Genomic DNA, 57,311 nt, shown 5'->3' with positions numbered 1-57,311 from the left:
TCGTTGCAGTCCGTCAACTATTCGAGCCGGTACGCCGTGGTCCGCTCCGACGGCCTCGGTTACGTCGACCCGGTGACCTCCTCCAGCACCACCGCCGTCAAGCAGAGCGCGACCTTCACGATCGTGCCCGGGCTCGCGGACGCCAACTGCTACTCCTTCCGCGACTCCGCCGGCCGTTACCTCCGGCACTGGGACTTCCGGGTCCGCTTCGACACGAACAACGGCACAACCGTGTTCGCCAAGGACGCCACGTACTGTGCCCGGCCGGGCACGGCGTCCGGGTCCTTCCGTCTGGAGTCGTACAACTACCCCGGCCGCTACCTCCGCCACTACAACTACGAACTCCGCGTAGACCTGTACCAGGCCACGGACACCTTCCAAGCCGACAGCTCCTTCACGGCGGTGAGCCCCTGGGCGTGACGGGGTGATGAGGGGTGCGGATTCGCGGGCGGGTGGGGCGACAAGCCCCCACCCGCCCGCACCCGACAGTGCGCTGGCGCAGCCCCGGGGATGGGACGGGTAGGGGCGGCGGGGGCGAAATCCCCCGTCGTGCCTCACTCAGCGGTCACTGGTCACCGCACTCGGCGCCGGCGCGTACCCCGCGGGACGGGTCGTGAACGTGCCCCGGCCCTGCGTGCGGCTGCGCAACCTCGTCGCGTAGCCGAAGAGCTCCGCCAGCGGCACGGTGGCCGTGATCACCACCGAACCACCGCGGGCCACCGAGTCCGTCACCCGGCCGCGTCGCGCCGCGAGGTCGCCGAGAACCCCGCCCACGGCATCCGCCGGCACGGTGACCGTGACGTCGGCCACCGGCTCCAGCAGGGCCATCGCACTGCCCCGCATCGCCTCGCGCAGCGCGAGCCGTCCGGCCGTGCGGAACGCCATCTCCGAGGAGTCCTTGGAGTGGGTCGCGCCGTCGGTCAGGGTGACGCTCACCCCGGTCACCGGGTGACCCCCGAGCGGACCCTCGACGAGGGCGTCGCGGCACCCCGCCTCGACCGCGCGGACGTATTCCTGCGGCACCCGACCACCGACGACGGTCGAGCGGAAGGCGAAGCCCGTGGCGCCGCCGTCGCCGTCAGCCTCCTCCAAGGGCTCCACGTCCAGGACGACATGGGCGAACTGCCCCGCCCCGCCGTCCTGTTTGACATGCCGGAAGACCAGCCCGGACACCCCACGGACGACCGTCTCGCGATAGGCCACCCGCGGCCGGCCGACGGCGACCTCAAGGCCGTACGTCTGCCGGATCTTCTCCACCGCCACCTCCAGATGCAGTTCGCCCATGCCGGACAGGACGGTCTGACCGGTCTCGGGGTCGGTCCGCGCGACCAGCGAGGGATCCTCCTCGACCAGCCGTGCCAGCGCCGTCGCCAGCCGGTCGGTGTCGGTGCTCCTGCGGGCCTCGACCGCCACCGACACCACCGGATCGGCGACGGACGGCGGTTCGAGGAGCAGCGGAGCCGCCGGTGCGCACAGCGTCGTCCCGGCGCGGGCCGACTTCAGCCCGATGACCGCGACGATGTCCCCGGCCACCGCCCGGTCCAACTCGGCGTGCCGGTCGGCCTGGACCCGCAGGATCCGTCCGATCCGCTCGGTGCGCCGCGTGCCCGCGTCCAGCACGGTGTCCCCCTTCCGTATCGTTCCCGAGTACAGCCGCAGATAGGTCAGTCGGCCCGTCGCCGTCGCGCTCACCTTGAACGCGAGTGCGGAGAGGGGTTCCCCCGCGTCGGCGGCCCGTTCCTCGTCCGTCCCGTCGTGCGTCCCGCGTACGGCCGGTACGTCGAGCGGCGACGGCAGATAGGCCACGACGGCGTCGAGCAGCGGTTCGATACCGCGGTTGCGGTAGGCCGAGCCGCACAGCACGACGACGCCTTCACCGGCACGGGTCAGGTCGCGCAGCGCCGAGGTCAGCGTGTCCGCGGAGAGCGTGGACTCCGCGCAGAACTCGTCCAGCGCCACGGGATGGAGTTCCGCGACCGCTTCCTCCAACCGGCGTCGGCGTCGCTCCGCCTCGTCCCGCAGCGCGTCCGGCACCGGCCCCTCCTCGGCCGTGTCGGAACCGTCCGCCCAGACCAGCGCCCGCATGCGCAGCAGATCGACGACTCCGGTGAACCCGTCCTCCGCGCCGATCGGCAACTGCACCACCAGCGGCGCCGGATGCAGCCGCTCCCGAATGGACTCGACCGCCGAGTCGAGGTCGGCGCCCGAGCGGTCCAGCTTGTTGACGAAGGCGATGCGCGGCACGCCGTGCCGATCGGCCTGCCGCCACACCGACTCACTCTGCGGCTCGACCCCGGCGACCGCGTCGAACACCGCGATCGCCCCGTCGAGCACCCGGAGCGAGCGCTCCACCTCGTCGGCGAAGTCGACGTGACCCGGTGTGTCGATCAGGTTGATGCGGTGACCGTCCCAGTCACAGCTGACCGCCGCCGCGAAGATCGTGATCCCGCGATCACGCTCCTGCGGGTCGAAGTCGGTGACGGTCGTACCGTCATGGACCTCACCGCGCTTGTGCGTGGTCCCGGTGGCGTACAAGAACCGCTCGGTGACGGTGGTCTTCCCGGCGTCGACGTGGGCGAGGATGCCCAGGTTACGGACGGCGTTCAGAGGGTTGTGGATGGTGTTGCGCATGGCCCGAGGCCTTTCAGCTGAGCTGTTTCAGGGCAGCGCGATTCCCGTGCGTTTGGCGAGGGACGACGAGGGCATGGCGAGGACGGGGCTCTTCCTCCGTCACAGGCGCGTGGGTTTCGACGTCAGGCGTGCGTCACGGGCATCCGGTACCGGCCGCGCAGCGGGCACCGGACGGACGAGGACACGAGGATCACCTCGTACAGGGAACGGGGAACGACAACAGCGGTGCGGTCACACACGGCCGGGCTCCCCTCTCTCGTCGTTCGTCACACCTCATCCGGAGCGCGCCGCGATCTCGTGCGGCGCGCGAGGTGTGGCGAGTCTAGGGACAACGGCAGGGTCGGGTCACCGTATTTTCGGCGGACGCGGGAGACGACCATGATCCCCACCGACCGGGGACCGGTCGGTGGGGATCATGGGGCTCCGGCGGTGGTGACGCTGTGCCGGGTGTGTCATTCGGCCCTGATGTCGTCCACGTACACGATTCCTTTGGTCACCGCGCCGCTTCCACGGCCGAGGTAGAGGTTGAACGCCGTCACCTTGGCCAGACGAGCCGTGTCGAGCACGGCTGTGGCGTGTGTGGTGTCCCAGGGGGCGGGCTGGAACTCGCTGAAGGGTGCCCTGATCTCCTGCCCGCTCGTGTCGGCCAGCGCGAACCGGTACTGGAACTGGACGCCGTCGGCGACGATCTCGAGCGCCCCGCCGTTCTCCGAGCCGTCGCCCCGCAGCCACAGCGCCAGGGACGTGAAGGCGGACCAGTCCGCGAGGACCGACTTGCCTATGCCGGTGAACTCGGCGGCGGTGAAGTCGTACGCGTAGGCCAGTCCGTAGGAGCCCGAGGACTTGTGGTCGGGCGACAGCGTGAGGGTGTGGGTGTTGAGATGGGTGTACGCCTCGCTGACGGCGACATCGTCTCCGGCGTACCGCTCGAAGTCGTCGACCCAACCGGCGGGCAAGGGTGCGACTTCGCCGAGGAGGACCACCGCGGAGTCGGTGAGCGTCTTGCCGTCCACCCGCGCGCGCACGGTGAGAGTCGCCGAGCCCTTCTTCCGCAGGGCCGTGTCGATCGACCAGGCGCCCGAGTAGTAGCCGTCGGCGCCGAGGCGCAGGGGCCTGGCGCGTCCACCGTTCACGGAGTAGGTGACCCGGCTCGCCCCCGCGGGCGTGACACGCACCCGGACGGTGCTCTTGGCTGCCGTCACGCGCTGTCGGTCCGTGGGCGTCACCAGATGCATGGAGGGGCCGTTCCTGACAGCGGTGGTGCGAGCGGCGAACACCCCCCGGAGATCGGCGGCGAACAGGGTGTAGGGATCCTGGTGGAACCTGACGAAGTCCGGTAGCAGGACGTGACCCGGGTACGGCACATAAGCGCGCTTGGTGCCTCCGAAGTTGGCCCAGGTGGGCATGTACGCCACCTGGCGGGCCAGCGGGTCCGCCTTGACGGCCTGCAACAGCCGGGTGAACCACTGCGGGTCGCGGACCTCGGTACCGCTCTCCCCGAACTCGGTGAAGGCCGGCACCTTGCCTCGCTCGTTCGCCAGCCGGACCACCATCGCCAGGTCCCTCACCAGACCATCCAGCCAGGGGGTCGGTCCGGCGGCTTCGTCGTAGGAGTCGTAGCCGAGGATGTCGACGAAACGGTCGCCCGGGTAGGTCTTGAGGTAGCCGGTCGGGTCGCCTCCGAGACTTGAGTTGGGCGAGTAGGCGTAGAGCAGGTTGTGGACGCCCCTGGTGTCGCGCAGGTACTCGACGGTGTAGCGGAACAGTTCGATGAACTCGCCCGAGGTGGTGTGGCCCGCGCCCCACCAGAACCAGCCTCCGTTGTTCTCGTGGAAGGGGCGGAAGATGACCGGGATCGCGGTGCCGTCGGGCCGCCGCGCACCCTTGACGGCCTTCGCGACGCGGTCGAGGAAGGCGTTGAAGTACGAGTGCTTCGCGCCGCCGGGAAGGATCTGGCTGACCACTCGGCCCGTGGTGTCGTAGAAGTCCTTGCCGGTGACGAAGTTCGGCATGTGGGCGCTGAGGGTGTTGATCCCGCCGCGTGCGTCCCCCTGCCGGATGCACCGGCTGAGCGCGGCGATGTTCTCGGCCTCGGTTCCGTCCTCGGTGCCGGGGCGTTCGTCGCCGTCGAGGATGAGAGTGTCCCAGCCGAAGACCGCGGGGTAGTCGCCCACCGCCGCTCTGGTGTCGGACGCCTTGCCGTCAGGAGTGGTGAAGGTGAAGCCGTAGGTGAGGTCGTGCTGGTGACCGAAAAGGATGCCTTTGCCCTGCTGCCGCTTCAGGTACGCGAACAGCGCGCGAGTGGCGGGTGTCGCCCTGTCGTCGACGATCCGGACCGGCATCGGCGTGCCTGCGGGCGCCGAGGAGGCCGCGGCGGCCACCGACGTCCGGGCGCCGGCTGCCGCGGCGACCGCGGCACCGAGGAGGACGAACGTGCGACGCTTCAGGGGAGAGCCAGCCATGTGTGTCTCCTTGGGGCATGTTCTGCCGCCACCGCGGCAAGACCAACGCATGACACCTGTGTGCTTCAAGTGACGCTATTTGACTAGAGGTTGAGAAGAATGGAAAGACCTTGGCCCTGTCCAGAAGGGTCGGGGCAGTCGGCCACGAGGGCGCGGAGCCAGGACGCAGGCACAGGCACACAGGCACACAGGCACACAGGCACGATGAGCGAATCCAGGGATCACCAAGAGGCACGTTGATGTCACAGAGAGCATGCGCGCTGTCGACGCCTGCCGAGAAAGGCTCACCCCGCGAAGCCCGGGCATCACCAGCGGTCACGAAAACGCGAAAGGACCCCGACCGTGAGATCGAGGCCTTTGTGCGCGTATCGCCGTAGTGAGTGTCCGAGGGGGGACTTGAACCGAAACCCCAACCGGTCGTCCTGCGCGCCGACCTGGAGATTCAGGCGGACCCGCGTGCTGGCCGAGGGCGGTTCGGGGCCGCTGCATCGGATGGTGCGCCATGACGGCGGCCACTACGAGGGCACACCTCGAAGCTCATCCGAACGGAATGTTGGAGCAGGGCTGCACCTTGCGCGCGGTAACGGTGACCATGGCCACCGTCGTCGGCCTGACCTTCCTCTTCGGCTTCGGCAACGTGTGGACCCTGGCCCTGCGCCTCGGCGTACAGGCCTGGGTGGCGCCCTTGGTGGCCCCGGCGGTGGACCTGTCGGTACTCGGTCTGCTCTTGGGCATCCGCTACCTCGCCCTGCGCGGTGCAACCTCGGAGCAATTGCGCCCCGCCCGGCGACTGCTGATCTTCTCCAGCGTGATGACCCTGGCCCTGAACATCACCGACCCACTGCTTGCGGGCCAGATCGGCAAGGCCCCATTTGACGCGGTGGGGCCGCTACTTCTTATCGGTTGGGCGGAGGTCGGTCCCGGTCTTCTGCAAACCATCAGCGGTATCCAGAGCCGGGACGACGAAAATCCGGCACGGACTGTGGCTGGACCGCGCGTCGGTGATCCGACGGAGGACCCAGACACGGATATGCCGCCTGCGCACGACGACCTCCTGGAGCGTGCCCGGCGGGAGGACGCTCATCACTGGGAACTGCACAAGCGGCCGATCTCCGCCGAGACGCTGCGCAAGCGGCTCTGCATCGGTGCCGCCAGATCCAGGATGCTGGTGGCCGTGATCCGCGGTGACAGCAGTGAACGACCGGCCATCGAGGCAGGCCGGACCTGCCGCCGGGCGGAACCGAGGAGATGAAGCACCCCAGGTGAGCAGTGCACATCGGAAAGTGAAAGCCGCAGGGTCGGCTTGGCCTCACTCGTGGTCGCGACGGCCGCCTCTGCAGAAGGTTGCAGGGCTGACCAGCGGTTTCCTGTTTGGCGCACCGGCTGGCGGGTCTGTCCCGAGTGTAGGCCCGCGCCGGGTGGGCGCATCGACTCGGCGACCTGGATGAAGTGGTCGAGAAGGACACCGCGGACGGCCGCCGAGGAGACCGATACGGCAATACCGCACCCCCACTGCGGAGGAGTGGGATGCCTTCCTTGGCCACTTCGAGCGTCGCAAGCTCTCCATCAGTATCTGCGCCCGCGCCTTCGGCACGTCCCGCATTCACGAACACGCATCCGCTGCTCCACGCTGCGCCCTGATCTCGACCAGTCGGGACACCGAGGAGGTGCCGACACGCTCGCCGACCGTTTGAGCCGGCCGGATGTGCAGCGCGCCGATGAATCAAGAGGGCGCGCTGCCGAGGCCGTGGTGGGCGAAGGCTTCGTGGCCCATGAGGCCGGCGATGATGTGGAGTCGATGTCGGTGTCGTGGCTGTCCCAGAGCATTGCCCACACCTACATCAAGCCCCGCACCCCGCGCCTGAACGGCAAGGCCGAACGCTCCCACCACATCGACGCCGAGGAGTTCTACCGGCTCCTCGACGGCGTCAGCATCGACTACGCCGAAGTCTTCAACGACAAGCTGCGCGAGTGGGAGGACAACCACAACTACCATCGCCCCCGCGGCGGCCGGACACCCTACGCACGCCTCAACCAGAAGACCACGGCTCAGGCGTAATCGGTGATCCTCAGTGGCACACCGACAGTGCCGCAGCCGCAACGGCTGAGCCGCAGAGCACAAGCAGCATCGGCAAGATCCAAGCGCGCGTCATGATGACGCAGGCTATCGATGAGTCGAAACGCACCTCGGATCAGGCCGCTCACCTCGGTGCTCGTCGGATGCTGGAGCGACCTTCGTCTGACCATGCGCTCCGAACAAGGATGCATCTGAATGACGAAGGCCGTGAAAGCGAGTCCGCCGCCCGACGCTGATCTGGGGAAAGGGTTCGCGGTGGCAGGCGCCGATGGACCTGACACTGGCAGCGAGCATCGGCGCGGACACGACGTACGACGCGTTGGGGAGGGAAGGCGACGAACGGTAGCGAAGGGGGCAGAGGACGGGGCCGATCTTGCCCAACCAGGCACCCGCCCAGTACCCGTACGACGCGGTCGTTATATGGGCCGCGGTGTCCGGCCGATGGGGCGGGCCGGGCACGAGTGGCTCCTTGCGGACGGCACGGCCTGCCCTGTCCTGCCGCAGTCGCCTTGCCCGGGCCGGGGATCGTGGGTGAGAGGTGCATCACGATCTCGCGGGGCGGGTGGCGTGGTGGCGGTGGTGTGTTGGGAGGGTGACTCCATGACCATTACATTGATCACTGGCGCAAACCGAGGACTGGGCAGGGAAACCGCGAGGCGGTTGATCGGCACGGGGCACACGGTCTATGTCGGAGCCCGCGACGAGCGCCTCGGTGAGAAGGCCGCGGCCGAACTCGGTGGCCGTCCGCTGCCACTCGACGTCACGGACGACGATTCGGTGAGCGCGGCGGCAGAACGTGTCCGTGCCGAGGCCGGGCGCCTCGACGTCCTCGTCAACAACGCCGGGGTCATCGGTCTCGGCAACGATGCCCACGACGCCACGGCCGAGCAGGTACGCATGACGTACGAGACCAACGTCTTCGGTGCGATACGGGTCACTCACAGCTTCTTACCACTGCTGGAGGCGAGCGAGGCGCCCGTCATCGTCAACGTGAGCAGCAGCCTGGGCTCGCTGGGCATCGCCGGTGATCCCGAACAGTTCACTTCGATTCTGCCGGTCTACTATTCCGCTCTCGCGTACAACTCCTCGAAGGCCGCGCTGAACATGGTCACAGCCCAGTACGCGCGCACCCACCCGAGGATGAGGATCAACGCCGTCGATCCCGGCCACACCGCGACGGACCTCAATGGGCACACGGGCCCGCAGACAGTGGCCGAAGGGGCCGACATCATCGTCCGTATGGCCCTGATGGACACGAACGGCCCCACCGGTGGGTTCTTCGGCAACAGCGGCCCCGTCCCATGGTGAAACGCGGGCCGAGGGCTGCCCCTGCCACATATGTGCGGCAGGGGCAGCCCTCGGCCTCACGGTGTGGCAGGCCCGCTCGACGCGGCCACGGGTGCGGGGGTGCCCAGCAGCACGGCGGCGACCCGCTCGAAGTACGGCGAGATCTCGTCGACGCATGCTTCGGAGAGTGCGGGGGTGTGGGCCAGGGAGCGCGCGACCGTGATCCCCAACAACCACGCGGTGAGGAGCTCCGCGCGCAGTTCGCGGTCCGGCAGGTCGACGAGTTGCTCAAGAGCGTGCACATAGTCGTTGGACAGCTGTGCGTTGAGCCGTTCGCGGCACTCCGGCCGGCCTGAGGAAAGGAGGAGGGCGGCGAGGGGGTGGCCGCCCGCGGAGCCGGGTGCGGCCTGCTGCATGGCCGCGTGCAGCAGGCGGGTCGGGACGTCCGCCGCGACGCCGTCGTGTGGGGCTTCTCGCCGGTCCTCCACGGTCTGGGCCGCCTGCTCGAACAGCCGCTCCTTGGAGCCGAAGTACCGGAAGATCAGCGCGGGGTCGACCCCCGCGTCGCGGGCGATGTCCCTGACGCTGGTCGCGTCATAGCCACCGAGGGTGAACCGAGCCCGGGCTGCGGCCAGCAGCGCGGCCTCAGTGGCCGCTCGGTCACGCTTGCGCTTGGGAGCCTGGGGCATCGGCGTCTCCTCGGAGTCAGCGGTCGTTGACATCCTAGTCGGAGGGTGCGTAGCTTGATCCAAGTCATCAATCGATGACTTGACTCCGAACTGCTGCGCCACCGCGCAAGGAGACTTCCGATGAAGACGTTCGTGATTTCCGGCGGCAACGACGGGATCGGCAGAGGGCTGGCTCTCGCACGTCTCGAGCGGGGCGACAGAGTCGTGGTGCTCGGCCGCAGCGTGGACAAAGGCCAGCGCTTCCTGGAGGAGGCAGGGGAGCGCGGAGCCCAGGAGTGCGCCCATTTCATCGCCGCGGACTTAAGTCTGGTCAGCGAGAACAGGCGGGTCGTCGACGAACTCAAGGAGGCCTTCCCCGCCCTCGACGCCCTGGTGCTGTGCGCGCGGTTCTTCCGTTCCGACCGGTACGAGACGGCCGAAGGGTACGAGGGCACCTTCGCCCTGGAGTACCTCAGCCGCTACCTGCTGAGCCACGGACTGACCGAGACGCTGGAGAAGTCCGGGGCGCCGGTCATCGTCAATGTGTCGGGGCCGGGGATCCACAAGCCCGCCATCCGCTGGGACGACCTTCACTTCCGGAGCGGATACAGCGGCATCGAAGCGCAGCGGCACGCGGGGACGGCGAACGATCTGCTCGGCGTCGCCTACGCGGCCCGCCACGGCAGCGGTCGTACCCGATACGTGCTGGTTAATCCGGGTACGGTGGCAACCAGTTTCGCAGGTCAGTATGATCCGGTGACAAAGTCTCAGGTCGCGGCGATCAGGCGCATGGGCAAGCCGGTGGAACAGGCCGTCGCACCGATCGCGGAGGTCGTTGACGCTCCGCCTGCCGAACCCCTGAGCGCCTTCGTCGAGGGGCGGCGGATCGCAGTGGACGATCCGGAACTGTTCGACGAGGACGCCGCCACGCGTCTCGACAAGGTCACTGAACAGCTGTTGGCTCGCTGACCCGGTCTCAGCAGCACACACCTGGGCGGGGCGCCGAACAGTCGGCGCCCCGCCCAGGTGCATCTCAGTGCCCCGGTGCGTCCTCGGCAGCGGCCGACGACCCGAAGGCGCTGAGGAAGGTGCCGACCGCGACCCCGGCCAGAGCTTGGAGATCCTGGTCGAGGAGGCTGCGGGTCCCGAATCGGGACCGTGCTTCGACGGGTCCGGTGAGCAGCGCGAGGAACTGCTCTGCGGCCTCGACGGGATCGGGGGTGCGTAGGCGACCGCCGAGCGTCAGGCGCGCGAACCGGTCGGCCAGCGCTTCGGTGACTCGGCTCGTGCCGCTGACCTGCATGACGTCCAGCAGGTCGGGGAACCGGGAGGCTTCCGCGTAGACCAGTCGGCGCAGAGCCCAGGACCGATCGCTGCAGTAGCACCGGAGCAGGTGGTGGCCGATGTCCTCGAGTGCGCCGCGCAGATCGTCGTCCGGTGCGGCAAGTCGCTCGACGATCTGCAGGTTCTCGGTCAGTGCCGTCTCGGCGGCCAGCTTGATCGCGTGATGGAAGAGATTCGCCTTGTCGTTGAGGTGGTTGTAGACGGTCGGCTTGGCCACGCGCGCCTCGGCCGCGATTTCCTTGACGCAGGCGTTGGCGTACCCCTCACGCGCGAACACAGTGAACGCGGCATCCAGGATCGCCTGCCGCTTGTCGATGCGGCCGCGCGGTGCCTGGCGTTGCGACGTTGCTGTCGTGGTTGCTTCGGTCACGCCGGTAGCTTACCGGACATCCCTCTTGATTGAACCAGTAAGTTCAATCTTATGGTTGCGAGTGACTAAGTTGGGTCACTAGATTGAACCAGCAGATCCAATTGTGCTGAGCAAACCGGAGGATTTGTGTCGCAATTACGAGCTGACCGCCTGGAACCCGCGCTCGTGCGGCTGATCGCCGTGGTCCTGCTGGGCGGGATGCTGGGCATCCTCAACAGCACCATGGTGTCCGTCGCACTCGATCCCCTGAGTGAGGAGTTCGATGCATCCCTCAGCGCCATCGGATGGGCCTCCACCGGCTTTCTGCTGGCAGTCACCGCTCTGATTCCGTTCACCTCGTGGGCGGTTGACCGATTCGGCAGCAAGCGGATGTGGCTCGGCGGCCTCACGCTCTTCCTGGCCGGCTCACTGGCCTGCGCACTCGCTTGGAACGTGGGCAGCCTGATCGCGTTCCGGGTCGTGCAGGGACTGGGGGCGGGCATTCTCGACCCGCTGGTCCTGGTACTGCTGGCGCGTGCCGCAGGACCCACGCGTGCGGGCCGGGTCATGGGACTGATGGGGGTCGTCCTCTCGCTCGGCCCGGTGCTCGGCCCGATCGCGGGCGGGGCCATCTTGGAAGGCCTCTCCTGGCGCTGGATGTTCTGGCTCAGCGTTCCCATCGGTCTCATCGCGTTGCTGCTCGCGGTGAAGATCGTCCCCGCCGATCCGCCGCGTGGATCGGAACTCCCTTACAACCGCCTCGACGTCATCGGTCTGGCGTTGCTCGGACCGGGCTTCTCCGCGCTGGTGCTCGCCCTGACCCAGAGCGCGGAACGTGGCGCGTTCGCCGACTGGCTGGTCCTCGCCCCGCTTGTTCTCGGCGCGGTCATGCTGGCCGTGTACGCCGCTCACGCCCTGCGCGTACGGAGCACGCCGCCGCTGATCGACCTGCGCCTGTTCAAGAGCGGCAGCTTCACCGCGAGCGTGTCGGTGATGGCCCTGAACGGCCTGGCCACGTTCACCGGCCTGTTCGCCCTCCCCCTGTACTACCAGCAGGCGCACGGTCACGGCACGCTCGCGGCAGGCCTGCTGGTGACGCCCATCGGCCTCGGCGCCGCCCTCGCGATGCCGCTGGCCGGCAGCCTCAGCGACAGGATCGGCAGCCGGAGCCTGGTACAGGGGGGTGCCGTCGCCGCCGTTCTGGGAGGTCTGTGGCTCACCCAGGTCTCCGCCACCACCTCCGAGGTGTGGTCGTCGGCCGCCGCACTGATCATGGGGGCGGGCATGGGCTTCGTCGGCGCACCGACCATGGGCTCGTTGTACCGGACCCTGCCCCCGGCTCTGGTACCGCAGGGCAGCTCCGTGCTCTACATGCTCAACCAGCTCGGCGCGGCCATCGGCATCGCCCTCGTCACGGTCATCATGAAGACACTGGGCGACGGGAACGTTCTGGACGGCATCCACGGCGTCTACTGGTTCACCATCGGCACGCTTGTCGTTCTGCTGGTCGCCTCGGTGTTCCTGCCAGGACGCGCGGAGGGCGAAGAAGCCGCAGCCGCCGCAGACTCGGGCGAGCAGTCGTCGGCCGCGGCGTCCGAGCGGGCGGCAGCCGACGCCCACGGGGCACACTGACTGCCGACGTCGGCCCCGGAGGACGCCGCCGGTTCCGCCAGGTACGGGTGGCGTCCTCTACGGGAGAACGGGTTCGACGTGGTCCGGGCCCGGGACGTGATGCCCCGTCCGCGCCCAGGCCATGAAGAGCCGAGATCGTGTCAGATCAAGGATGTCCGAGTCGGAAGCCGACCCCTCGGACCGTGACGATCCAACTGCTCGAACCGAGCTTGCCCCGGAGACTGCTGACATGGGTGTCGATGGTGCGTCCTCCGCTCGACCATGCGTCCTCCCATACCTGAGTCATCAACTGGCGACGTGAGAAAACGGCCCCCGGCTGTGAGGCGAGCAGATGAAGGAGGTCGAACTCCTTCCGGGTCAGCTCCACCCGGTGTCCGTCCAGGCGGGTCTCACGGGCACCTGCGTCTATACACAGAGGGCCGTGCGTGATGACCTGCTCGGCCGGTTTCCGGGGACGGACCCGGCGCATCACGGCTTCTATCCGGGCCATCAACTCCCGGAAGCCATACGGTTTGACCATGTAGTCGTCCGAGCCCGCCTGAAGACCGAGCACACGGTCGAGTTCGGTGCCGCGCGCGGTGACCGCGATGATCGGCGTATCGGCGGAAGCCCTGATGCCACGGCACACCTCCAGTCCGTCGAGGTCGGGCAGGTCGAGATCCAGGAGGACCAGGTCGGCACCGTGATGTGCCTGTAAGGCCTTGATGCCGGTTGCCACGCTCTCGACCCGATGGCCATGCCGGCGCAGTCCTCGCGTCAGCGTGTCCGCGGCCTTTCTTTCATTCTCGACGACGAGGACCCGCAGCGCCTGCCCGCTTCCGCCCCCTGCTTGTTCGATCCCGGCCGACGGCGAGAATCTCTCGGGAGAAGAATCTTCCGAAAACTCCGGGGGGTACTGTTCCATGCCGGGTTTGAGTAGATCTAAGGACGACGGCTGGTCCATCTGCTCCTCCAGAACAGTCGCAATACCAACTGTTGAACGCGCATCGAGACGGTATCAAGCAAACCTTCCCGATTGTCAACGCGGCCGAGAGTCGTCGGCACGTCCACCAGAGAGGCTCAGTAAATCGGCCTTGACCTGCAGCGATCGCAAGATCCTCCGGCTGTCGAGCCATGTGGCGAGCCTCCGCCTCGTGCATGAATAGATGCAGAGAATTAACCCGACAGGCATGCAAACCGGGCGGTCGGTGTGACGATCCCCACTCTTTTCCGTCAGGGGATCACCTCGGCGCCGTAAACATTAATTTCAAATTACATGTAGTGCACCTGTCGCCCGGTGTGAAGATGGAAATCGGTCGATTTGACGTAGGCCTGACACTGCCCTGGAGTCTGTCTCACACTTTTGTAATGCGCCTACGGAAATCTGAAGAAACTCTGCAGTGGCCGGTATTGCACGGAACTTTCCGACCGAAGAGGCTGAAGGCCGGGTCGCAGAGCGAGTGTGGGAGAAGTCGTCGTGCGCAAGGTGTTGATCGCCAATCGTGGCGAAATCGCTGTCCGTGTCGCTCGGGCGTGCCGAGACGCCGGTATCGCGAGCGTGGCGGTGTACGCCGAGCCGGACCGGGACGCACTGCATGTGCGGGCCGCGGACGAGGCGTTCGCCCTGGGCGGTGACACTCCGGCCACCAGCTACCTGGACATCACCAAGGTGCTCCAGGCGGCCAAGGACTCCGGGGCGGACGCGATCCACCCCGGCTACGGCTTCCTTTCGGAGAACGCGGACTTCGCGCAGGCGGTGCTGGACGCCGACCTGATCTGGATCGGCCCGCCTCCGCAGGCGATCCGCGACCTGGGCGACAAGGTCGCCGCCCGGCACATCGCGCAGCGCGCGGGTGCTCCGCTGGTGGCGGGCACCCCGGACCCGGTGAACGGCGCCGAGGAGGTCGTGGCCTTCGCCGAGGAGCACGGCCTGCCGATCGCGATCAAGGCGGCCTTCGGCGGCGGCGGTCGCGGTCTGAAGGTGGCCCGCACCCTTGAAGAGGTCCCCGAGTTGTACGACTCCGCGGTGCGCGAGGCGGTGGCGGCCTTCGGGCGCGGCGAGTGCTTCGTGGAGCGCTACCTGGACAAGCCGCGGCATGTGGAGACCCAGTGCCTGGCCGACCAGCACGGCAATGTCGTGGTCGTCTCGACCCGTGACTGCTCCCTCCAGCGCCGCCACCAGAAGCTGGTCGAGGAGGCTCCGGCGCCGTTCCTCACCAAGGAGCAGAACAAGCAGCTGTACGCGGCCTCGAAGGCGATCCTCAAGGAGGCCGGGTACGTCGGTGCCGGCACCGTGGAGTTCCTGGTGGGCGTGGACGGCACGATCTCCTTCCTGGAGGTCAACACCCGCCTGCAAGTGGAGCACCCGGTCACCGAGGAGGTCACCGGCATCGACCTGGTCCGCGAGATGTTCCGCATCGCCGACGGCGAGGAACTGGGCTACGACGACCCGGCGATCCGCGGCCATTCCTTCGAGTTCCGCATCAACGGCGAGGACCCGGGCCGCAACTTCCTGCCCGCCCCCGGCACGGTCACGACCTTCGCGCCGCCATCCGGTCCGGGCGTGCGCCTGGACGCGGGTGTGGAGTCCGGCGCGGTGATCGGCCCGGCCTGGGACTCACTGCTCGCCAAGCTGATCGTCACCGGCGCGAGCCGTGAGCAGGCCCTGCAGCGGGCCGCCCGTGCGCTGGCCGAGTTCCAGGTCGAGGGCATGGCCACGGCCATCCCGTTCCACCGCGCGGTCGTCGCAGACCCGGCGTTCACCAGCAACCCGTTTAGGGTGCACACCCGCTGGATCGAGACCGAGTTCGTCAACGAGATCAAGCCCTTCGCCGCTCCGATGGCCACAGAGGCGGACGAAGAGCCGGACCGCGAGACGGTCGTCGTCGAGGTCGGTGGCAAGCGCCTGGAGGTCTCCCTGCCGTCCTCGCTGGGCATGTCCCTGGCCCGTACGGGACTTGCGGCGGGCGCCAAGCCCAAGCGCCGCGCGGCGAAGAAGTCCGGCCCGGTCGCCTCCGGCGACACCCTGACCTCCCCGATGCAGGGCACCATCGTCAAGGTCGCCGTCGAGGAGGGCCAGGAGGTCAAGGAGGGCGACCTGGTCGTCGTCCTGGAGGCCATGAAGATGGAACAGCCCCTGAACGCCCACCGCTCCGGCACCATCAAGGGCCTGGCTGCGGAGATCGGCGCCTCGGTCACGTCCGGCGCGGTGATCTGCGAGATCAAGGACTGACTCCTCGGCGGCACAGGGGTCGGCGTAGTCGTGGCTTGAGTGGGTTTTCCCGATGTGCGCCGGCGGTGGCCCGGATGCAGGACAGGCGCGAGCTTCCAAGATCATGTGGGTGTCGAGTCCAGTGCCCCTTACGGAAGTCCGTGCCTGCTGTCGTATCCCCTCCGATCCCGCCCGTCCTTGACCAGCCTGATGCCGCGGAACATGAACTGCCTGGGGCTGCTGCCCCGATTCGCGCAACCCCTGCGGTGTGCGCCACGGCCTGGTGTATGTGCTGGCGCTGGCCGCCTGCGCCGTGCTGACCGGCGCGACCTCGCTCCTGGCCATCAGCGAGTGGGTTGCCGATGCGCTCGACCGGGCGGTCGGCGCCTGGCTGGCCGATCGCCGCACTCGGCCCGGCCCGAAGACCCGGCGGTGGACGGCAAGGGCCTGCGCGGCGGCGCCGGAGCCGACGGCCGCAGGATCCACTCGCTGCCGTACTCGACCACACCAGCCGCCTGGTCCTCGATGGCCATCGGCGCCCTGCGCCTCGCCGGCACCCATGACGTCGCCGTCGCCCGGGCCAACTCCCACGACCCGAAACGCCCGCTAGCCCTACTCGGCCTCACATGATCACGAACCGGACATCTCGCGACTCCGCCGAAGAGACGCTGCTCGGCGGCACCTTGGACCGACTGTTCTCTGTCATTCTTCTGCAGAATTCTGACGGGCCCTGACAATGTTCTGACATTGGGGCTGTTGAAACCGCCACCCGGTGGCCCGGATACTTATTTTCAAAACCGATTGCCATCTATTCCGTGATGGGGCCGTGAGGAGAAGAAACGTATGCACAGCACGCTGATCGTGGCTCGGTTGGATCCTGGATCGAGCGTCGATGTCGCCAGGATCTTCGCCGATTTCGACAAGACGGAGATGCCCCATCGCATGGGCACCCGCCGACGCCAGCTCTTCGAATACCGAGGCCTCTATTTCCATTTGCAGGACTTCGACTCGGACAACGGCAGCCAACTGATCGAGGAGGCGAAGACCGACCCGCGATTCATCCGCATCAGCGAAGACCTGAAGCCGTACATCGAGGCCTACGACCCGGCGACGTGGCGCTCCCCGGCCGACGCGATGGCCCGGCGCTTCTACACCTGGGAGGCATCCGAGTGACCGCCCGACGCGTCGTCATCACCGGCATCGAGGTGCTGGCCCCGGGCGGCGTCGGGGTGAAGGACTTCTGGAGCCTGCTGAGCGACGGCCGTACCGCGACCCGCGGCATCACCTTCTTCGACCCCACCCCCTTCCGTTCCCGGGTCGCCGCGGAGATCGACTTCGATCCCGAATTCCACGGCCTGACTCCGCAGGAGATCCGGCGTATGGACCGCGCCGCGCAGTTCGCGGTGATCGCGGCCCGTGGCGCCGTCGCCGACAGCGGCATCAGCCTGGACACGTACGATCCCTACCGCGTGGGAGTCACCATCGGCAGCGCTGTGGGCGCCACCATGGGGCTGGACGAGGAGTACAACGTCGTCAGCGACAGCGGCCGGCTCCATCTGGTCGACCACGAGTACGCGGTACCGCACCTGTACGGCTACCTGGTCCCCAGCTCCTTCGCGGCCGAGGTCGCGTGGACGGTCGGCGCGCAGGGACCCTCAACCGTGGTCTCCACGGGGTGCACCTCCGGGATCGACTCCGTCGGGTACGCCGTCGAGTTGATCCGCGAGGGTTCCGCCGACGTCATGGTCGCCGGTTCCTCGGACGCTCCGATCTCGCCGATCACCATGGCGTGCTTCGACGCGATCAAGGCGACGACACCCCGGCACGACGAACCCGAACACTCCTCCCGGCCTTTCGACAGGACACGCAACGGTTTCGTGCTTGGCGAGGGCTCCGCTGTCTTCGTCTTGGAGGAGCTGCACAGCGCCAGGAAGCGGGGTGCGCACATCTACGCCGAGATCGTCGGCTACGCGACGCGCTCCAACGCGTACCACATGACCGGTCTGCGGCCGGACGGCGCGGAGATGGCCGAGGCCATCCGGGTGGCCCTCAACGAGGCGCGGATGAACCCCACTGAGATCGACTACGTCAACGCCCATGGCTCGGGCACCAAACAGAACGACCGCCACGAGACCGCGGCGTTCAAGCGAAGCCTGGGCGACCACGCGTACCGGACGCCGGTCAGCTCCATCAAGTCGATGGTCGGCCACTCGCTCGGTGCCATCGGCTCCATCGAGATCGCGGCGTCCGCGCTCGCCATGGAGTACAACGTCGTACCGCCCACGGCGAACCTGCACACCCCAGACCCGGAGTGCGACCTGGACTACGTCCCGTTGGCCGCCCGTGAGCAGCTCGTCGACGCGGTCCTGACCGTGGGCAGCGGCTTCGGCGGATTCCAGAGCGCCATGGTGCTGGCGCGGCCCGAGAGGAGTGGCGTATGACCGCGTCGGTGGTCGTGACCGGCCTGGGAGTCGCCGCTCCCAACGGACTGGGCACAGAGGACTTCTGGGCCGCGACCCTCACGGGCAAGAACGGAATCGGCCGCATCACCCGTTTCGACCCGTCGTCCTACCCGGCGAAACTGGCCGGCGAGGTGCCCGGCTTCGTCGCCGAGGACCTGCTGCCCAGCCGGCTGCTTCCCCAGACCGACCGGATGACCAGGATCGCGCTGGTCGCCACCGACTGGGCGCTGGCCGACGCGGGCGTGAACCCGGAAGAACTCGCCGAGTTCGACATGGGCGTGGTCACGGCCAGTTCGTCGGGCGGATTCGAGTTCGGCCAGGGCGAACTGGAGAAGCTGTGGAGCCGGGGCGGCCAGTACGTCAGTGCCTACCAGTCCTTCGCCTGGTTCTACGCCGTCAACAGTGGACAGATCTCGATCCGCAACGGGATGAAGGGCCCGAGCGGTGTCGTCGTCAGCGACCAGGCCGGCGGTCTGGACGCGGTGGCTCAGGCCCGACGTCAGATCCGCAAGGGCACCGACCTCATCGTCTCCGGCTCCATCGACGCCTCGATCTGCCCCTGGGGCTGGGTCGCCCAGCTGGCGAGCGACCGGTTGAGCACCAGCGAGGAGCCCTCGAGCGCGTTCCTGCCCTTCGACGCCGATGCCTCCGGGCACGTACCGGGTGAGGGCGGCGCCATCCTGATCCTGGAGTCCGGCGACTCGGCTCGGGCGCGCGGCGCTCGTGTCTACGGTGAGGTGTCCGGGTACGGCGCAACATTCGACCCCGGTCCCGGGAGCGGACGTGAGCCCGGGCTGCGCAAGGCCGTCGAACTGGCGCTGGCCGACGCGAACGTCGAGCCCGGCGATGTCGACGCGGTGTTCGCGGACGCGGCGGCCATACCCGAGCTGGACCGTGTGGAGGCCGAGGCCATCACCGCCGTCTTCGGACCCCACGGAGTTCCGGTCACGGCCCCGAAGACGATGACCGGACGCCTGTACTCGGGCGCCGGCCCTCTCGACCTCGCGGCCGCGCTGCTGTCGATCAAGGACGGCCGGATCCCCCCGACGGTCAACGTGGAACTCGCCGCCGGGTACCCCCTCGACCTGGTCGGCCCGCGGCCCCGCAGTGCCGCGGTGCGTACCGCGCTCGTCCTCGCCCGCGGGCACGGCGGCTTCAACTCCGCCGTCGTCGTCCGCGCCGCCGGCTGACCACATCCGACCGGGCGTCCCGCGCAGACGTTCCTCCGGTGCGCGGGGCGCTGTCCGTCCCGAAAAACGCGTCGCGCAGACGCAGAAAGAGAGACCCTTCCATGACCACCCGGGAATTCACCGCCGACAACCTGCGGCGCATCCTGCTCGAGGGCGCTGGCGCGGACGAGGGCGTGGACCTCGACGGCGACATCCTCGACGTGCGGTTCGAGGCACTGGGCTACGAGTCGCTGGCGCTGCTGGAGACCGGCAGCCGCATCGAGCGCGAGTACGGCATCACCCTCGACGAGGACGCTCTCGCCGTCGCGAACACGCCGCGTGCGCTCATCGCCACCGTCAACTCGCAGCTGCGTATGGCCACCGCCTGACCGGACCCGCCGCGGGAGCGGGCCAGGACCTCGGCCGCCTCGCACGCACCCCACTCGCACCGACGCAGCCCCACCGCACAGTGCCACCACCGACCAGTGGAGAAGGAACCATGTCGCAGCAGGACAAACGTGTCGCTCTGATCACGGGCGCGACCAGCGGAATCGGTCTCGCGGTCGCCCGGCTCCTGGCCGACCGGGGCCACCGGGTGTTCATCGGCGCGCGCAACGCCGAGAACGTCGCCAACACCGTGAAGCAGCTGCGGGAGGAGGGGTACGAGGTCGCCGGCACCACCGTGGACGTCCGGTCCAACGACGACGTCAAGACGTTCGTGCACGCGGCCGTCGAAGCGTTCGGCACCATCGACGTCCTGGTCAACAACGCGGGCAGGTCCGGCGGTGGCGTCACCTCCGAGATCGCCGACGAGCTGTGGCACGACGTCATCGACACCAACCTCAACAGCGTCTTCCGACTGACTCGCGAAGTGCTCACCACCGGTGGCATGCGGGAGAAAGAGCGCGGACGCGTCATCAACATCGCCTCCACCGCGGGCAAGCAGGGCGTGGTGCTCGGTGCCCCGTACTCCGCCTCCAAGCACGGCGTGGTCGGCTTCACCAAGGCGCTCGGCAACGAACTCGCCCCCACCGGCATTACCGTCAACGCCGTCTGCCCCGGTTACGTCGAGACCGCCATGGCCCAGCGGGTCAGGCAGGGCTACGCGGCCGCCTACGACACTACCGAGGAGGCAATCCTCGACAAGTTCCAGGCCAAGATCCCCCTCGGCCGTTACTCCACCCCCGAGGAGGTCGCAAGCCTGGTCGGCTACCTCGCCTCCGACTCCGCCGCCTCCATCACCGCGCAGGCCATGAACGTCTGCGGCGGCCTGGGCAACTTCTGAACCCCCGACAGGAGGACCGACGATGACCGTGCGTGAAGTAGAGCACGAGATCACGATCGCGGCGCCGGCCGCCGCCGTCTACCGGCTGATCGCCGAGGTGGAGAACTGGCCTCGTATCTTCCCGCCCACCATCTACGTCGACCACGTCGAGCGCCACGCGAACGAGGAACGCATCCGTATCTGGGCCACCGCCAACGAGACGGCCAAGAACTGGATCTCGCACCGCACACTGAACCCCGAAGGCCTGCGGATCACCTTCCGCCAGGAGGTGCCAGCACCGCCGGTCGCCGCCATGGGCGGCACCTGGGTCATCGAGCCGCTGTCCGGCACACGGGCCCGGGTCCGGCTGCTGCACGACTACCGGGCGATCGACGACGACCCGGACGGCCTGGCCTGGATCGACGAGGCCGTCGACCGCAACTCGCGCTCGGAACTGGCCGCGCTCAAGACCAATGTGGAGGCCGCGCACGCCGCCGAGGGAGTCACCTTCTCCTTCGAGGACAGCGTGCAGATCGACGGCGCGGTGAAGGACGTGTACGACTTCGTCAACGAAGCCGGGCTCTGGGAGGAACGCCTGCCGCATGTGGCCCGCGTGCGCCTGGAGGAGCTGTCACCGGGGCTGCAGATCCTCGAGATGGACACCGGGGCCAAGGACGGCTCCACGCATACCACCAAGTCGTACCGGGTGTGTCTGCCGGTCCAGAAGATCGCGTACAAGCAGGTCACGCTTCCGGCGCTGATGACCCTGCACACCGGTTACTGGACCTTCCGGGAACACGAGGGCGGCGTCACCGCCTCCTCCCAGCACACCGTCGTCCTCAACACCGCCAACATCGCCCGCGTCCTGGGCGAGAGCGCCACGGTCGAGGACGCCCGCGACTACGTCCGGACCGCGCTCAGCACCAACAGCCGCGCCACGCTCGGCCATGCCAAGAGCTACGCGGAGAGCAGGCGCTGATTCCGGTCGAAGGAACGAAGGAACTCCGTACTCCGATGGGAGGAAGCCTCTCCATGTCCCCGCCGTACGCTTCGAGCCGTTGGTTCCAGCGGCTGCCGGGCCTGCTGTCGGCCGTGGGCCCCGACGCACGTGCCAGGATCATCGAGCAGCACATCTGCCGCGCACTGGGAGAGTTCCTGAGAGTGCCGCCGGGTCACCGGCTCAGCGCGGAGGAGCCCCTGGGCCACCAGGGAGTGGACTTGGTCACCGCGCTGTTCCTCAAGCGCGGGCTGGAGCAGGCGCTGGGCGTCACCGCCCACCCCGCCGACCTCCTGCGCGGCGAATCCGTGCGGGCACTGGCCGAGAACCTCGCGACGAGGATCCCGCACATGCGGTCCCCGGCGGCGGACGACGCAGCATGAGGGACGGCCCCGTTCCCGCAGAGGGGATTGCCCCGCTGACGCCCGTTCCCGGGGAGGCGCACATCTGGGTGGTGCGCGCTCCCTGGCCCGGACAGGAGCCGCCGCCGGCGGTGGTGGGGGAGCTCGACCAGCGGGAACGGGAGCGAGCCGCCTCGTTCGTGCGCTCCGGGGACCGGATGCTGTACCTCGCGGCACATCTCGCGCTGCGCCGCGTCCTGGCCCTCTGTCTGGGCGTCGCGCCGGCCGAGGTGCGCTTCGGGCGTGCTCCCTGCCCGCGCTGCTCGGCGCCGCACGGCCGGCCGGTGGTACGGGACGCGTCGGCCCCGCCGCACTTCTCCCTGTCCCACAGCCGGGGCGTGGCCCTGGTCGCGGTGGCGGCGGTGCCGGTCGGCGTCGACGTCCAGGGCGTTCCGTCTCCGGAGGCCGTCGAGTTGTGCGTACCGCATCTGCACCCGGCGGAGCAGCAGGACCTGGCCGAACTGCCGCCGGGTGACCGCCCGTTCGGCTTCGCGCGGCTGTGGACACGCAAGGAGGCCTACCTCAAGGGCCTGGGCAGCGGACTGGGCCGGGGCCTTGCAGCCGACTATCTCGGCGACCGCGATGACGATCCCGGCCGGCCCGCCGGATGGCTCGTGCACGACCTGCCGGGCGACGCCGGTCATGCCGCCGCGGTCGCCCTGCGCACCCAGGACGACCACCGCGGCACGCTCCGCGTGGTGCCGGTCGGCTGTCTGTACGCGGAGGATGCCACGGCCCTCGTCGCGGGGGCCGAGCCGGTCGGCGCCCTGACGCTGAGCGCTCGACGGACGAGAGACACACGGACACGTCACTTGCCGGTACGTCACAAACCGGCAAGTGACGCGCGGACGAGAGGAACGGACAACGTCATGCCAGGTGCGGCCCCGTCGTCGGAAAGCTCCGGGCCGGAGATTCTCCACCGGTTGGCAGAGCTGACCGCGCTGAAGGAGCAAATCCGGGGCGGACCGGATCCCAAGGCCACCGAGCGCCAGCACGCCAAGGGAAAGCTGACTGCCCGGGAACGCGTCGAACTCCTCCTCGACAAGGGAAGCTTCACCGAGGTCGAGGCACTGCGCCGACACCGGGCGACCGGGTTCGGCCTGGAGACCAAACGCCCCCACACCGACGGTGTGATCACCGGCTGGGGCACGGTGGAGGGCCGGACGGTCTTCGTCTACGCCCACGACTTCCGCATCTTCGGCGGCGCGCTGGGCGAGGCCCACGCCACGAAGATCCACAAGATCATGGACATGGCCATCGCGGCCGGCGCGCCCCTGGTGTCTCTGAACGACGGCGCGGGCGCCCGTATCCAAGAAGGCGTCTCGGCCCTGGCCGGTTACGGCGGCATCTTCCAGCGCAACACGAAGGCCTCCGGGGTCATCCCGCAGCTCTCCGTGATGCTGGGCCCGTGCGCGGGCGGCGCGGCGTACAGCCCTGCCCTGACGGACTTCGTGTTCATGGTCCGCGACACCTCGCAGATGTTCATCACCGGCCCGGACGTGGTCAAGGCGGTCACGGGCGAGGAGATCACCCAGAACGGCCTGGGCGGCGCCGACACGCATGGCGGGCTCTCCGGCGTCGCGCACTTCGTCCACGACGACGAGGAGACCTGCCTTGCCGAAGTCCGCTACCTGCTGTCGCTGCTTCCGTCCAACAACCGCGAACTCCCTCCGGCGGTGCGCGGGAACGACGCCGTCGATCTCCGCGGCGACGCGCTGCTCGACCTGGTCCCGGCCGACGGCAACCGTTCGTACGACATGCGGTCGGTGATCACGGAGCTCGTGGACGACGGCGACTTCATGGAGGTCCACGCGGCGTGGGCGACCAACCTGGTGTGCGCGCTGGCCCGGCTGGACGGGCAGGTCGTCGGCATCGTCGCCAACCAGCCGGCGTCCATGGCCGGCGTGCTGGACATCAGGGCCAGTGAAAAGGGCGCGCGGTTCGTGCAGTTCTGCGACTCCTTCAACATCCCGCTGGTCACGCTCGTCGACGTGCCCGGCTTCCTGCCCGGAGTGGACCAGGAACACGAGGGGATCATCCGCCGCGGCGCGAAGCTGCTGTACGCGTACTGCAACGCGACCGTGCCCCGGGTCTCGGTGGTACTGCGCAAGGCGTACGGGGGCGCGTACATCGTCATGGACTCGCGCTCCATCGGCGCGGACGTCGCCTTGGCCTGGCCGACGAACGAGATCGCGGTGATGGGTGCCGAAGGGGCGGCGGGTGTGGTCTTCCGCCGGGAGATCGCGGCGTCCGAGGATCCCGAGGCCATGCGCGCGCAGAAGATCGAGGAGTACCAGACGGAACTGGTCCACCCCTATTACGCGGCGGAGCGAGGGCTCGTCGACGACGTCATAGACCCGCGCGACACCCGCGCGGTGCTGATCCGCTCCCTGGCGATGCTGTGCGCCAAGGACGCAGGTCTGCCGCACCGCAAGCACGGAAACCCACCCCAGTGAGCAAGGACAGGAGCGCGCATGAGTGACCCGCACACGAGGTACGTCCGGGTGGAGAAGGGCAACCCGAGCGAGGAGGAACTGGCCGCGCTCACCGCGGTCCTGCTCGCCCGCGCGGCCGCGCTCGCCGACGCACCCGCCACCGCGCCGGTGCCGCTCCGGTCCGTCGCCCGGTGGCGGCGACTGGAACGCGCCCCCGGTTTCGCCGGGCCACGGACCTGGCGCCGTGCCGCATGACCCGGCCCTCGTTCTCCTTCGAGATCTTCCCGCCGAAGACGGCCGTCGGTGAACGCCTCCTGTGGAACACCGTCCGCCGGATCGAAGCGCTGGCCCCGTCCTTCGTGTCCGTGACGTACGGCGCGGGCGGCTCCTCCCAAGACCGTACGGTCGAGGTGACCAGGCGTCTGGCGGCCGAGACGACGCTGCGCCCCGTAGCCCATCTCACCGCTGTCGGGCACTCCGTCGCCGAGCTGCGGCAGGTCATCGGCCAGTACGCGGATGCGGGCGTACGGGATGTGCTCGCCCTGCGCGGGGATCCGCCCGGAGACCCGAACGCACCGTGGGTGGCACACCCCCGAGGGCTGACGTACGCGCACGAGCTGGTTTCCCTGCTGCGGAGCTCAGGTGACCTCAGCATCGGGGTCGCGGCCTTCCCCGAGACGCATCCGCGCTCCCCCGACCGGGACACGGACATCCGGCACTTCGTCGCCAAGTGCCGGGCGGGCGCGGACTACGCGATCACCCAGATGTTCTTCCACGTCGAGGATTATCTGCGGCTGCGCGACCGGGTGGCGGCCGCCGGCTGCCACATCCCGATCATCCCCGAGATCATGCCCGCGACGGATGTCCGCCAGATCAGCCGTTTCGCCGAGCTGAGCGGCGCGGCCTTCCCGGACCGGCTGGCCCACCGCCTCGAAGGGGCCCGTGGCAACCCGGCGGAAGGGCATCGCATCGGGGTCGAGTACGCCACCGCGATGGCGGAGCGGCTTCTCGCCGAGGGTGCCCCGGGCCTGCACTACATCACGCTCAACCGCTCGTCGGCGGCGCTCGAGATCCACCGGAACATCCAGGGCCCGGGGGCCGTGAGAGTGCCGGCCGGGAGCTGAGGTCCGGGCACGGACCCGCCCGCCGTCGCAGGCCCGGTCCGGTCACTCGGTCGCTGCGGACTCCGCGGTCCTGATCCGGTCGACGACGCCGACCAGACGCGCCTGGTCGTCCGGTGAGACGTGCCTGATCAGGCGATCCAGCCGGGCCGTCACATCGCTGTGGGTCCGGAGCGCCAGCCGGGCGCCCTCATCCGTCAGCTCGACCCAGTAGGCACGGCGGTCCTTCGCGTCCCGGGTACGGGTGATCAGGCCGCGCCGCTCCGCACGGTCCACCAGGCCGCTCAGGCTCGACTTCTCCAGGTGCAGCAGCTTGCCCAGTTCGTTCATGCGGACCCTGTCCCGGACGATCACGGTGCAGAGCAGCTCGGCCTGCTGCTGCGTGAGGCCATGGCCGCGTCCGACGTCGGCGAACAGGTGCAGGACTAGGTGGGACAGAGCGACCAGCGCCGGAGCCAGAGCCTCCGGGCGCCCCTCAACGACATCCACCGCATCCTCCAGTCCGCAGTCCACCGAAGTGTGCCTCTCCGGTGCCCCGGCTTGTCAATCGCGCCCGGCCAAAGGTGACGACTGGTCAGATGCCAAGCGTAGGCGGGCTTCTCTGCTTCCCAGTAAATATAGTACGTGATACTGACTATTCATAATGCGAACTAAATCCGGGAGGGTGCAATGACTGCGACCGTGGCCGTGATCGGCGGCGGATACGGGGGAGCCACCGTGGCGAAAGCCCTGGACGACGTCGCCGACGTCATCCTGATCGAGCCGCGTGACGCGTTCGTCCACAATGTGGCCGCACTGCGTGGCGTCACGGACCAGAGCTGGACCGACAAGCTCTTCATCCCCTACGGCAAACTCCTGACCCATGGCACGGTTCGCCGGGACCGGGCGGCCGAGGTCGCGGCGAGCACGGTCAGGCTCGCCTCCGGCGACACGGTGGAGGCCGACTACATCGTCCTGGCCACCGGCTCGAACGCTCCCTACCCGGCGAACCTCGACACCCTCGACAGTTGGGCCGGGACGAAGAAGCTCAACGCCACGCGGGCAGAGCTGGAACGCGCCTCGCGTGTCCTGCTGCTCGGCGCCGGACCAGTGGGCCTCGAGTTCGCCGGGGAGATCAAGGCCGCCTGGCCGGACAAGGCCGTCACGGTCGTCGAACCGCAGTCCAGGCTGCTCGCCAACGGCGCGTTCCCGGAGCAGTTCCACGCCGAACTGCGCGCCCAGCTCGACCAGTTGGGCATCGAGCTGCTGCTCGGGACCTCGTTGCGCGAACTGCCGTCCTCCGCATCGGGCGTGGCCGGCAAGTTCACCGTCACCACGGACTCCGGCACCGACCTCACCGCCGACGTGTGGTTCGCCTGCCACGGAGTCACCGCCAACAGCGACATCCTGGGCGAGGGCCTGAGTGGTGCCCTGCGGGTCGACCGGCGGATCGCCGTCACCCCGGAACTGCGGGTCCAAGGACAGGAGACCGTCTTCGCCGTCGGCGACATCACCGCCGTCCCTGAACTGAAGATGGCACGGCTGGCGCAGAAGCACGCCGAAGTCGTCGCCGCCAACATCAGGACGCTGGTCGAGGGCGGCAGCGAACTCACCGCCTACGAGACGGAGGGCGCCGATTCCATCGTCCTGCCGCTCGGGCCCCGGGGTGGCGTCAGCTACGTCCCGGACCTGGGCGTCCTCGGCGCGGCCGGGACGGCGGACATCAAGGGAACCTTCTTCCTCGACTCCTACCGCGAGCTGTTCAACCAGAAGTGACCGCGCCCAACGGGAAACAGCGCCCGGCCGTCCTCCGGTGCCACCGGGGACGGCCGGCGCCCTCATGATTTTTCATTCGCCTGACATTTCTTGTGAATGCTCTGGAGTTGAGCCCTTGAATCGGGTCTGGAATCTCGTGAAAGATATTGGCCGAGGGTGCTTCCGTAATTCTCTTGTTTTCGCTGCGGGTACGTCGGGAGAGGTGCATGGATACTTCGGTGGTCATTGTCGGGGCGGGGCCCGCAGGGCTCATGCTCGCCGGGGAACTACGCCTCGCGGGAATTGACGTGGTTGTTCTGGAACGCCATTCACAGCGCACCGGAGAATCCCGTGGAATAGGTCTGGCCACCCGCACCATGGAGATATTCGACCAGCGCGGACTGCTGTGCCGCCTCGGTGACTACCAGACGAGCGACATGGGCCACTTCGGCGGTCTGCCCCTTGATGTCGGCGTGCTCGGTGCCGCGCACCAGGCAGCCCGCACGGTGCCCCAGTCGGTCACCGAGGAAGCCCTGGAGGCCTGGGCGACCGAACTCGGCGCCGACATCCGTCGCGGTCACACATTCCGGTCCCTGCGGGACACCGGGAAGTCGGTCACAGTACGGGTGGATGGCGAGACCGGCGAGGAGGAGATCGAGGCCCGCTATCTCGTCGGCTGCGACGGCGGCCGCAGCACTGTCCGCAAGGCGGCCGGATTCGACTTCCCCGGCACCGCCGCGACGACCGAGATGCTGCTGGCCGACATCCGCGGCGTCGACCTGGAACCCCGCATGACCGGCCAGCAGACCGGCGGTGGCTTCGTGATGGTCGCCAAGCTCGCCGGAGGAGTGCACCGCGTCATCGTCGGAGAACGGGGCATCCCCCCGCATCGGCGCACGTCCCCGCCCGCCTTCGCGGAGGTCGCCGACCTGTGGAAGCGGCTCACGGGAATCGACATCTCGCACGCCGAACCGGTCTGGGTCAGCGCGTTCGGCGACGCCACACGGCAGGTGACGGAGTACCGCCGCGGCCGGGTCCTGCTCGCCGGCGACGCCGCACACGTGCATCTGCCCGCGGGCGGCCAGGGCATGAACACCAGCGTCCAGGACTCCTACAACCTCGGCTGGAAACTCGCCGCCGTCGTGAAGGGCACCGCTCCCGCGTCACTGCTCGACACCTACCACTCCGAACGCCACGAGGTAGGCCACCGGATGCTGGCCAACACCCGGGCGCAGAGCCTGCTCGTCCTCGGCGGCACCGAGGTGCAGCCGCTGCGCGACGTGCTGTCCGAGCTGATCGAGTATCCCGAGGTGGCACGGCACCTGGCCGCCAAGGTCAGCGGCCTGGACATCCGCTACGACGTCGGCACCGGAACCCATCCCGTGCTCGGCCGGCGCATGCCCCACCTGCCCCTGGTCGTCAACGCCCGCACCACCAGCACCACGGAACTCCTGCGGCCCGGCCGAGGCGTACTGCTCGATCTCGCCGACAACGCCGTACTGCGCCGCCGTACCCAGGGCTGGCGCGCCCGCGTCGACACCGTGACCGCCACCCACGGTGCCCTGCCCGACGACAGCCCGCTGGCCGGAACCAGTGCCGTGCTGCTGCGCCCCGACGGTCACGTCGCCTGGGCCGCACCCGGCAGCCATCACGGGGTGGGCACGGCACTGCACCGCTGGTTCGGTCCTCCGAGCGCCGGGCATCCCCGGGGAGCACGCCCGTGACCCGGCGTGCCGCGGCCACCGACGTCATCGTCGTGGGCGCTGGTCCTGTCGGGTTGCTGCTCGCCGCCGAACTGCACGCGAACGGCGCGCGCGCCCTCGTCCTGGAGGAACTGCCCGAGCCGACCGGCGAATCGCGGGCATCCGTGCTGCACACCCGAACCATGGAGATCTTCGCGGAGCGAGGCATCCTCGACCGGCTCGGCACCCTTCCCCCCCTCGGCCCCGGCCACTTCGGCGGCCTCCGCTTCGACCTCGCGGCCGCCGACCCGGACCACCCGTACGCGGGGCAGTGGGAATGTCTGCAGAGCCGTCTCGAGGTCGTGCTCCAGCAGCACGCGGCCGACCTGGGCGCCGAGATCCGCCGAGGCCACACGGTGACCGGACTGACCGAGTCCGCGGACGGCGTACGGGTGCGTGTCCTCGGGCCGGACGAGGCGCCGTACGACCTCACCGCCGCCAACGTGGTGGGCTGCGACGGCGAGCACAGCACCGTGCGGGAACTCGCTGGCTTTGAGTTCGCGGGACGTGACGCCGACAAGGAGATGCTGCGCGCCGACATCGCGGGCATCACCATCGACGACCGGCGCCTCAAGCGCTATCCGGGCGGTGTCGCCACCGCCTACCGCAGGCCCGACGGCACCACCCGCCTGATGATCCACCAGTACGGTGCCCCGCCGGTCAGCAAGCTGGACTTCGCCCACGTCGTCGAGGCCTGGGACGCCGTCACCGGTGAGGACATCGGCCACGGCGAGCCGCTGTGGCTCAACCGGTTCGGCAACGCCTCCCGGCAGGTCACGCAGTACCGCCGCGGCAGGGTCCTGCTCGCCGGCGACGCCGCACACACCCAGATGCCCGTCGGCGGGCAGGCCCTCAACCTCGGGCTCCAGGACGCGGCCGGCCTCGGCTGGAAACTCGCCCGCCAGGTCACCGGCAGGGCCCGGCCGGGCCTCCTCGACAGCTACCACGACGAGCGGCACCCCGTCGGCGCCCGCACCCTGACCAACATCCAGGCGCAGGCCCAGTTGCTGTTCGGCGCCCAGGAGGTCACCGAACTGCGGGATGTCTTCGGCGAACTGCTTCAGGCCGACGCCGTCCAGCGCCACCTCGCCCGCGTGATCAGCGGCCTCGATGTCCACGAGCAGCCGCGCCCGCCCACCCGCCACACCCCGACACCCGGAAGGTCACCTGTGGACAGGCTCACCGACAAGACCGCCCTCGTCACCGGCTCCAGCCGCGGGATCGGCAGGGCGACAGCCGTCAACCTCGCCCGCGAGGGCGCCCTGGTCGCCGTGCACTACACGGCCAACGAGGAGGCGGCACAGGAGACCGTCGCCCTCATCGAGAAGGAGGGCGGCGCCGCCTTCGCGGTCCGCGCCGAACTGGGCGTCCCCGGCGACGTGCATGAGCTGTTTCTCGGCCTGGAACAGGGCCTGAAGGAGCGCATCGGCGAGAGCCGGCTCGACATCCTCGTCAACAACGCGGGCGTCACCACGACCGGCCAGTCCTTCGAGGAGCTCACCCCCGAGGACTTCGACCGCTACATGGCGGTGAACGCCAGGGCTCCGTACTTCATCGTGCAGCGCGCCCTGCAGCTCTTGCCGGACGGCGGCCGCATCGTCAACATCTCCTCCGGCCTCACCCGCACAGCCAACCCCGACCAGCTCGCCTACGCGATGACCAAGGGAGCCGTGGAGCAGCTCACCCTGCACCTGGCCCGCCACCTCGCGCCCCGCGGGATCACCGTCAACACCGTGGCCCCGGGAATCACCAACAACGGAGGCGCGGTCTTCGACATCCCCGAGGCGGTCGAGGCGATGGCCCAGCTGTCCGCCTTCAAACGGGTCGGCGAGGCAGACGACGTGGCCGACGTGGTGACCTTCCTCGCGACCCACGAGGCCCGCTGGATCACCGGTGCCTTCGTCGACGCCACCGGCGGCACGCTGCTCGGCTGATGCCGGCCACGGCCCGGCCCTCCCGGCTGGGCCGACTCCGCCGACCGCCCACGACCGAAGAAGGAAGCCATGCCCTCCGACACCGCCCCCGTCGCCGTCGTCACGGGAGCCAACAAGGGAATCGGCCGCGAGGTCGTCCGCCGACTCGCCGAACGCGGCTTCGTCGTCCACCTCGGCTCCCGCGACCAGCAGCGTGGCCGCGCGGCCGAGGGGGTCCTGCGTGCCGACGGCCTGGACGTACGGTTCCTCCACCTCGACGTCACCGACGAGACCTCGGTCGCGCTCGCCGCCAAGCGTGTCGCGGACGAGACCGGCCCGCTGCGCGTCCTGGTCAACAACGCCGGCATCGGCCTCGCCGAGCAGGCCCCCAGCCAGACCTCGGCCGAACAGGTGCGCCACGTCTACGACACCAACGTGTTCGGCGTCGTCACCGTCACCAACGCGTTCCTGCCGCTGCTGCGCCGCGCGGACTCCGCCCGGATCGTCAACGTCAGCAGCTCGCTCGGCTCCCTCGCGGCCGCAGCCGCCAACGAGGATCCCTCAGGCGTGTTCCCGCCCGGCCGGTTCCCGACCCTGCTCGCCTACGGCACCTCGAAGGCCGCGCTCAACGCCGTCACCCTCACCTACGCCAACGAACTGCGCGGGACCAACATCCTCGTCAACGCCGTCTCGCCCGGCTTCGTGGCCACCGACATCAACGGCCACAACGGCGTCCTCGACGTCGAGCAGGGCGCGCGCATCCCCGTGCTCCTGGCGACACTGGACGACGACGGCCCCACCGCCACCTTCCTCGGCGAGGACGGCACACCCGGCGGCCAGGTACTGCCGTGGTGAGCCACACCGCGCGCCCGGCCGCCAGCCCACCTGCGCGCCGGCACGGGCGGCAGGGACTCCTGCTGTTCGTGCTGAGCGGCAACATGCTCCTCGACGCCATCGAGGTGTCCGTCGTCCTGATGGCCCTGCCCACCGTCGGCAGCCGACTCGGGCTGTCCCCCTGGGGGGTCCAGTGGCTGATGAGCGGCTTCGCACTCGGCTTCGCCGCGATGCTGCTCGGCGGACCGCGCATCGCCGCCCGCGTCGGACGGCGCCCGGTCTACCTGGGCGCGATGCTGGTGTTCGGCCTTGCCTCGGTGGCCGGAGGGCTGGTCAGCGGCCCGGCCGCGCTCGTCGCCGTCCGCGTCGTCAAGGGATGCTGCGCCGCGCTCACCGCGCCGGCCGGCCTGGCCATCATCAACGACACCTTCCCGGAAGGCCCCGAGCGCCGCCGAGCGGTGTCGGTCTACTCGCTCTTCGGCGCCGCGGGCTTCACCGCGGGACTGCTGCTGGCCGGCCTGCTGGTCGAGTCGAGCTGGCGCTGGACGTTCCTGTTCCCGGCGCCGGTGGCGCTGCTGCTGCTGGTGTGCGGGCTGTACGTCCTGCCGTCCGGCCCCACCGACGGCCCGGCACCCCGCACCCCGCGCCTCGCCCTGCTGCGGGACCGTGCCCTGCTGCGCTCCGCGCTCGGCGCCGCCTCGCTCAACGGCACTTACCAGAGCCTGCTGGTCCTGATGACCTTCCAGGCTCAGCAGCGGCTCGGCTGGACGCCCTGGCAGACCGCGCTCGCCCTGCTGCCCGCCTGTGTGCCGCTGGCGCTGACCGTGCCGTTCGCCGGCCGGCTCGTGGCACGGTACGGAACCGGACGACTGATCATTCTCGGAGCCCTGTTCCCGTTCCTGGGCTACGTGTTCTATCTCGCGAAGCCCGAGGGCAGCCCGTACGCGCTCGGCATGCTGCCTGCCCTGCTGCTGGTCGAGGCCGGCTTCTGCTGTGCGTTCATGGCTCTCAACATCCAGGCCACCGCGTCCGTCCGCGCGACCGACCGGGGGACCGCGGTCTCCCTCTACCAGACGGGCGTCCAGCTGGGCGCGGGCGTCCTGCTGCCGCTGGTCGCCCTGCCGCTCACGTACGCGGACGGCTACCGCCCCGCGCTGCTGATCGTGACCGCGGCCGGAGCGCTCGGGCTGGCGGTCGCGGTCACCGGGCGCGGCACACGTCCCGGAAGGACAGGCGATGCACGGCACTGAACAACACGTGAACACGGACGGGTTCCACCGCACCGGTGTGGCCGCCGCGTTCGTCACCATGCGATACGTACCCGACGCGGAGGCGGGCCGCACGTTCCTCGACGAGGTGCTCGTCCAGTGGGCGGCCGTGCCCAGGCCCGCGGGAGTTGTGTCGCTCGGCGCCTACCTGGACACCGAGGGGCAGACCGTCCTCACCTGCGTACAGGTCTCGGCCCCGGACGCCTACGCGAGGTTCGCCGGCGCGCTGACGGGGCCGGCCGCCGCCGAGGTGGTCGCCTACCGGCCGTACCGCAGTGTCGTGTTCGACCCGGCTCCTGTGGAGCCCGGCTGCGTGGTCGTCGCCACGTTCGACGTGGACGGGCCCGGCCGGCAGCGGCTCATCGCCGATTCGCTCTGCGACGCGCTGGAGTCGCAACCGCCCGGCGCGCACCCCGGCATGCTCTCCGCCAACTTCCATACGACGGCCGACGGCACCCGGGTACTGAACTTCGCCGAGTGGACCACCGACGAGGCGCACATCGCCTTCCTCGAGGGCGCAGGTCGGGTCGGCACGTACCGCATCAGCACGCGGATCCCAGGGGTGAGACCGATCGGCTTCAAACGTTTCCACCGGCACGTCAGAAGCACGTGACACCCTGCGTGCCGTCCCCGCACTCCATCCCCTGTCGCATCTCCGCGTCACACCACGCGTCCCGAAACCCCCGTCAAAGGAGGCTTTCCCACAATGACTGCTGAGTCGCCCGAGTCGTCCGTGAACCCCGGGCCGATCATGGGCATCATGGCCGGTTACTGGCAGACGAGGATCCTGCTGGCCGCCGTCGAGTCCGACGTCTTCACCGGGCTCTCGGACAAGCCCGCCACCTCTGCGGAGCTGGCCGACCGCCTCGGCCTGACCCCGCTCGGAACGCAGTACCTCCTCGCCGGGCTCACCCACCTCGGGTTGCTGGAGGTGTCCGACGGCACATATTCCAACTCACCCGTCGCCGAACGCTTCCTCATACGCGGGCGCACCGAATACCTGGGCGGCTACCTCCAGTTCTGCGACCGTGAGCTGAACCCCGCGTGGGACGGCCTGGCGTCCACGCTGCGCACCGGCACACCGCACAACCGCGCCGCCGTCGTGGGCAACCCGTACGACACGCTCTACCAGGACGCGGAGGCCACCGACGGCTTCCTCGACAGCATGGATCTGCTCAACACGCCCGTCTCCCTGGCCATGAGCCGGCTCGACTGGAGCAGCTACACCTCCTTCGTCGACATCGGCGGCGCGCGCGGCAACTTCGCCCACCACGTGGTCTCGCGGAACCCGCACCTGACGGGCGCGGTCTTCGACCTGCCGCAGCTGGAGCCGGCCTTCAGCCGGCACATGGACCAGCTCGGCGGCTCCGCCTCGGCGATCACCTTCCACGGCGGCGACTTCTTCAAGGACCCGCTCCCGGAGGCCGATGTCCTGGTCTTCGGCCACGTCCTGCACAACTGGAACACCGAGGACCGCGTCCGGCTGCTCAAGAGCGCCTACGAGGCGGTCAAACCCGGCGGAGCGGTGTTCGTCTACGACCCGATGGCCGGTGGGGACAAGCCGCCGATGCACGCGGTGCTGGCCAGCCTGGCCATGCTCGTCTGGTCCCGCGGCGGTCACGAGTACACCGTGCCGGAGCTGCACGGCTGGCTGACGGAGGCGGGCTTCAGCCCCGAGACCGCGGAGGTCCCCGGCCTCCATGACGACGTCCTGGTCATCGGCCGCAAGGACCGCTGAAGCCCGTGACGTCGACGTCCGGGACGTCACTGTTCCGGGACGTCGGCGTCCGTCCACCCCGAAGGAGTCGAAGATGCCCCTCGTGTCCGACGTCCGGCCGGTCATCGACCGCCAGAACGTCTCCATCGTCGTCGTCGAGGAAGTCGTCACCGGCGACGCACGGCGGCAGCGCTCCGCCGCGGCCGCCGTGGTGGCGCACTGGGAGTCGGCCCCCTGGCCGGCCGGCCTGGTGTCCCAGATCCTGTTCACCAGCACCGACGGCGACTTGCTGCTGACGTACGCCCAGTGGTCCTCGGCCGAGGCGCTCGACGAGGCGGGAAGCGCGCCGCGCCCCGACTGGCGGGCGCTCGGCGTCGAGCCCGGAGCGCCCACAGCGTACGAGCTCTACCGCGTCGTACGGCCCACCGCGCTGCCGGATCCGCCGCCACTGCCCCAGTGCTACCCCGCCGCGGTCTTCGCGATGGACAGCCACGACGCTGCCCGCAAGTGGATCGACGGTCTCCTCGACAACGAGGAGCAGAACGAGGGCCAGGACCGCGCATACCCGGGCGCGCTCGCCGCGAACTTCCACATCGCGGCCGACGGCACCGGAATCTTCCTGCTCTCCGAGTGGGTGTCCGAGGCGGAGGCGGTCGCGCACATCGAGGAAGTGATCGTGCCGCTGCTGGAGTACATGGGCCAGGGCGAGGCGGGCGCCGGGGCCCGTTACAGCCTCCACACGTCCGTCCACGCGTCCTGAGAAGCCGAAGCTCGCGTATGCACGACCACGGTTCGCCGACTGCGCGAGCGACAACGGGGGATCACCACATGAGCAGGCTGCCGACCAGGACTGCGCTGGTCACCGGCGCCGGCCGGGGGATCGGCCGCGGCATCGCGCTGCGGCTCGCCCGGGACGGCGCACTCGTCGCCGTCAACTACGCGAACGACGAAACCGCGGCGCGGAAGACGGTGGCACTGATCGGGGAAGCAGGCGGGCGGGCCTTCCCCGTGCGGGCCCGGCTGGGCGCACCTGGCTCGGTGGAGCACCTGGTGACGGCGGTCGAACAGGGGCTGCTGGAGCGCACGGGTGCCACGACGCTCGACATCCTGGTGAACAACGCGGCAGCCACGGGCTTCACGGGCGCCATGCCGGACGCGGTCACCGAGGAGACCCTCGACCACTGCTACACCCTCAACGCCAAGGCGCCGTTCTTCCTGATCCAGCGGGCCCTGGAGCTCATCCCGGACGGCGGCCGGATCGTCAACATCTCCTCCGGCATCACGCACTCCGCCGTCCCGGAGCAGATCGCGTACGCGATGGGCAAGGGCGCCCTGGAGCAGATCACCTTGCACATGGCTCCGGTCCTCGCGTCCCGTGGGATCACCATCAACACGGTCGCCCCGGGCATCACCGACAACGGTGACCCGGTGTTCGAGAACCCGGAGGCACTGAAGCGCATGTCGGCGCTGTCGGTGTTCAACCGCGTCGGCACGGCCTCTGAGATCGCCGATGTCGTCGCCTTCGTCGCCTCCGGCGATTCCCGTTGGATCACCGGCGCCTTCATCGACGCGACCGGCGGAACACTGCTCCGCTGACCGGGCGGGGACGAGGAAGGAAGACATCAACGCATGCACGACAAGACGCTGTCCGCGGTCGGCTTCGCCCGCGCCAGGCGCGGCCGGGCCGCCGAGTTGGGCGACATCCTGGTGGCAATCGCCGAGCGCTCGCGCACCGAAGTGGGGTGCCTGGAGTCCCTCGTCCACCGGGACCTGGCGGATCCCGACCTGTTCGTCTGCTACGAAAGGTGGGCATCCGAGGAGGCCGTGGCGGGGCATCTGGCCCAGCCGTATCTGAAGGAGTTCCTGGACCGGCTGATGGACTGTCTGGAACAGGACCTCGACGTGCACCGGTTGCGTCTCGCGGGACCGGCCCCCGCACCCGACGCGTCCGATGTACGGGACGTACGCGACGGGCCGACCGACCCCGACGACCTCGACGACCCCGCGGAGACGAACGCCCGCTACGTGGCCGCGTACAACGCGCGCGACATCGACGCGGTCATGGCGGTCTACGCGCCGGGCGCGTCCGCGGTCCGGGAACCCGGCAGGGCGGTGACCGGCGCCGCGCACCGGCAGGCCGTCCTGGAGTTCTTCAGAAACGAACCGAGGCTGTCGGCCGAGGTGCGGGAACGGTACGTCGTCGGCGACATCGCTTCGCTCGTCGTCGACTGGAGCATCGAGGTGCCCGGCGCTCCGGAGATGTCCGGTTCCGGCCGTGGCCTCGACGTTCTGCGGAGAAACGAGCGGGGCCAGTGGCGCTACGTCGTCACCAACCCGTTCGGGACCGTATGACGCGAGCCGGAGACAGCCGCGAGCGGCCGGCCCACCTCCGTACGTCCAGCGCGACACCCGCGCACGTCCCGTACGAGGTCCCACCCCTGACCACTCACCACCCATGACGTGAGGAAGTCCCGTGTCCCTGCGCCTTTTCACCTCGGAGTCTGTGACCGAGGGTCACCCCGACAAGATCGCCGACCAGATCAGCGACACCGTCCTCGACGCCCTCCTCCGCGCGGACCCGGCCTCACGGGTCGCCGTCGAGACCCTGATCACCACCGGGCAGGTCCACATCGCCGGTGAGGTGACGACGAAGGCCTACGCTCCGATCGCCCAGTTGGTCCGCGACAAGATCCTCGAGATCGGTTACGACTCCTCCAGCAAGGGTTTCGACGGCGCCTCCTGCGGCGTGTCGGTGTCGATCGGCGCACAGTCGCCGGACATCGCACAGGGTGTCGACACGGGCGGCGCGGGCGACCAGGGCCTGATGTTCGGCTACGCGATCGACGAGACACCGGAGCTGATGCCGCTCCCGATCCACCTCGCCCACCGCCTGTCGCGCCGCCTGTCCGAGGTCCGCAGGAACGGCACGATCCCCTACCTGCGTCCGGACGGAAAGACCCAGGTCACCATCGAGTACGACGGCGACAAGGCGGTCCGCCTGGACACGGTCGTCGTCTCCTCCCAGCACGCCAGCGACATCGACCTGGAGTCCCTCCTGGCTCCCGACATCCGCGAGTTCGTGGTGGAGCCGGAGCTCAAGGCCCTCCTGGACGACGGCATCAAGCTGGACACCGAGGGCTACTGCCTCCTGGTGAACCCGACCGGCCGCTTCGAGATCGGCGGCCCGATGGGCGACGCCGGCCTCACCGGCCGCAAGATCATCATCGACACGTATGGCGGCATGGCCCGCCACGGCGGCGGCGCCTTCTCCGGCAAGGACCCGTCCAAGGTGGACCGCTCGGCGGCGTACGCGATGCGCTGGGTCGCCAAGAACGTCGTCGCCGCAGGCCTCGCCACCCGCTGCGAGGCCCAGGTGGCGTACGCCATCGGCAAGGCCGAGCCCGTCGGCCTCTTCGTCGAGACCTTCGGCACCGCCAAGGTCGACACCGACCGGATCGAGAAGGCCATCGACGAGGTCTTCGACCTCCGTCCGGCCGCCATCATCCGCGACCTCGACCTGCTGCGCCCGATCTACGCCCGGACCGCCGCCTACGGCCACTTCGGCCGCGAGCTGCCCGACTTCACGTGGGAGCGGACGGACCGGGTCGACGCGCTGCGGAACGCGGTCGGGGCCTGAGATGCGCATCGCTGTCACCGGTTCCATCGCCACCGACCATCTGATGGCCTATCCCGGGCGATTCGCCGACCAGCTGATCGCCGACCGGCTCGACCGGGTTTCGCTCTCCTTCCTCGCGGACGACCTGGAGGTGCGCTACGGAGGCGTGGCGGCGAACATCGCCCTGGGGCTCTCCCGCGTCGGCCTCAGCCCCGTACTCGTCGGAGCGGTCGGCAAAGACTTCGCCGAGTACGGTGCCTGGCTGCGCGACAACGGCGTCGACACCGGTTCGGTGTACGTGAGCGAGGCGATGCACACGGCCCGCTTCGTGTGCACCACCGACCTCGATCTCAACCAGATCGCCACCTTCTACGCCGGGGCGATGGCCGAGGCCGGACGGATCACGCTGGCCTCCGTGCGGGAGCGGACCGGGGAGCTGGGGCTGGCCGTGGTCGCCCCCAACGACCCGCAGGCCATGCTGAGCCTCACCGCGGAGTGCCGGCGCCTGGGCATCCCGTTCGCCGCCGACCCGTCCCAGCAGCTGGCCCGGCTGGACGGCCCGCAGACTCGCCATCTGGTGGAGGGCTCCCGCTTCCTGTTCACCAACGAGTACGAGGCGGCGCTGCTCCAGGAACGCACCGGTTGGACGCGGGAACAGGTCCTGGACCGGACCGGCGCCTGGATCGTCACCCGTGGCGCCGCGGGTGCGGACATCGGCCGGACGGGAGAGCCTTGGCTGCACGTCGACGCGGTACCTACGGACGTCGTGGCCGATCCCACCGGGGTGGGCGACGCCTTCCGTGCCGGGTTCCTGGCGGCCGTCGTCTGGGGCCTGCCGTACCTGGAGGCCGGCCGCCTGGGCAGCGCGCTGGCCGCCGTGGTGCTCCAGGCCGTCGGCACCCAGACGTACAAATTGACCTCGGCCGACCTCCTGCTGAGCCTCGAGCGGGTCTACGGCGCGGACGCGGCCCTGGCGTTCACAGCGCACCTGGCCCGCTGACGCCGGCCGCCGAAGCCACCACCGGGAGGAGAACGACCATGACCCCACCGGCCCACGCATCCTCGCGCGGGGTGCGCCGGATCACCCTGGACGCCGCGGGGGTGCCGCTGTCCGCGCTGCTCAGCGAGCCGGCCGGCGGCTCCGCGCGGGCCGTCGTGGTCGCCGTGCACGGCGGCGGCATGAACGCGGGCTACTTCGACTGCCGGGCCCATCCCCGGCAGTCGCTGCTGACGCTGGGCGCGGGCCTTGGCTACACCGTCCTGGCCGTGGACCGGCCGGGCTACCGCCACTCCGCCTCCCGGCTGCCCCAGGGGCAGGACCTGCCGGGGCAGGCCGTCTCGCTGCGTGCGGCGCTGCGCGACTTCACCTCCCGCCACGCCACGGGTGCGGGCCTCTTCCTGCTCGCCCACTCCTACGGCGGCAAGGTGGCGCTCACCGCTGCCGCGGACCCCGGCCTGCCGCACCTCCTCGGGCTGGACATCTCCGGCTGCGGCCACATGTACGCCGTCGAGCCGCACGAACTGCCCACCGCCCAGGACGACGGTGGCCGACTGCGCAGGAGCTGGGGGCCGCTGCGTCTCTATCCGCCGGACACCTTCCGAGCGAGCGGCTCGATCGTCGAGCCCGTGCCCGCCCTGGAGCGGGCCGAACTTGCCCGCTGGCCACTGGTCTTCCGCGCCACGGCGCCCCGCGTCCGCGTACCCGTACGGCTGACCTTCGCCGAGCACGAGGCGTGGTGGCGCCACGACGACGCGGCCCTCACCGATCTGGCCGCGCACTTCACGTCCGCTCCGCGCGTGAGCGTCGACCGCCAGCCGGAGGCCGGGCACAACATCAGCCTCGGCTGGGCTGCCCGCTCCTACCATCTGCGCGTCCTCGCGTTCCTCGAAGACTGCCTGGCCTCCCGCGAAACGACCCTCACCCCGCACGCTGCCGTCCGTCCCCTCCCGTCCGCGACGGTCTCCTGACCATGCTCGGCGTACTCGGGACAGCCTTCCGCTCGCTGTCCGTCCGCAACTTCCGGCTCTTCGCGTTCGGCCAGGTGCTCTCGGTGTCCGGAACGTGGATGATGGTCGTCGCCCAGGACTGGCTCGTGCTCTCCCTCACCGGGGACTCCGGCACGGCGCTGGGAGCGGTCACCGCCGTGCAGTTCGCTCCGATGCTGCTGCTCACGCTCTACGGCGGCCGGATCGCCGACCGGTACGACAAGCGCCGGTCGCTGATGGCGTGCAACCTCGTCTCCGGCGTCTGCGCGCTCGGGCTCGCCGTGCTGGACCTCGGCGGGGCGGTACGGCTGTGGCACGTGTTCCTTTTCGCCCTCTGCCTGGGCACCGTCAACGCCGTCGAGGTCCCTACCCGTATGTCGTTCGTGAGCGAGTTGGTCGGCGCCGACCTGCTGCCCAACGCGTCGGCACTGAGCGCCGCCTACTTCAACGTCGCCCGCGTCCTCGGCCCGGCCCTCGCCGGTCTGCTCATCGCAGGCTTCGGCACCGGCGCCGTCATGGCGCTGAACGCCGGGAGCTATCTGGCCGTCGTGGTCGGCCTGCGGATGATGCGCCCCGGCGAACTGCGGCGCGTCACGCGGGACGGCCGGGCCCGGGCCACGGACGGGCTGCGTCACCTCGCATCGCGCCCGGACCTCGTCGTGCCCTTGGCGATGGTGTTGTTCATCGGCCTGTTCGGCCTGAACTTCCAGCTCACGCTGCCGCTGCTGGCCAAGACGGTCTTCCATGCGGACGCCACGTCGTTCGGTCTGCTCACCACCGCGTTCGCGGCCGGCTCCCTCCTCGCCGCCCTGGCCGGCACGGCCCGCCGGGGGCGCCCGTCCGGTCGTACGGTGACCGGGGCCGCGCTCGCGTTCGGTGCGCTCGAGACGGCGGCGGGCTGGGCTCCGACCTACGCGGCCGCGATCGTTCTGCTGGCGGGGACGGGGTTCGCGTCGATCTATTTCGCACAGGCTGCCAACCACCGGATCCAGCTGGGCAGCGACCCGCAGTACCGGGGCCGGGTGCTCGCCGTGTACACCCTGATCCTGCAGGGGTCCACACCCCTGGGCGCCCTCCTGATCGGCTGGTTGACCGTACATCTGGGGGCCCGGAGCGGCCTGTACGTGGGCGGTCTGGTCTCGGTGGTCGCTACACTCGGCGTCCTGCTCGTCGACCGAATCCGCACCCACCTGCGCACGGCACAGCCGGCACCGCGACACGGGAACGACACTCCTGACGGAAGGGACACGAGCCGCTCCCTGCACGTCCCGGAGTGATCGCCACACCGGTCACGGTCACTTCGGTCCGCGCTGCAGAGCTGGTCGCCATGTGGCCGTGGGCCGGGGGTGGGGCCGCACTCAACAGAAGCCGCACCGGCGCGTGCGCGCAATCCATTGCGGAGCCTTTGGTCGACGCCGCCCTAGCGGTGGTTTGTTGACGGCGGGTGTGTGCGGGAGTAGGCCGTGAGGTGAGGGCGTCACCTACGGTCTGGGGAGCCTGAGATGACGAAGCGGCTGCCGTGTCCGCCCGCGCACGGTCCGCTGGAAGCGTACGCCGCCCGGTTCGATGATCTCTTCGGGACGCCGGCGCGGCGGCGTGGGTTTCGCGAGTATCTGGCCGGGCTGCTGCTGCCCCGCGATCGCAACAAGACGCTGACCTGCCTGGCCGGCGCCGAACCGGCGGAACGCCTCGCTCGGCGCGCACGTCCTGGCGGGCATGGCCGATCAGGCCACCCTCCCCGGCAACCCGGCCGAGGGACGGCGGCTCGCACAGGCCGGCCGGGCTGGGAAAGCTCACCTCTCCCGCGTGCCTTGCCGACCTGTGGACCCTGGAAGCCCGTGCGCCGGCGAAGCTCGATGACAAGAGTCAGGCGGCGCAGGCCGTCGTCCAGTCGGAGGCGGCGTACAGCCGGGTGAGGCAGGAAAAGGAGTAGGAGTGGGCGGCGTTCATCGATCCGGCCTATCTGCACGGCGAGCACGCCAACACCTTCCGGGACCTGGGAGACGCCGACACCGCCGAGCAGCACGCGCGCCTGTCCATCGACCACGCGCGGCAGCAACGCCGGGCCCGCCGCGGTGCGATGTCGCAGGCCGCACTCGCCGTCTCGCATCTCCAGCGCCGAGACCTCGAAGCGGCACACGCCGCAGGACTGCGGACCTTGAAGTTGTCGCAGCGAGTGAAGAGTTCACGCTACATCGAGGCTGTGCAGGATTTGCAGCGCCGCATGGAACCGTTCGGCGCACACCGGCTTGTCGCCGACTTCAATGAGCAGGCACGAGAGTTGGTCGCTGCGGCGTAGAGGAGCGTGCAATCGAACAAGTACGCTCCTTTGCGCAGGACTTGGCTGTAACCGGAGCGGCGCTGACCAATCTGTCTCCCTGTCCCCTAGCCTGTCTGTCTGCCATCCGGGCCCCCCGCCAGATGGGTAGCGGCGGCGCTGCCATCGGTGCAGGCCAGAGCGGTTTGTGGGTTTCCAGCGATGTCTGCGACTCAGTGGCCGGTAGGCGACTGAAACAGACAGGGGCGAGGACCGGGATCTGACGCGTGCACGTGGTCAGAGCGACGCGGAGGAACTCGGCCGCTTGACCTTTGGCTGTCTTCGTCTGACGCTCATGTTCATTCCGTTGTTGCGTCAGGTGGTCGTGGAGGCATCGGGTCTGGAGGTGGCAGACGTCCGCCGGAGGGAGCCGGACGCTTCGTCCCGACGGTCGGCGATTCGGGTAGCGGCAATACGCGGTCCCAGATGCGGTGCAGCTCTGCGAGCCGCAGTCGCCCGGGACCATTGCGCCTGCGGAGAGGCAGCCATCGAGCCACCGCCGGGTCGGTCCGGTCCGCGCAGGCCATGAGGTCGGCGCTGGTGGTGGCCAAGGGCACCAGCGAAGGATCCGCCAGTGATCCCACCGCGTCGGCCAGCGCGCGACGGACGCTGGCTTCCCGTCGAGCTGAGGGCAGCCACACCAGAACGGGAGTGATGATTCCGGTGGTCGTGGCGAGTTGGGCGTAGCCGGTGATTCTGGCTGCCAGTCGGCTTGCGGGGCGTTCGGTTCCGCGGTCGAACTCCAGGAACCACTCCAGTTCTCTGTGGTCCTCAAGCCAGCGCCCGTAGGCGTCCGGGCGGATGATGTCGCCGAAGTGCTGCGCGCAGCGAGTTTCGGACCACCAGGCGGTCAGATGGCCGGGTGCGTGCGGTCGGCGGCCGAGGGCCACCAGCGCGGTGAAGAAGGTGTTGACGCCGATGGTGTGGGCCAGGCGGAGTGAGTGGGCGATGCCGATGGCGCGGTCGTGGCGGTAGTTCAGGTCGCGGACGTCGAGACCGTGCTCGTGGGCGACGGTGGCGGCGCCGACGATGTCGAGGACATAGTGCATGGGGGCACTGCCGGAGGTGACGAAGGGCCGGAAACGGTCGACGACGCGCCACTTGTACAGCTGCAGCAGCCGCAGGTTGGCCGCACGCTTGGAGGACCACGCCAGTGCAGCGATCTGGTGCGTGGTCAGGACGTGGTGTTCGTAGAGCATCCGGGCCAGCCATCGGTCGCGCGGGGTGAGGTGTGAGGCGAGCCGAGCCAGGTGGTCGCCGGTGGCGGCGGTTCGGGGTGTGGGACGGTGTGGCCTGGGGCCGCGCAGGGCTTGCTGTGGTGGGAGGTCGGGGGCCATGGGGTTCCTCCTCGGTAGTGGTTGGCGCTCCGGGCTGAGGCCGCCTGATCCGGTGAAGGCCCAGGCTCCGCCCTCATCCTCAAAAGGCCGGAAAACGCGCCGTTTTCGGCCACGGGCGATCACAACGTTTTGCTTTCGATGTCCGCGATCCCGGTGGTCATGTCGTCTGGTCGCCGGTCGTGGACAGCCCCGTCCCCGGCAACCGGACTGCCTGACAACGGGATGCGTCGGAGTCCGGGAGCTGACCGGCCAGCGGACTCGGGGATGCGTGAGTGGGGTCGGTGGTCTGAAGCGGGACTGGCACGACCGACTGCCGTGGCCGTGGACGGAGTCCGCGATCGGCTCTGATCCGAGAGGCCGTCAGAGACAGAGCCAAGGGCACCCGCAGAGCCGCCACAGCCCGGTCACGCCGGGGCAAACGCCGTCGGGGCGGAGCGGGGATCCACTACCGTGCCGCGTCATGACGGTCCTGATCATCGGCGGCAGCGGATTCCTGGGCACCGAGTTGGTCCGCCAGGCGACAGCAGCGGGATACACGACGGCCGCGACCTTCGCGACCAGGCCCGGCACTATCCCGGAGGCCACGTGGTTCGCCCTCGACCTGCGGGACGCCGAGCGCCTCGAAGCGGTCGTGGCCGAGGTGGCACCGCGCCTCGTCGTCAACGCGACGAGCGGCAAGTCCAACTGGGCGGTCACAGCCGAGGGCCCCGTCCGGCTGGCGATGGCCGCGGCGAAGTACGGCTGCCGCCTGGTCCATGTGTCGAGCGACGCAGTGTTCTCCGGCGCTCGCGTCCGTTACGACGAGACCTGCCTGCCCGCCCCTGTCACCCCCTACGGTGCGGCAAAAGCCGCGGCAGAGACCGGTATCCGCCTCTTGTACCCGGACGCTGTCATCGCCCGCACCTCACTGATCATCGGCGACCGACAGTCCGTGCATGTACGGGCAGTGCACGACCTCGCGGCCGGCGCCCGGGACGGGGTCCTGTTCACCGACGACATCCGCTGCCCGGTGCACGTCGCCGACCTGGCCGCCGGGCTGTTGGAACTCGGAGCAGCCTCCGAGGCGCACGGCGTGCACCATCTCGCGGGAGCCGACGCCGTGAGCCGTAACGAACTCGGTGTCCTCATCGCCCAACGTGACGCGCTCGACGCCTCCCGGCTGCCCGCGGGCCTCCGGATCGACACTGCGCTTCCCGGGGCGCTCGACGTCCGCCTCGACAGCCGCGCTACTCAGCGCGAACTGCACACCACGTTGCGCGGCGCCCGCCAGTTCCTCGCCATGGGGGCGTGAACACCTTGCCGACACGGCTGCTGGGCATGCCAAAGCAGCGCCTGTAGGGCCTGTGGCCTGGCTTTTTAGCTGTGATCTAGTAAATCTTCAGTAGCCGGGCTTCCCCACGGCTCAGCCGAGCCAGGGCTGCACCACTAGACACCGCGCCCGGATGCGCCGCTCCCGCCAGCGCGAAGCAGACAGCCGGACGCCTGGATCTGGTCCACCGACGAGGCCCACGAGCCGCTGATCGACACCGAGACCTTCGAGCACGCCCAAGCCCTGCTGGAAGCCAAGGGCGCCAGTCACGCGACCCGCGAGCGGCAACGCACCAGCCACCCGTACGTCGTGCGCGGCCTGCTGCACTGCGGGATCTGCGGACGACGCATGCAGGGTCAGCGCAGCCGCGACGTCCTGTACTACCGCTGCCGCTTCCCCAACGAATACGCGCTCGCCAACAAGGTCTCCCACCCGCGCAACGTCTACCTCGCCGAACGAGACCTGATCCCTCCGCTGGACACTTGGCTTGCGCGAGCCTTCTCCCCGCACCGCCTCCACGACACGATCACCCGCATGCACGCGGCCCAGCCAGACCCCGCCCCCGCGCCGGAGGCCGAGGACGCCATGCGCGTGATCACCGAATGCGACGCCAAGATCGCCCGCTACCGCGAAGCCCTGGAGGCGGGCACCGACCCGAAACTCATCGCCCAGTGGACCGCCGAGACCCAAGCCGACCGCGCCCAGGCCCTCGCCTGGACCCGCACGCCAACCGGCAAGCACCACCTCAGCAAGGAGGACATCCACGCGATGATCACATCACTCGGCAGCATCCGCGACGTTCTCGCCGACGCCGAACCACAGGACAAGGCCGACGTCTACCAGAACCTTGGGCTCCGGCTCACCTACGACCCCGGAAAGCAGCTCGTGCGGGCCGAGACTCAGCTCGACCCGCACAAGTTGGGGATACGGTCTGTGTCCGAGGGGGGACTTGAACCCCCACGCCCGATAAAGGGCACTAGCACCTCAAGCTAGCGCGTCTGCCATTCCGCCACCCGGACCAGGTGTCTGCCGCCTTGCCGGAGGTGTTCCCCGCGGCGACATGGACAACAATACCAAGATTTCGGAGTGCCCTTCACCTGCATATCCGGGCCCCGGGCGGGGCCGTGCGAGCCCGGACGAGCGGGCGCGCACGACCTCACCGGGAGTGATACGGCGGTTACGATCCGGCCGGGTCAGGTGGGAAGAACCCACCGGCGGTGAAGCAGTACACGCCGGGCGAGGCCTGGCGGACCGGCCCGGTCGCCCTGATGTGGTTCTGCCTGCTGTGCACCTCGGGCGTGAACAACTTCGGCATCGCCTTCCAGGTGCCGTTAGGCAACGAGGTCGGCTTCGCGGGCGGGATCGTGGCCACCGCCATGTCCCTCAAAGCGATCGTGAACGGCACGGGGCGCGGCGTCATCGGCCGGCTCTTCGACCGTTACGGCCGCAAGCAGTGTCTGATCTTCGTGTGCATTGTGCTGGGTCTGTCGCAGTACGGGATCCTCTGGTCCGGCAACATCAACAACCTCCCGCTGTTCCTGGTGTTCTCCAGCATCTCCGGGTTCGGCGGCGGAGCGATCTTCCCCATGTTCGCGGCGATGACCGCGGACTACTTCGGCGAGAACAACAACGCCTCCAACTACGGCCTCGTCTACAGCTCCAAGCTGGTGTCGGGCCTGCCGGGGTCGGGTATGGGCGCCGTGGTCGCGCATCGCTCCCCATCCGAGTCCGCTCGGTGACGAAGTGGCCTGACGCTTCGGCGTACGGCAGCAGGCGGCCGCCCCGGGTCTCGCACCACGGGGCGGCCGCCTGCTGCCGTTGCCGTACGCCTTCGGTCAGCACTTCTCCCGCAGGGAGTGCAGGTGCTCGCTGGAGCGGCGGGCGAAGGTGAAGGACTCGGTGGGGTTGTCGTGTTCGGCCTGCCAGTGGTGGGCGAGGCGGTGCCCCTTCAGCCGGGTGACGGCCGAGATGAACTTCTGGTAGTCGATGTCGCCGTCGCCGACGTCCACCATGCGGTAGCCGAACGGGTTCGACGGGTCGCTCTCGCCGTCCTTGACGTGGAAGAGCGGGTAGCGGTTCGGGCGCCTGAGGACGTAGTCGAGGGGCTCGAAGGGTGCGGGCGTGCCGTCGGGGCGCTTGGAGAAGCGGAACTGGGCCACGTACGCCCAGAAGATGTCCATCTCCAGGTAGACGAGGCCGGGGTCGGTCTCGCGGAGCAGGACGTCGTAGAGGCGGACCTGCGGCTGGTCCGTGGCGAAGGAGAACTCCTCGGAGTGGTTGTGCTGGTAGAACTTCATGCCGCGTGCCTTGGCCGCCGCGCCGTAGGTGTTGAACTCCTCCGCGGCCCGCTTCATCGCGTCGACGGTGGTGCCGTAGCGGAAGGGGCCGGAGGCCGTGCCGATGTGCTTGAGGCCGAGAGCCTGGGCGTCGTCGAGGACCTTGGTGAGGTTCTGGGCGAAGGTGTACGCGTTCGGGTCGTTGGAGTAGTAGCCGACGTGGCTGCCGATCGGGGTCAGGCCGTGGTTGCGGGCCAGGCGCTTGAGCTGGGCGAGGGTGATGGGGCCGGCGGAGCCCTGGGTGTAGCCGGCGAACTCGACCTCGTCGTAGCCGTACTTCTCCAACTCGGCGAAGACGGGCGCGAAGCCGAGGGTGGAGACCTTGTCGCGCAGGCTGTAGAGCTGGATGCCGAGTCGGCCGGGCGGGAGGACGGGGCGGCCTCTGCCCGTCGCCGCCGTGGCGGGAGCCGCCGTGGCGGGGGCTGCGGTGGTGCCCAGCAGTGCGGCAGCCGTGGCGCCGGCGGCCACGCCGAGCATGCCTCGTCTGGTGAGGCGGTGGGTGAGTTCGGGGTCGGGCTGGTGGGTGCGGCTCATGCCTGGAACTCCTCTGGGTGGGCGGGCGTTGTCAGTGGTGAGTGCTTCACTTGTGACCAGTGAGGACTTCTGGCGAGTCAGGAGAGACCGGCCAGTTGGAGCAGGAGTGCTTTCACATCGGTGGCCGCGACACGGTCGCCGACAGCGCGGGGGGAGGAGCAGATGATGAGCGGACCGTCGTCGTCGCTCATGGGCAGGCGGCCGTGGCTGCCTCGAATAGGTGAAGGGTCCAGGGGCACGACCGCCATGCGATAGCGCAGGCCGAGTCTCTTTCGGGCCAGTGCGGTGGCCGCCTTGAGTTTCACGTACGGGTCGAGCGGGTCCATGAACAGCTCGACCGGGTCGTAGCCGGGTTTGCGGTGGATCTCGACGAGTCGCGCGAAGTCGGGCGCGCGGGCGTCGTCGAGCCAGTAGTAGTACGTGAACCAGGCGTCCGGCTCCGCGACGGCGACGAGTTCGCCGGAGCGCGGATGGTCGAGGTGGTGGGCCTTCTTCCCCTCGTCGTCGAGGAGTCGGTCGATGCCGGGAAGGTCCGCGAGGGCCGCCCTGGTCGCTTCCAGGTCCTCGGGGCGGCGTACGTAGACATGGGCGATCTGGTGGTCGGCGACCGCGAAGGCCCTTGAGGCCGTCGGGTCGAGGTACTCCATGCCGTCCTGTGTGTGCACATCGAGAAGGCCGGCGCGGCGCAGGGCGCGGTTGATGTCGACGGGCCGGTTCACACGAGTGATGCCGTACTCGGAGAGCGCCACCACGGTGCGGCCCTCCGCCCGCGCGTCGTCGAGGAGGGGTGCCATGGCCTTGTCGAGGTCGGCGGCCGCCTTCAACGAGCGCTGGTCATCGGGGCCGTAACGCTGCAGGTCGTAGTCGAGGTGAGGGAGGTAGCAGAGGGTCAGGTCCGGGTGACGGGTGCGGATGATGTGGCGGGTCGCGTCGATGATCCAGCGGCTGGAGACGAGGTCGGCGCCCGGGCCCCAGAAGCGGAAGAGGGGGAACGTGCCGAGTTTCTCGGTGAGTTCGTCGTGCAGGGCCGGGGGCCGGGTGTAGCAGTCGGGTTCCTTGCGGCCGTCGGAGTAGTAGATCGGACGGGGGGTGACAGTGATGTCGGTGTCGGCGCCCATGGCGTACCACCAGCAGATATTGGCGACCGTGTAGCCGGGGCGCACACGGCGGGCGGCGTCCCACAGTTTGTCTCCGGCGACGAGACCGTTGTGCTGGCGCCACAGCAGCACGTCGCCGAGTTCACGGAAGTACCAGCCGTTGCCGACGATGCCGTGCTCGGCGGGGAGCGTGCCGGTCAGGAAGGTCGACTGGGCGGCGCAGGTGACGGCGGGCAGGACGGTGCCGAGCGGGGCGTGGGAGCCGGACTGGCCCAGGGCCTTGAGGTGGGGCATGTGGTCGAGGAGACGGGGGGTGAGGCCTACGACGTCCAGGACGAGGAGAGGGGTGGGCGCCGCGTCGGAGTGAGGGTCGGCGGAGGCTCCTCGTCGGCTCATGGCAGCTCCTTGAGGCCGAGGTCCGTCAACAGGTCGCGGGCGAGGGCGAGTTCGGCGGCGATGCCGTCGGCGAGTTGGGTGCGACCGCGGGGGCGGAGTTCGGGTGGGAGGGCCTGCCAGGTGTAGGTCTCGACCTCCAGATGGCGGGTGAGCGGGTGGGCGCCGCCGACCAGCTGGGCCAGGGCGGCCTTGAGTTCGGGGAGTGTGGAGGTCAGGGGCGCGGCGGGGGCCGCGTGGAGGGGGACGTGGAAGTGGGCGCGCCAGGGAGACGAGTCGGGCAGGGCATCGCCCGCGAGGGCCTCGCCGAGGTCGTCCGCGCCACGCAGGCCGGCGGCGGTGGAGGTGCGGGTCTGGTGCAGGAAGCGGGGCTCGTCGAAGGCGGCGAGGGCTTCGCGGACGTCGGGGAGATGGGGGTGGTCGGCGTGCAGGGCGGCTGACAGCTGGGATTTGACGATGGGGACGTCGGCTCGGATGAGCGCGTCCAGGGCGGTGTGCGGGTCTTCGAAGGAGGTAGCGAGGTGGCAGGTGTCGACGCAGATACCGATGCGGTCGTGGCCGATGTCGGTGAGCGGGCCGATGGCGTCGGCGGTGGTCTCGACGGTGCAGCCGGGTTCGGGTTCCAGGCCGACGCGGATGGAGCGGCCGGTCAGTTCCGCCACGGCGTCGAGGCGTTCGGCGAGGGTGAGCAGAGCCGTGCGGGCCCGGGCGGCGGCGGTGTCGTCGTAGGCGGTGCGCCAGGCGAGGGGCAGGGTGGAGATGGTGCCCTCGGTGACGTCGTCGGGGAGGAGGCCGGCCAGGACGCGGGCGAGGGAGGTGGTGTGGTCGAGGCGTGCGGGGTCGGCCCAGTCGGGCTTGTAGACCCGGTACTTGACCACCTCGGCTCCGAAGCCGTCGTACGGGAAGCCGTTGAGGGTGACGACTTCGAGGCCGCGCCGGTCGAGTTCGGCGCGCAGGCCGCGCAGGGCGGACGGGTCGGTCACCAGCGCGTGGGCGGCGTCCTTGGCGAGCCACAGGCCGATGCCGAGGCGGTCGCGGCCGAGGCGTCGCCGTACGGGTTCGCAGTGGTCTCGGAGCTGGGCGAGGACGCCGTCGAGGGTCTCGGCCGGGTGCACGTTGGTGCAGTAGGCGAGGTGGACGGTGGAGCCGTCGGGGTGGCGGAAGCGCATGGGTCACTCCCCGCCGCGCAGGATGCTGTTGCCCTCGTGGGTGGCGTCGGTCGCGGCGACGTCGAGGGAGAGGCGACCGCTGAGCCCGTAGAAGGCGACCGGGTTGCGCCAGAGCACCAGGTCCACGTCGTCCTCGCCGAAACCGGCGGCGAGCAGGGCGTCGCCGACCCTTCGGGTCTTGAGGGGGTCGCTTCTGCCCCAGTCGGCGGCGGAGTTGACCAGCACCTTCTCCGGGCCGAACGTCTTGATGACGGCGACCATGCGTTCCTCGTCCATCTTGGTGTCCGGATAGACGGAGAAGCCGAGCCAACTGCCGCTGTCCTTGGCCTCCTTGACGGTCGTCTCGTTGAGGTGGTCGAGGAGCACCCGCTCGACCGGGAGGGCCGAGGCCCGCACGGCGTCGAGGGTGCGGCGCAGGCCGGCCAGTTTGTCGCGGTGCGGGGTGTGCACCAGGGCGGGCAGGCCGTGATCGGCGGCCAGCTGCAGCTGGTGTTCGAGGGCGAGGTCCTCGGCCGGGGTCATGGAGTCGTAGCCGATCTCGCCCACGGCCACGACCTGGTCCTTGAGCAGGTAGCGGGGCAGGTGGTCCAGCACAGGGGTGCAGTGGGGGTCGTTCGCCTCTTTGGGGTTGAGGGCGAGGGCGCAGTGGTGGGCGATGCCGTACTGGGCGGCGCGGAAGGGCTCCCAGCCCAGCAGGGAGTCGAAGTAGTCGATGAACGAGGCGGGAGAGGTACGGGGCTGGCCCAGCCAGAAGGCCGGCTCGACGACCGCGCGGACACCCGCCTCGTGCATCGCCTCGTAGTCGTCGGTGGTGCGTGACGTCATGTGGATGTGGGGGTCGAAGATGCGCATCAGGTCTCCTTGCCGTCAAGGCCGGTCTCGTCGGCCGGTGGGGGCGCGGTCAGGGCCAGGACGCGGTACAGGTCCTCGGGTACGGGACGGCCCGCGGCGGTGCGTTCGTCGGCGTAGTCGCCGAGCATGCGGGCCAGTTCGGTGTCACCGTGGGCGCGACGGGCCAGGTCGGCGATCTCGTCGACGGGCACACCGGTGAAGAGGCACTTGAGGACGGCGTGCCGCCAGGGGTGCGGGGCCAGGTGACGGGCGGCGTACGGGCCGAGGGCGGCGGCGACGAGACGGGTGTCGTTGGTGCGCAGGGCGTCGTCGACGAGGTGCAGGGCGTCGGGGCCGGGTACGAGGTGGGGCAGGGCGTGCAGGACGGCTCTGCGTTCGTCGGCGGTGCCCTGGCGGTAGACCCGGGTGAGCGCGTCGGTGCCGGCGCGGGCCGCGTGCAGGATCAGGACGCGGACGGCGTCGGCGTAGTCGGTACCGCAGCGTCGGCCCGCCTCGGCGAGGCGCAGCTCCCAGACGGAGATGGGCCCGTGGGTGCCCGGATGCTCGGCGGCCTCGTCGAGGGCCTGGGCCAGCCAGGCGCGGGGGGTGTCCGCGAGGTGGGCGTTCAGGTGGCCGCGCAGGGCGGAGGGGGTGACCAGGGCCGGGTGGGTTGTCGGAGGGGCCGGCGTACGGGGGATGATCACGAGGCGCTCCCGTTCGGGGACGGCGGCGAGAGGGCGTGTGCCGTTCGGAGTTGCGCTGGTCCGGTCGGCGGTGCGACCGGTTGTGCGGTCGGACCGGGGAAGGGACGGGCGGCTGGTTGTGCGGTGGAGGAAGGAGAGGGACTGTTCGGCGAAGTGAGGGCCGGCGTGGGAGTGGCGGGGTAGTTCGACGACGGTCAGGGCCTGGTAGCTGACGTCGGCGAGGGCTTCCAGGACGGGCGGGAAGTCGATCTCCCCGTCGCCCAGGGGCAGGTGTTCGTGGACTCCGCGGCGCATGTCCTCGATCTGGACGTGCCGCAGCCAAGGGGCGGCGGCGCGGACGCAGTCGGCCGGAGGGAGGGGTTCGAGGCACTGGCAGTGGCCGATGTCGAGGGTCAGTCCCAGTGCGGCAGGGCTGTCGAGGGCGGCCCGGAGGCGGTGGAAGTCGGCGAGTGTGGCGAGGAGGTGACCGGGTTCGGGTTCGACGGCCAGGGGGATGTCGGCGGCGGTGGCGGCGTCCAGGACGGGGGTGAGTGCGTCGGGGAGGCGTTTCCAGGCGGTGTCCTCGTCCGTGCCGGGCGGGGTGACCCCGCTGAAGCAGTGCACGGCGTGGGCTCCCAGGTCGGCGGCGACCTGTACCGCGCGGATGAGCAGGTCGGCCCGGCGTGCGCGGTCGTCCGGGGCGGGGTCCAGCAGGGTGGGGCCGTGTTTGCGGCGGGGGTCGAGTACGTAGCGGGCGCCGGTTTCCACGGTGACGGTCAGGCCGAGGGCGTCGAGCCGCCGGGCGAGCCGCCGGGTGCGGGCGGCCAGGTCGGCGGCGAGCGGGTCGAGGTGCATGTGGTCGAGGGTCAGACCCACGCCGTCGTAGCCGAGGTCGGCGAGGAGGGCGAGGGCGTCGTCGAGGCGGAGGTCGGCGAGGCCGTTGGTGCCGTAGCCGAAGGAAAGGCGAGTGGGAGGGGAGGTGATGGCGGACGAAGGCGATGGGAACGGCTGAGATGACCGTGGTGAGAGATGTGGAGGCACGTCGGGGTTCGTCGAAAGGGGCTGCTGTGGATTCACTAGAGGTTCGCCTCGCCGGCGTGCTCCGGTACCGGCTCCCCGCTCCGCCGGCCTCGTGCCCTCCCGCGCAGCCGCTCCGCGAATGCCGTCAACGCCGCGTACTGCTCCCCCAGGGCCGAAGGGCCCTCGCCCAACGGGTCCTTGAAGTAGAAGCCGAGCTCGGTCAGGGGGCCGGTGAGGCCCGCTTCGTGGGCGCGGGTGAGGAGGCGGGCCAGGTCGAGAATCAAGGGGGCGGCGAGAGTGGAGTCGCAGCCCTGCCAGGTGGTCTGGAGGGTCATGCGGGTGCCGAGGAAGCCGTCGAAGGCGATGTGGTCCCAGGCGGTCTTCCAGTCGCCGAGGGCGGGGACGTCGTCGATGTGGGTCTGACCCTCGGGGGTCGTGCCCAGGGTGTCGGTCACGGCGCGTTCCTTGCCGGCGTTCTTGGCGGCGGCGGCGGCCGGGTCGGCGAGGGCGGCGCCGTCACCGCCGCCCAGGAGGTTCGTGCCGGACCAGGCCCGGACGGTCAGCGCCCGCTGGGCGAACATCGGGCCCAGGACCGACCGGAGGAGGGTCTGGCCGGTCTTGCCGTCGCGGCCCGCGTAGGGGACGCCTACCGACCCCGCCAAGGACACCAGCGAGGGGTGGTGCAGGCCCGTCGAGGGGGTGAAGTTCACGTAGGGGCAGCCGGCGCGCAGGGCCGCCGCCGCGTACAGGGAGCTGGGTGGCAGGTCGGAGCCGGTCGGCGCGGGTTCCGTCGAGGCCACGTGGACGACGACGGCCCGGGCCAGTCCCCGGCGTCCTACGAAGTCCTGGATGTCGGCGGTGAAGGTGGAGATCAGCTCGTCGGGGTCCCTGGTGTCGCCCGGGAGGGGGCCGCCGGGCCTGATCTCCCGGTCCGCGGCGGCGAGTTCGGAGGTGATCGCCGTGGGGAGGCCATGTGGGAGGACCCCGCCGGCCGCCAGGGCTTCCGCACGTTTGGGGAGCGGGCAGTCGACCGTGTCATGGCCGCCGAAGACGAGGGAGGAGAGCGGAGGGAGGCCCGAGTCGGCGAAGAGAGAGGTCTCGGTGACCATGCCCGTCGGGGCGTGCAGGCCCGCTGTGACGGCCGCACGGCCGGCGACGACGGTCGTGGCGACGGAGCCGCGTGCTCCGACCAGCCATACGCCCACCCGGGGCTCGGCTCCTTCGGGCCGCGAGGAACGGGACACGGACATGGCTGGCCTCCTTGTCGTACGTACGCGGACACCGACGGAAGAAACGGCGGAAGCGGGGAGGGGAAGGTGGCGGGCGGGGGTCCGGCGTCCCCCGCCCGCCACCGCTCAGTCGCCCGGGGGCGAGACCGCGGACCGGGCGGCTCGCTCGGGCAGTTCCTTGATCCGGATGTCACGGAAGGACACCTGGTCGTCGGCACCGTGGTTCTGGATGCCGATGTGTCCGTCGCTGAGGCTCCGGGCCGGGTCGGTGTTGGTGAAATCGTTGATCTTCACGCCGTTGAGCCAGACGCGGAGGCGTTCGCCCTCCACGCGGATCTCGTACGTGTTCCACTCCCCCGGCGGGTTCAGCGCGCGGTCGCGCTTCCTGATGTCGGCGGACCGGAAGCCGTAGACGGACCCGGTGGTCTTCTCGGGTACGTCGGTGGCGTCGATCTGGATCTCGTAGCCGTTGTTCACGGCCGACCATGGGTCGTCCGAGGGCGGGAAGCCCACGAACACACCGGAGTTGTCGTCACCCGAGGCGCCGGCCATCTTCCAGTCGAGCTTCAGGGAGTACGAGCCGAAGCCCGAGGCGGCGTACCAGAGCATGCCCATGCCGCCGCTCGACGTCAGCGTGCCGTCGCCGTTCAGGGTGAACGAGCCTGGCCCGGCCTGCCGCCAGCCCTCCAGGGAACCGCCGTCGAAGAGCGGCTGGTAGCCGTTCTCCGGTCGGCAGTCAGCCTGGGCCGCACCGATCGCCCATCGGATACCGCCCAGCAGGTGCTGCCGGAAGGCGGGTTCGGCGAACGATTCCTTGGTGTGGCCGCCTCCGGTGTAGAAGGCGCGGCCGCCCTGGTAGTTCTGGCACCAGGCGATCGGGTGGTCGCCGTTCATGGTGCCGCCGCTGTACGACGACTCGTCGAGCGAGGCGAGGACATGGGCCCGGTCGCGGGGATTGGAACGGTAGTTGTACCACTCGTCCGTACGGTTCCAGGTCGCGCCCAGGCCCGAGGTCGCCGGGTGGGCGTGGTCCTCGACGTCGACCGTCGCGGGCTGGATCGCGGGGTGCGACTGGAAGTACGCGCCCGCGAGTCCGCCGTAGAAGGCCCAGTCGTACTCGGTGTCGGCGGCCGCGTGGATGCCCACGTACGCCCCGCCGCGCTTGATGTACCGCTCGAACGCGCCCTGTTGGGCCTCGTTCAGGACGTCACCCGTCGTCGACAGGAACACCACGGCGTTGTAGCGCCCGAGGTTCCGGGCGGTGAAGGCTGCGGCATCCTCCGTGGCGTCGACCGAGAAGCCGTGCGCGGCGCCCAGCTCCCGTACGGCCGCGATCCCCTCGGGGATCGAGTCGTGCCGGAAGCCCGCGGTCTTGGAGAACACCAGCACCCGGGGCTCGGCAGAGTGGCCCGTACGGGATCGGCCCGTCTCATCGGACACGGCCGGCCCCGACACGCAGCCGATCAGCAGCGCCGCGCCACCCACAGCGGTCCACATGCGTGCGTTCCTTCGCATGGCAGCCCCTCACCTCGTCGTGAAGGCGAAGTCGTCCACGTCGAACAGGCCACCCGAGCCGCTCCCCTTGAACACCAGGAAGAGGGTGGTGGTGCCGCGCGGTGCCCGGGACAGGTCGGCGGTGACGTCCTGGAAGTTCTCCCAGCCGCCGGTCACCGGCACGGTCGCGGCACCGAGGAGACGGCCGGTCGGAGAGCCCGCACGGACCTCCAGCCTGCCGCCCGCGCCCCCGGAGGAGATACGCGCGGTGATCTTCGTGGCGTTGGACAGGACGTACGGCGTGAAGGAGATCCAGTCGCCGTTCGAGATGTCGCCGACCGTCTTGCCGCCGTGTGCCGTGTCCTTCGACTGCACCGTGATACCCGAGGAGTCGCCGTAGTGCTCGGCCTGGCGGTGCTTGGGCTGGACGACGTTCTGGTCGTGGGTGGTCAGCGGGGCCTGGCCGCCGCCTCCGCCGTCGGTGTACTCGGCGTCGAAGACCCCGAAGATGTTGGCGTTGGGGTCGTGGCCGCCGTCGGCGCTGGTCTGGATGGTGCCGGTGCAGCCGTTGGCGGAGGTCACGGGGTGGCCGTGGCTGTCATGGCCCAGGATGAAGGTGACCTTGACCTTCGAGCAGTCGATCGGCCGGCCGTCCTCCGGATCGCTCACCTTCACCTTGAACGGCACGGCGTCACCGAAGGCGAACAGCTGCCCGTCCTGCGGGAGTTGCAGTGCGACCTTGGGCGCGGTGTTGCCGACGACGATCCGCACGCTGGCGCTGCCGGTGCGACCGGAGGAGTCCTTCGCGGTGAGGGTCGCCGTGTAGGTGCCGTTCTTCTTGTAGGTGTGCGTCGGGTTCGCCGCCGTGGAGGTGCCGCCGTCGCCGAAGTCCCAGCGGTAGGTGAGGGCGTCGCCGTCCTGGTCGCTGGTGCCCTTGGAGGAGAAGCGCACCTTGAGCTTCGCCTGCCCGGACGTACGGTCGGCGGCGGCCTGGGCGACCGGGGAGTGGCCGTCGGTGGCGTTCTCGATGCGGTACAGCGCGGAGTGCTCGTCGCCGCCGAACCAGGAGATGCCGTAGTCGAGGACGTACAGCGCGCCGTCCGGGCCGAAGGCCATGTCCATGACCTGGGTGCCGGTCCAGGGTATGGAGTTGATGGACTGTACGGTGCCGTCCGCGTCCGAGGTGATCCGCTTGATCCAGCGGCGGCCGAACTCACCGGCGAAGAAGTCTCCGTCGTACGCCTCCGGGAACTTCACCGGGGA

The 57,311-nt window shown here is 69.7% G+C and carries 48 protein-coding genes, 1 tRNA gene and 6 pseudogenes (2 of these 55 only partly in view); 37 read left to right on the top strand and 18 right to left on the bottom strand.

Annotated features, from left to right (window positions below):
- Positions 1–420, top strand: partial view of a glycoside hydrolase family 43 protein gene (locus CES90_RS03495; protein ID WP_189783088.1) — the 3' end only. 951 nt of this gene lie to the left of the window's left edge; only the last 420 of its 1,371 coding nucleotides appear in the window; the start codon falls outside the window, past its left edge; it ends in the stop codon at positions 418–420.
- Positions 421–558: 138 nt separating this feature from the next.
- Here CES90_RS03495 and fusA read toward each other — a convergent pair whose 3' ends face one another.
- Both fusA and CES90_RS03485 read right to left on the bottom strand, forming a co-directional pair.
- On the bottom strand, positions 559–2,631 hold the full coding sequence (fusA, locus tag CES90_RS03490) for an elongation factor G (protein ID WP_189783089.1): 2,073 nt from the start codon (positions 2,629–2,631) through the stop codon (positions 559–561).
- Positions 2,632–3,083: 452 nt separating this feature from the next.
- Positions 3,084–5,093 carry a glycosyl hydrolase gene (locus CES90_RS03485; protein WP_189783090.1) on the bottom strand — a complete coding sequence of 670 codons (2,010 nt, stop codon included), beginning with the start codon at positions 5,091–5,093 and terminating at the stop codon, positions 3,084–3,086.
- 592 nt (positions 5,094–5,685) lie between these two features.
- Here CES90_RS03485 and CES90_RS03480 point away from each other — a divergent pair.
- From CES90_RS03480 to CES90_RS03470, 3 genes and pseudogenes are all read left to right on the top strand, one after another.
- Complete coding sequence (locus CES90_RS03480) at positions 5,686–6,345, top strand: SpdA protein (protein WP_208921399.1); 660 nt, start codon at positions 5,686–5,688, stop codon at positions 6,343–6,345.
- Between the two features lie 561 nt (positions 6,346–6,906).
- A pseudogene (locus CES90_RS49250) lies at positions 6,907–7,152 on the top strand (integrase core domain-containing protein); the annotation flags it as partial.
- 618 nt (positions 7,153–7,770) lie between these two features.
- Positions 7,771–8,478: an SDR family NAD(P)-dependent oxidoreductase gene (locus tag CES90_RS03470; RefSeq protein ID WP_189783092.1), complete on the top strand. Its 708-nt coding sequence runs from the start codon at positions 7,771–7,773 to the stop codon at positions 8,476–8,478.
- A 56-nt stretch (positions 8,479–8,534) separates the two neighbouring features.
- On the opposite strand, the gene CES90_RS03465 is transcribed toward CES90_RS03470, so the two are convergent.
- Positions 8,535–9,146, bottom strand: coding sequence for a TetR/AcrR family transcriptional regulator (locus CES90_RS03465; RefSeq protein WP_189783093.1), 612 nt, complete (start codon positions 9,144–9,146; stop codon positions 8,535–8,537).
- A gap of 120 nt (positions 9,147–9,266) precedes the next feature.
- On the opposite strand from CES90_RS03465, the gene CES90_RS03460 reads away from it, so the two are divergent.
- A complete protein-coding gene (locus CES90_RS03460) occupies positions 9,267–10,094 on the top strand; it encodes an SDR family NAD(P)-dependent oxidoreductase (RefSeq protein WP_189783094.1) in 828 nt (275 codons plus the stop codon).
- Positions 10,095–10,158: 64 nt separating this feature from the next.
- On the opposite strand, the gene CES90_RS03455 is transcribed toward CES90_RS03460, so the two are convergent.
- Positions 10,159–10,839 (bottom strand): TetR/AcrR family transcriptional regulator, encoded by a 681-nt coding sequence (locus tag CES90_RS03455; RefSeq protein ID WP_189783095.1) that lies wholly within the window; start codon positions 10,837–10,839, stop codon positions 10,159–10,161.
- Between the two features lie 126 nt (positions 10,840–10,965).
- Here CES90_RS03455 and CES90_RS03450 point away from each other — a divergent pair, with 126 nt between their 5' ends.
- On the top strand, positions 10,966–12,450 hold the full coding sequence (locus CES90_RS03450; protein WP_189783096.1) for a DHA2 family efflux MFS transporter permease subunit: 1,485 nt from the start codon (positions 10,966–10,968) through the stop codon (positions 12,448–12,450).
- A 145-nt stretch (positions 12,451–12,595) separates the two neighbouring features.
- On the opposite strand, the gene CES90_RS03445 is transcribed toward CES90_RS03450, so the two are convergent.
- Positions 12,596–13,393: a response regulator transcription factor gene (locus CES90_RS03445; protein WP_189783097.1), complete on the bottom strand. Its 798-nt coding sequence runs from the start codon at positions 13,391–13,393 to the stop codon at positions 12,596–12,598.
- A gap of 513 nt (positions 13,394–13,906) precedes the next feature.
- Between CES90_RS03445 and CES90_RS03440 the strand changes: the two genes are divergently transcribed.
- From CES90_RS03440 to metF, 14 genes and pseudogenes are all read left to right on the top strand, one after another.
- Positions 13,907–15,661, top strand: coding sequence for an acetyl/propionyl/methylcrotonyl-CoA carboxylase subunit alpha (locus CES90_RS03440; protein ID WP_189783098.1), 1,755 nt, complete (start codon positions 13,907–13,909; stop codon positions 15,659–15,661).
- A 247-nt stretch (positions 15,662–15,908) separates the two neighbouring features.
- Positions 15,909–16,007 (top strand): annotated as a pseudogene (locus tag CES90_RS49245) (hypothetical protein); the annotation flags it as partial.
- Between the two features lie 65 nt (positions 16,008–16,072).
- Positions 16,073–16,270, top strand: coding sequence for a hypothetical protein (locus CES90_RS49240; RefSeq protein WP_229913821.1), 198 nt, complete (start codon positions 16,073–16,075; stop codon positions 16,268–16,270).
- A gap of 213 nt (positions 16,271–16,483) precedes the next feature.
- Positions 16,484–16,813, top strand: a complete 330-nt coding sequence (locus CES90_RS03430) for a TcmI family type II polyketide cyclase (protein WP_189783100.1) — start codon at positions 16,484–16,486, stop codon at positions 16,811–16,813.
- Entirely contained in the window at positions 16,810–18,081 is a 1,272-nt protein-coding gene (locus CES90_RS03425; protein ID WP_189783101.1) for a beta-ketoacyl-[acyl-carrier-protein] synthase family protein, read from the top strand. The genes CES90_RS03430 and CES90_RS03425 overlap by 4 nt, the downstream gene beginning before the upstream one ends.
- Positions 18,078–19,292, top strand: a complete 1,215-nt coding sequence (locus CES90_RS03420; RefSeq protein WP_189783102.1) for a ketosynthase chain-length factor — start codon at positions 18,078–18,080, stop codon at positions 19,290–19,292. Before CES90_RS03425 ends, CES90_RS03420 begins: the two co-directional genes overlap by 4 nt.
- A gap of 101 nt (positions 19,293–19,393) precedes the next feature.
- The gene (locus CES90_RS03415; protein WP_189783103.1) at positions 19,394–19,660 is read left to right on the top strand and encodes an acyl carrier protein; all 267 of its coding nucleotides are present in this window, start codon (positions 19,394–19,396) and stop codon (positions 19,658–19,660) included.
- 110 nt (positions 19,661–19,770) lie between these two features.
- Positions 19,771–20,556 (top strand): 3-oxoacyl-ACP reductase FabG, encoded by a 786-nt coding sequence (gene fabG / locus CES90_RS03410; protein ID WP_189783104.1) that lies wholly within the window; start codon positions 19,771–19,773, stop codon positions 20,554–20,556.
- A 22-nt stretch (positions 20,557–20,578) separates the two neighbouring features.
- A complete protein-coding gene (locus tag CES90_RS03405) occupies positions 20,579–21,514 on the top strand; it encodes an aromatase/cyclase (protein WP_189783105.1) in 936 nt (311 codons plus the stop codon).
- Between the two features lie 53 nt (positions 21,515–21,567).
- Entirely contained in the window at positions 21,568–21,915 is a 348-nt protein-coding gene (locus CES90_RS03400) for an acyl carrier protein (RefSeq protein WP_189783106.1), read from the top strand.
- Positions 21,912–22,484 (top strand): annotated as a pseudogene (locus CES90_RS49235) (4'-phosphopantetheinyl transferase family protein); the annotation flags it as partial. The gene CES90_RS03400 and the pseudogene CES90_RS49235, both read left to right, overlap by 4 nt.
- A 318-nt stretch (positions 22,485–22,802) precedes the next feature.
- Complete coding sequence (locus tag CES90_RS49230) at positions 22,803–24,389, top strand: acyl-CoA carboxylase subunit beta (protein ID WP_229913820.1); 1,587 nt, start codon at positions 22,803–22,805, stop codon at positions 24,387–24,389.
- 18 nt (positions 24,390–24,407) lie between these two features.
- Positions 24,408–24,623, top strand: coding sequence for an acyl-CoA carboxylase epsilon subunit (locus CES90_RS03390; protein ID WP_189783108.1), 216 nt, complete (start codon positions 24,408–24,410; stop codon positions 24,621–24,623).
- On the top strand, positions 24,620–25,492 hold the full coding sequence (gene metF, locus CES90_RS03385) for a methylenetetrahydrofolate reductase [NAD(P)H] (RefSeq protein ID WP_189783109.1): 873 nt from the start codon (positions 24,620–24,622) through the stop codon (positions 25,490–25,492). Before CES90_RS03390 ends, metF begins: the two co-directional genes overlap by 4 nt.
- A gap of 42 nt (positions 25,493–25,534) precedes the next feature.
- Here the strand turns inward: metF and CES90_RS03380 are convergent, their stop codons facing one another.
- A complete protein-coding gene (locus tag CES90_RS03380) occupies positions 25,535–25,978 on the bottom strand; it encodes a MarR family winged helix-turn-helix transcriptional regulator (RefSeq protein WP_189783110.1) in 444 nt (147 codons plus the stop codon).
- Between the two features lie 180 nt (positions 25,979–26,158).
- On the opposite strand from CES90_RS03380, the gene CES90_RS03375 reads away from it, so the two are divergent.
- From CES90_RS03375 to CES90_RS52430, 15 genes and pseudogenes are all read left to right on the top strand, one after another.
- Positions 26,159–27,244 carry an NAD(P)/FAD-dependent oxidoreductase gene (locus tag CES90_RS03375; protein ID WP_189783111.1) on the top strand — a complete coding sequence of 362 codons (1,086 nt, stop codon included), beginning with the start codon at positions 26,159–26,161 and terminating at the stop codon, positions 27,242–27,244.
- 206 nt (positions 27,245–27,450) lie between these two features.
- Entirely contained in the window at positions 27,451–28,947 is a 1,497-nt protein-coding gene (locus tag CES90_RS03370) for an FAD-dependent monooxygenase (RefSeq protein ID WP_189783112.1), read from the top strand.
- Positions 28,944–30,899, top strand: coding sequence for an SDR family oxidoreductase (locus tag CES90_RS03365; RefSeq protein ID WP_189783113.1), 1,956 nt, complete (start codon positions 28,944–28,946; stop codon positions 30,897–30,899). Before CES90_RS03370 ends, CES90_RS03365 begins: the two co-directional genes overlap by 4 nt.
- Positions 30,900–30,968: 69 nt before the next feature.
- The gene (locus CES90_RS03360) at positions 30,969–31,733 is read left to right on the top strand and encodes an SDR family oxidoreductase (RefSeq protein WP_189783114.1); all 765 of its coding nucleotides are present in this window, start codon (positions 30,969–30,971) and stop codon (positions 31,731–31,733) included.
- Positions 31,730–32,962 (top strand): MFS transporter, encoded by a 1,233-nt coding sequence (locus CES90_RS03355; protein WP_229913815.1) that lies wholly within the window; start codon positions 31,730–31,732, stop codon positions 32,960–32,962. Before CES90_RS03360 ends, CES90_RS03355 begins: the two co-directional genes overlap by 4 nt.
- Positions 32,949–33,593, top strand: a complete 645-nt coding sequence (locus tag CES90_RS03350) for an antibiotic biosynthesis monooxygenase (protein WP_189783115.1) — start codon at positions 32,949–32,951, stop codon at positions 33,591–33,593. Before CES90_RS03355 ends, CES90_RS03350 begins: the two co-directional genes overlap by 14 nt.
- A 93-nt stretch (positions 33,594–33,686) precedes the next feature.
- Positions 33,687–34,718, top strand: coding sequence for a methyltransferase (locus CES90_RS03345; RefSeq protein ID WP_189783116.1), 1,032 nt, complete (start codon positions 33,687–33,689; stop codon positions 34,716–34,718).
- Between the two features lie 73 nt (positions 34,719–34,791).
- A complete protein-coding gene (locus CES90_RS03340) occupies positions 34,792–35,457 on the top strand; it encodes a hypothetical protein (protein WP_189783117.1) in 666 nt (221 codons plus the stop codon).
- Positions 35,458–35,525: 68 nt separating this feature from the next.
- Positions 35,526–36,293, top strand: a complete 768-nt coding sequence (locus CES90_RS03335; RefSeq protein ID WP_189783118.1) for an SDR family oxidoreductase — start codon at positions 35,526–35,528, stop codon at positions 36,291–36,293.
- Between the two features lie 33 nt (positions 36,294–36,326).
- Positions 36,327–37,049, top strand: coding sequence for an antibiotic biosynthesis monooxygenase (locus CES90_RS03330; protein WP_189783119.1), 723 nt, complete (start codon positions 36,327–36,329; stop codon positions 37,047–37,049).
- A 121-nt stretch (positions 37,050–37,170) separates the two neighbouring features.
- Positions 37,171–38,334: a methionine adenosyltransferase gene (metK, locus tag CES90_RS03325; protein ID WP_189783120.1), complete on the top strand. Its 1,164-nt coding sequence runs from the start codon at positions 37,171–37,173 to the stop codon at positions 38,332–38,334.
- A gap of 1 nt (position 38,335) precedes the next feature.
- Positions 38,336–39,313 (top strand): carbohydrate kinase family protein, encoded by a 978-nt coding sequence (locus CES90_RS03320; RefSeq protein ID WP_189783121.1) that lies wholly within the window; start codon positions 38,336–38,338, stop codon positions 39,311–39,313.
- Between the two features lie 38 nt (positions 39,314–39,351).
- On the top strand, positions 39,352–40,281 hold the full coding sequence (locus CES90_RS03315) for an alpha/beta hydrolase (protein WP_189783122.1): 930 nt from the start codon (positions 39,352–39,354) through the stop codon (positions 40,279–40,281).
- A gap of 2 nt (positions 40,282–40,283) precedes the next feature.
- Positions 40,284–41,576 carry an MFS transporter gene (locus CES90_RS03310; protein ID WP_189783123.1) on the top strand — a complete coding sequence of 431 codons (1,293 nt, stop codon included), beginning with the start codon at positions 40,284–40,286 and terminating at the stop codon, positions 41,574–41,576.
- 225 nt (positions 41,577–41,801) lie between these two features.
- A pseudogene (locus tag CES90_RS52430) lies at positions 41,802–41,978 on the top strand (IS701 family transposase); the annotation flags it as partial.
- A gap of 937 nt (positions 41,979–42,915) precedes the next feature.
- Here CES90_RS52430 and CES90_RS03305 read toward each other — a convergent pair.
- Positions 42,916–43,953, bottom strand: coding sequence for a replication-relaxation family protein (locus tag CES90_RS03305; protein ID WP_189783124.1), 1,038 nt, complete (start codon positions 43,951–43,953; stop codon positions 42,916–42,918).
- A gap of 460 nt (positions 43,954–44,413) precedes the next feature.
- Here CES90_RS03305 and CES90_RS03300 point away from each other — a divergent pair, with 460 nt between their 5' ends.
- Positions 44,414–45,244, top strand: coding sequence for an SDR family oxidoreductase (locus CES90_RS03300; protein ID WP_189783125.1), 831 nt, complete (start codon positions 44,414–44,416; stop codon positions 45,242–45,244).
- 795 nt (positions 45,245–46,039) lie between these two features.
- Here the strand turns inward: CES90_RS03300 and CES90_RS03290 are convergent.
- On the bottom strand, positions 46,040–46,177 hold the full coding sequence (locus CES90_RS03290; protein ID WP_189783127.1) for a hypothetical protein: 138 nt from the start codon (positions 46,175–46,177) through the stop codon (positions 46,040–46,042).
- A 19-nt stretch (positions 46,178–46,196) separates the two neighbouring features.
- Positions 46,197–46,281, bottom strand: a tRNA-Leu gene (locus tag CES90_RS03285).
- Between the two features lie 183 nt (positions 46,282–46,464).
- Between CES90_RS03285 and CES90_RS03280 the strand changes: the two are divergent.
- Positions 46,465–46,968 (top strand): annotated as a pseudogene (locus tag CES90_RS03280) (MFS transporter); the annotation flags it as partial.
- A 129-nt stretch (positions 46,969–47,097) separates the two neighbouring features.
- Here CES90_RS03280 and CES90_RS03275 read toward each other — a convergent pair.
- The 9 genes and pseudogenes from CES90_RS03275 to CES90_RS03235 form a co-directional block, all read right to left on the bottom strand.
- The gene (locus CES90_RS03275; protein ID WP_189783128.1) at positions 47,098–48,132 is read right to left on the bottom strand and encodes a sugar phosphate isomerase/epimerase family protein; all 1,035 of its coding nucleotides are present in this window, start codon (positions 48,130–48,132) and stop codon (positions 47,098–47,100) included.
- A 77-nt stretch (positions 48,133–48,209) separates the two neighbouring features.
- The gene (locus CES90_RS03270) at positions 48,210–49,625 is read right to left on the bottom strand and encodes a nucleotide pyrophosphatase/phosphodiesterase family protein (protein ID WP_189783129.1); all 1,416 of its coding nucleotides are present in this window, start codon (positions 49,623–49,625) and stop codon (positions 48,210–48,212) included.
- Complete coding sequence (gene eboE / locus CES90_RS03265) at positions 49,622–50,791, bottom strand: metabolite traffic protein EboE (protein WP_189783130.1); 1,170 nt, start codon at positions 50,789–50,791, stop codon at positions 49,622–49,624. Before eboE ends, CES90_RS03270 begins: the two co-directional genes overlap by 4 nt.
- 3 nt (positions 50,792–50,794) lie before the next feature.
- Positions 50,795–51,643: a TatD family hydrolase gene (locus CES90_RS03260; RefSeq protein ID WP_189783131.1), complete on the bottom strand. Its 849-nt coding sequence runs from the start codon at positions 51,641–51,643 to the stop codon at positions 50,795–50,797.
- Positions 51,643–52,326, bottom strand: a complete 684-nt coding sequence (locus tag CES90_RS03255; RefSeq protein WP_189783197.1) for an EboA domain-containing protein — start codon at positions 52,324–52,326, stop codon at positions 51,643–51,645. The genes CES90_RS03260 and CES90_RS03255 overlap by 1 nt, the downstream gene beginning before the upstream one ends.
- 84 nt (positions 52,327–52,410) lie before the next feature.
- Positions 52,411–53,289 (bottom strand): annotated as a pseudogene (locus tag CES90_RS03250) (sugar phosphate isomerase/epimerase family protein); the annotation flags it as partial.
- A gap of 92 nt (positions 53,290–53,381) precedes the next feature.
- The gene (locus CES90_RS03245; protein ID WP_189783132.1) at positions 53,382–54,575 is read right to left on the bottom strand and encodes an inositol-3-phosphate synthase; all 1,194 of its coding nucleotides are present in this window, start codon (positions 54,573–54,575) and stop codon (positions 53,382–53,384) included.
- Positions 54,576–54,680: 105 nt separating this feature from the next.
- Complete coding sequence (locus CES90_RS03240; RefSeq protein WP_373313333.1) at positions 54,681–56,051, bottom strand: ThuA domain-containing protein; 1,371 nt, start codon at positions 56,049–56,051, stop codon at positions 54,681–54,683.
- A 27-nt stretch (positions 56,052–56,078) separates the two neighbouring features.
- Positions 56,079–57,311, bottom strand: partial view of a PQQ-dependent sugar dehydrogenase gene (locus tag CES90_RS03235; protein WP_189783134.1) — the 3' end only. 1,275 nt of this gene lie beyond the right edge of the window; the window shows 1,233 of its 2,508 coding nt (coding positions 1,276–2,508); its start codon lies off the right edge, out of view; it ends in the stop codon at positions 56,079–56,081.

It is taken from the genome of Streptomyces capitiformicae, assembly GCF_002214185.1.
In the GTDB taxonomy this organism is placed as follows: Bacteria; Actinomycetota; Actinomycetes; order Streptomycetales; family Streptomycetaceae; genus Streptomyces; species Streptomyces capitiformicae.
The sequence above is the reverse complement of the archived record's forward strand: the minus strand, read 5'-3'. Positions and strand labels throughout refer to the sequence as shown.

What these genes read in the sequence shown, in the direction of transcription:
- fusA (WP_189783089.1), bottom strand. Translation starts at nt 2,631, where the DNA reads ATGCGCAACACCATCCACAACCCTCTGAACGCCGTCCGTAACCTGGGC.
- CES90_RS03485 (WP_189783090.1), bottom strand. Translation starts at nt 5,093, where the DNA reads ATGGCTGGCTCTCCCCTGAAGCGTCGCACGTTCGTCCTCCTCGGTGCC.
- CES90_RS03480 (WP_208921399.1), top strand. Translation starts at nt 5,686, where the DNA reads ATGGCCACCGTCGTCGGCCTGACCTTCCTCTTCGGCTTCGGCAACGTG.
- CES90_RS03470 (WP_189783092.1), top strand. Translation starts at nt 7,771, where the DNA reads ATGACCATTACATTGATCACTGGCGCAAACCGAGGACTGGGCAGGGAA.
- CES90_RS03465 (WP_189783093.1), bottom strand. Translation starts at nt 9,146, where the DNA reads ATGCCCCAGGCTCCCAAGCGCAAGCGTGACCGAGCGGCCACTGAGGCC.
- CES90_RS03460 (WP_189783094.1), top strand. Translation starts at nt 9,267, where the DNA reads ATGAAGACGTTCGTGATTTCCGGCGGCAACGACGGGATCGGCAGAGGG.
- CES90_RS03445 (WP_189783097.1), bottom strand. Translation starts at nt 13,393, where the DNA reads ATGGACCAGCCGTCGTCCTTAGATCTACTCAAACCCGGCATGGAACAG.
- CES90_RS03430 (WP_189783100.1), top strand. Translation starts at nt 16,484, where the DNA reads ATGCACAGCACGCTGATCGTGGCTCGGTTGGATCCTGGATCGAGCGTC.
- CES90_RS03420 (WP_189783102.1), top strand. Translation starts at nt 18,078, where the DNA reads ATGACCGCGTCGGTGGTCGTGACCGGCCTGGGAGTCGCCGCTCCCAAC.
- CES90_RS03415 (WP_189783103.1), top strand. Translation starts at nt 19,394, where the DNA reads ATGACCACCCGGGAATTCACCGCCGACAACCTGCGGCGCATCCTGCTC.
- fabG (WP_189783104.1), top strand. Translation starts at nt 19,771, where the DNA reads ATGTCGCAGCAGGACAAACGTGTCGCTCTGATCACGGGCGCGACCAGC.
- CES90_RS03405 (WP_189783105.1), top strand. Translation starts at nt 20,579, where the DNA reads ATGACCGTGCGTGAAGTAGAGCACGAGATCACGATCGCGGCGCCGGCC.
- CES90_RS03400 (WP_189783106.1), top strand. Translation starts at nt 21,568, where the DNA reads ATGTCCCCGCCGTACGCTTCGAGCCGTTGGTTCCAGCGGCTGCCGGGC.
- CES90_RS49230 (WP_229913820.1), top strand. Translation starts at nt 22,803, where the DNA reads ATGCCAGGTGCGGCCCCGTCGTCGGAAAGCTCCGGGCCGGAGATTCTC.
- CES90_RS03390 (WP_189783108.1), top strand. Translation starts at nt 24,408, where the DNA reads ATGAGTGACCCGCACACGAGGTACGTCCGGGTGGAGAAGGGCAACCCG.
- metF (WP_189783109.1), top strand. Translation starts at nt 24,620, where the DNA reads ATGACCCGGCCCTCGTTCTCCTTCGAGATCTTCCCGCCGAAGACGGCC.
- CES90_RS03375 (WP_189783111.1), top strand. Translation starts at nt 26,159, where the DNA reads ATGACTGCGACCGTGGCCGTGATCGGCGGCGGATACGGGGGAGCCACC.
- CES90_RS03370 (WP_189783112.1), top strand. Translation starts at nt 27,451, where the DNA reads ATGGATACTTCGGTGGTCATTGTCGGGGCGGGGCCCGCAGGGCTCATG.
- CES90_RS03360 (WP_189783114.1), top strand. Translation starts at nt 30,969, where the DNA reads ATGCCCTCCGACACCGCCCCCGTCGCCGTCGTCACGGGAGCCAACAAG.
- CES90_RS03350 (WP_189783115.1), top strand. Translation starts at nt 32,949, where the DNA reads ATGCACGGCACTGAACAACACGTGAACACGGACGGGTTCCACCGCACC.
- CES90_RS03345 (WP_189783116.1), top strand. Translation starts at nt 33,687, where the DNA reads ATGACTGCTGAGTCGCCCGAGTCGTCCGTGAACCCCGGGCCGATCATG.
- CES90_RS03340 (WP_189783117.1), top strand. Translation starts at nt 34,792, where the DNA reads ATGCCCCTCGTGTCCGACGTCCGGCCGGTCATCGACCGCCAGAACGTC.
- CES90_RS03335 (WP_189783118.1), top strand. Translation starts at nt 35,526, where the DNA reads ATGAGCAGGCTGCCGACCAGGACTGCGCTGGTCACCGGCGCCGGCCGG.
- CES90_RS03330 (WP_189783119.1), top strand. Translation starts at nt 36,327, where the DNA reads ATGCACGACAAGACGCTGTCCGCGGTCGGCTTCGCCCGCGCCAGGCGC.
- CES90_RS03320 (WP_189783121.1), top strand. Translation starts at nt 38,336, where the DNA reads ATGCGCATCGCTGTCACCGGTTCCATCGCCACCGACCATCTGATGGCC.
- CES90_RS03315 (WP_189783122.1), top strand. Translation starts at nt 39,352, where the DNA reads ATGACCCCACCGGCCCACGCATCCTCGCGCGGGGTGCGCCGGATCACC.
- CES90_RS03310 (WP_189783123.1), top strand. Translation starts at nt 40,284, where the DNA reads ATGCTCGGCGTACTCGGGACAGCCTTCCGCTCGCTGTCCGTCCGCAAC.
- CES90_RS03305 (WP_189783124.1), bottom strand. Translation starts at nt 43,953, where the DNA reads ATGGCCCCCGACCTCCCACCACAGCAAGCCCTGCGCGGCCCCAGGCCA.
- CES90_RS03300 (WP_189783125.1), top strand. Translation starts at nt 44,414, where the DNA reads ATGACGGTCCTGATCATCGGCGGCAGCGGATTCCTGGGCACCGAGTTG.
- CES90_RS03275 (WP_189783128.1), bottom strand. Translation starts at nt 48,132, where the DNA reads ATGAGCCGCACCCACCAGCCCGACCCCGAACTCACCCACCGCCTCACC.
- CES90_RS03270 (WP_189783129.1), bottom strand. Translation starts at nt 49,625, where the DNA reads ATGAGCCGACGAGGAGCCTCCGCCGACCCTCACTCCGACGCGGCGCCC.
- eboE (WP_189783130.1), bottom strand. Translation starts at nt 50,791, where the DNA reads ATGCGCTTCCGCCACCCCGACGGCTCCACCGTCCACCTCGCCTACTGC.
- CES90_RS03260 (WP_189783131.1), bottom strand. Translation starts at nt 51,643, where the DNA reads ATGCGCATCTTCGACCCCCACATCCACATGACGTCACGCACCACCGAC.
- CES90_RS03245 (WP_189783132.1), bottom strand. Translation starts at nt 54,575, where the DNA reads ATGTCCGTGTCCCGTTCCTCGCGGCCCGAAGGAGCCGAGCCCCGGGTG.
- CES90_RS03240 (WP_373313333.1), bottom strand. Translation starts at nt 56,051, where the DNA reads ATGTGGACCGCTGTGGGTGGCGCGGCGCTGCTGATCGGCTGCGTGTCG.